Here is a 55,811-nt window from a genome sequence, read left to right on the forward strand (position 1 = left end):
TCGCCGATGTCCGGATTGCCGGTGCTGGTAGCGACAGGGGTAGCGGCCGGCGGCGCAACAGGCTCGGCCGGCTGGGACAGGGTGGCGGCCTCGATGCCGAGTTCATCGGCCTTGTCGACGAGCGCCCGCACCAGCTGGTGCTGTTCGAGCAGCACTTCCTGTTGCTGGGAGAGTTCCTGCAGCTGCAGGTTGATGTCGCCGGCCTGGGCATAGCTGCGCGACTGCAGCCGGTCGACCTCGACGCGCAGCTGGGCGATGCGGTCTTCATAGGCCTCGACCACCTGTTCGGTCTGGCCGTTGAGCAGGCGGGCAATGTCGGGCGAGAGCAGGAAGGCGGTACCCAGCAGGCCATTGCCGCCCAGCAGCAGGGTGAACATGGCGTAGAACAGCGCCGGATGAATGCCGTGCCGCGCCGGTTTGCTCGATGGGACACTGCCCTTGTCGGTCCGGCCGAAACTGGCTTGGTTACGCACGCGACTACCCCGTTACCCCACAAATATGGTGAGCCGATTATGACCTTGCGTGGTTAACAAAGCCTATTTTGGCGCGGCTTTACCGAGATGATCGCGCAGCGCCTCCAGCACCTTTTGCGCATGGCCGGCAATGCGCGTGGCCGGGATGATGGCGGCGATGGTGCCATCGGCGGCGATGATGAAGGTCGTGCGGATCAGGCCCAGAAAATCGCGGCCATAGAGCTTTTTGGGCTGCCACAGATCATAGGCATTGATGGCCAGGTGATCGGGGTCGGCGGCCAGGGGCACTTGCAGGCCATGCTTGCGGCGAAATTTTTCGTGCTTGGCCAGGCTGTCGGGGGAGATGCCGACGAGGCTGGCGCCCAGCGCAGCGAATTGCGGCGCGAGGCCGGAGAAATCACGGTTTTCGGTGGTGCAGCCGGCCGTGTCATCGGCCGGATAGAAGAACAGCACGACAGGCCTGCCGCGCTGGGCGCCCAGCACGAAATTTGTGCCATCATCGAGGGGCAGGGCGAAGTCTGGTGCTGCATCGCCGGGCTGTAATTTGGTCATGGATTTCCATATCGGGAACTGGGGGAAAAAGTGGGTGTCAGTGCCCTATTCCAGCCGGTATCATCGGGCATTAGAGCGCATCTGCGCCTGATTCCTTTGGGCGCCGGACGATATCGGCAGAGCTTCGTTCTGGATGCAAGTGAGCGCGTCAATCGGACCACGAGACACCTCGATCACTGCGCCGGTGCCGCGTCAGCGCCATCCCGCGCGCCATTCTGCCAAGATAGCCGTCTGGATGCTGGGCATTCCAGCCCTGCTGGTCGTGCTGCTTTACCTCGTGCTGCTCATTACCCCGATCCGCCTGCCCATGGGCAGTGAGGCGGCGCAGGCCGTTGCCCGCTCGGCACTGCCGCCCAGCAGCGCCCTGACACTGGGACCCATGGCGCTGACGCTGGAGAACGGCGTCTGGCCGGTCATCCAGTTCGCGCCCGTACTGCTGACCGACAGCAAGAGCGGCGCCAAGGTCGCCATCGACGCGCTGGAAGTGGGGTTTTCCCCGGTGCGGGCGCTGTTCGGGCAGCCGGGCGCCACGGTGACCATCGTCAAGCCGCATATCCAGATCGTGCAGGACCTGTTCGGGCCGAGGCTCAGCGATTTTGAGCTGATCGAGGACCCGGGCGGCGGGGCGCCCACCGTGCGGGTGCTGGAGGGCGAGGACGCTTTCCCCGCCGTCGACATCGGCGCCGCCGGTATTGACCTGAGTGCCTCGGCTGCGCCGGTGGCCATGCGTTCGGACAATGATTGGCTGATCTACAATCTGGAAGCCAGCGAACAGAGCATTGCCGACCTTGTCGAGCATGCGGCGCAGGGGCGGTTTTCGCGCCTGCGCATCCGCGGCGGCATCGTCGGCATGAACGACGTGGTCTATGGCCTTTATCGTCGCTTCGACAACATCAACCTCGATATCAGCCCTTCGGCCGATCTGCGGGATACGCATGGCACCTTCACGGCAACGCTGGGCGGTCGCACCATGGCCGGCAGCCTGTCGCGCACGCTTGACGATGAGGGCAATGCGCATATCGAGGCGGATGTGGCCAATATCGACTTCGCCGCCTTCCTGCCCTTTATCGATGATGCCGGCAGCATGGCGGCGCTGCGCGGGGCCGGGGCGCTGTCAATCGACGTCAATTTTGCCGCGACCGACAGCAAGCTCACCGACGGGCGCTTCAAGGTCGATCTGACCGGGCTCGATCTGCGCCTCGAGGATGCCTATTTCCCCATCGCCAGCTCGATCATGGATATCGACTGGACGCCCAGCACCGGCCAGTTCGCGCTGCGTGAAGCGGCACTGCAGATCGGCAAGAGTTCGGCCCGCCTGTCCGGTGTCTTCGCCATGGGGCTGGACCCGGTCTATGGGCCAACGCTGGGCATCGTGCTCAATGCCAAAAAAGTCGTGGTGCATCCCGCAGACATGGCGGCGCCGGCAGTGCCGTTTGATAGCCTCGAGTTTTCCGGCTGGTCGGCGCCGCTTTATGGCGCGCTGGGGATCGACCGGCTGGTGGTGCAAAAGGGCGATGCACGGGTCGAAACGGCCGGACGCGTCGACATGCTGCAGGCGGGGCTGGGGCTTGACCTGACGCTGGCGGGCCAGGGGATTAGTGCCGATGACATGAAGCGGCTGTGGCCCTATCTGATGGCCCCGGAAGCCCGGGACTGGGTGGTGGCCAACCTCACCGAGGGTACGATCACGCAGGCGCGCATGCAGTTCAAATTCCCGGTGGGATCGCTGGCCGATGAGGGGGCCCGCAAGCCGGTGCCGAAGGACGCCATCCAGATCGATCTGGTGGGGACCGGGGTGGCAGTCAAGCCGACCGCGACCATGGCGGCGATTGCCGTGGGCGGGGAGACGCGCTTGCAGATCGACGATACGGCGGTGACCATTTCAGCCGGTGGCGGGCGGTTGGCGACGGCTGCCGGGACCATCGTGGTGAGCAATCCGGCCGTGGTCATCGACAGCACCGATCCGTCCGACCGCATCATGGAAGTCTCCGGCGATATCAGCGGCCCGATTCCGGCTTTGCTCGACCTGGTGCGGACGCAGCAGCCGACGCTGCTGGACGACAATGCGCTGCCCATCGACGTGGCGGCATTGACCGGGGTGGTCGATACCGGGCTGGTAGCCACCATTCACCTGCCCGACGAAGATACCGGCAGGGCGATCCGCTTTGACTATGTGCTCAACGGCACCGTGGCCGATTTCGCCAGCACCAAGCCGATCGAGCAGCGCCGCATCGGCAATGGCCAGCTGGCCTTCAGCGCCTCCCAGGACGGCTATCAACTGGGCGGCACGGCCGAGATCGACGGCATCCCCGCCCAGGTCGAGATTGCCGGCACGCCCACGACCGATCCGGCTTTCCGCCTGTCTTCGACCGTGGATGTGGCCGAACTGGCCAAGATGGGCTTTGATGCTTCGGCGTTTCTGTCGGGCAGCGTGCGCTTCGTGGCCCAGCCCCAGGCCGGTGGCGCGCTCAAGGTGGCGGTGGACCTGCAGGACGCGGCGCTCAATATCCAGGATCTGGGGATTAGCAAGGCGGCGGGTACGGCCGGCCTGGTCAGCGCCACGCTGCAGCAGGACGGCGAGCTGTCGCAACTGAGCGATATCGACCTGGCCTTCGGCACCGTACGGGCGCAGGGCGCCATCGCCTATCACGCCACCGACGGGCTGGTTTCGGCCAGTTTCAGCCAGCTGGCCCTCAGCGAAGGCGACAGCGCGCAGCTCGATCTCAAGCCGATCGATGGCGGCTATGGCGTGCAGGTGCGCGGGGCGCAGCTCGACCTCAAGCCGATGCTCAAGCGCTTCTTCAGCCTCAATGAGGGCACCGGTGGGGTCAAGACCAGCCAGGCCATGCAGACGCTGGCGCTCGACATCAAGCTGGAGCGGGCGCTGGGCTTTTACGCCACCACCGTGTTCAACCTCGATCTGGCCCTGGGCTTGGGCGGCGGCGAAGTGCGCGAGGCCAGCATTGCCGGGCAGTTCAGCGACGGCAATGGGTTGTCGGTGACGAGCAATCCGGCGCCGGATGGCCGTACCATGTCGGTGGCCTTCAACGATGCTGGCACCATCCTGCGTTTTCTCGGGGTCTATTCACAGCTGGCCGGCGGCTCGGGCAATCTGGTGTTGACCACCGACCGGGAGCGCGATGTCGAAACCGGGCAGCTGGTGATGCGCGACTTTGCCATTGTCGACGAGTCCAATGTCGCCCAGGTGCTCGGCAATCATTCGGATTCGCGCTCCGCAATTGCCCAGCAGAACCGGCTCGATTTCGACGTGGCCGAGGTCGATTTCCTGCGCCGTTCCGACCGGGTCGAGGTCAACAATGCGCTGGTCACCGGCGCCACGGTCGGCGGCACGATGCGGGGCTTCATCTATACCACCAGCCGGCAATATGACCTGACGGGCACCTATGTGCCGCTGTTCGGCATCAACAGCGTGTTCCAGAAGATACCGCTGCTCGGGCCGCTGCTGGGCGGACGGGACGGCGAGGGTCTGGTGGGCGTGACCTTTGCCGTGCAGGGCTCGCTGGACAGGCCGGAATTCAAGATCAATCCGCTCTCGGCGCTAGTGCCCGGGGTGTTCCGCGAACTCTTCGAGTTCCGCGCCAAGGAACTGCCGCAGGCGCAATGAAAAAGGGCGCCGGTTGCCCCGGCGCCCTTGATATTCATAGGTCGGTGGCTGTTCAGACCGGCTTGAGCAGCGCGTGGCGCTTCTTGCCGACCGAGAGCTTGATGACGCCTTCGGGCAGCAGGGCATTGTCGCCAATGGCCAGCTTGTCGTCGTCGATCACGGCATCATTGACCCGCACGGCCCCCGACTGGATGTGCCGGCGTGCCTCGCCATTGGAACCGGCGAGACCCGCCGTGACCAGGGCCGCCAGGATGCCGATGCCATTGGCCAGTTCGGCATGGGTCACCGTGGCCGTGGGCAGCGACAGATCGATGGCGCCGGTCTCGAAAGTGGCGCGCGCGGTTTCGGCGGCTTCCTGGGCTGCCTCTATACCGCGGATCATGCCGGTCACTTCTGTCGCCAGGCGCTTCTTGGCCTCGTTGATGTCGCCCGCCACGATGCGAGCGATCTCTTCGAGCGGCAGCGTCGTGTAGAGCTTGAGGAAGCGCTCGACATCGGCGTCCTCGGTATTGCGCCAGTACTGCCAGAAGTCATAGGCCGAGAGCAGGTCGGCATTGAGCCAGATGGCGCCATTGAGCGACTTGCCCATCTTGGCGCCCGAGGACGTGGTCAGCAGCGGGCTGGTCAGGGCATAGAGCTGGGGCGTGCCGAGGCGATGACCCAGGTCGATGCCATTGACGATATTGCCCCACTGGTCCGAGCCGCCCATCTGCAGCCGCACGCCATAGCGGCGGTTGAGCTCGACGAAGTCATAGGCCTGCAGGATCATGTAATTGAATTCGAGAAAGCTCAGCGACTGTTCACGATCGAGCCGTTGCTTGACCGAGTCGAAGCTGAGCATGCGGTTGATCGAGAAGTGCTGGCCAACATCGCGCAGGAATTCGAGGTAGTTGAGCGGCATCAGCCACTCGGCATTGTTGAGCATCAGCGCGTCTTTGGGGCCACTGCCAAAGCTGAGGTAGTTGGAGAATACCTGCTTGATGCCGTCGATATTGGCCTGGATGGTGTCGGTCGTCATCAGTTTGCGGGCTTCGTCCTTGAAGGACGGGTCGCCCACCATGCCGGTGCCGCCGCCCATCAGGGCCACGGCGCGGTGGCCGGTCTTTTCCAGCCAGTGCAGCATCATGATCTGGATCAGGCTGCCGACATGGAGCGATGAAGCCGTGGGGTCAAAGCCGATATAGGCGGTGACGGTCTCGGTGGCGAAGAGGTTGTCCAGGCCCGTGTCATCGGAGGTCTGGTGGATGAAGCCGCGCTCGGCGAGCGTGCGGAGAAAGTCAGATTTGAACTGGGTCATGGGATGCGATCCGGGTAACGCTTGTGGTCTGGGGAGCGCCGCTCAGCGGCAGCTCCCCGGGGTTCGGATGATCGCAATAGTGCGCTCGAAGTTCAGCGCCCGCCGCCGTCGGCGATCTCCTGACGGCGACGGTCGAGATATTCGGCGCAGGCCGTGGTCAGTTCGTCGATCTTGCCCTCGAAGAAGTGGTTGGCGCCCTCGACGATCTGCTGCTCGATGGTGATGCCCTTTTGCGTCTTGAGCTTGTCGACCAGCTTCTGCACCGAGGCGGGCGGGGCCACGCGGTCCTTGTCGCCATGGATGATCAGGCCCGAGGACGGGCAGGGGGCCAGGAACGAGAAGTCATAGAGGTTTTCCGGCGGGGCGACGGAAATGAAGCCTTCCACCTCGGGGCGGCGCATCAGCAGCTGCATGCCGATCCAGGCGCCAAAGGAGAAGCCGGCAATCCAGCAGCCACGCGATTCGCGGTTGATGGTCTGCAGCCAGTCCAGCGCCGAAGCCGCATCGGAGAGTTCGCCGATGCCATGATCGAACATGCCCTGCGAACGACCCACACCACGCGAGTTGAACCGCAGCACGGCAAAACCGCGCTCCACAAACATGTAGAACAGGTTGTAGATGATCTGGTTGTTCATCGTCCCGCCGAACTGCGGGTGGGGATGAAGCAGGATGGCGATCGGAGCATTGGGCTCCCTGCCGGGCTGATAGCGGCCTTCCAGACGACCCTCAGGTCCGTTGAAAATCACTTCTGGCATGGTCTTACTTCTTCCGGCCGTTGTGGCTCTGTTCGTGTGCGTCTGCGATGTCCGGGTAGCGGCCAGCGGCTTGACTATGCCAGCCCGGCTCCCTAAAACATGGGTCGCAAAATCTAGTTTAGAATTGTTCGAAACTCGGGTTTTTGGCCTAGTACGGCCTGCAAGTGCGCCCCTTGTAATGAAGTTGGGCGGCAAATTTCAAGAAGTGTTTGAAAGCAGGGGTGCCAAGCGCCCTGGCACAGGCATGGAAGGTATGACCGGCGCGCAGGCGCCCAACGGGAATCCGATGACCAGACCGGCGATCTATCTTGATCATAATGCCGCGTCCCCGCTTCTTCCCGAAGCGCGGTCGGCGCTGCTGGCTGCGCTGGATCTGGTGGGCAATCCCTCATCGGTACATGGCCATGGCCGTGCCCTGCGCAATCTGATCGACACCGCCCGCGGGCAGGTTGCCGCACTGGCGGGGGCCGAGCGCAAGCAGGTCGTCTTTACGGGGTCAGCCACCGAAGCGATCACGCAGGCCATTGTCGGCGGCGCCAGGAGCTTTGCCGCCAGCGCCATTGTCATCAGTGCCGGCGAGCATGCTGCCGTCGGCAAGGCGGCCGAGGCGACCGGCTTACCGGTGATCACGATTAGCCTGCTGCCCGATGGCTGCATTGATCTGGATCAACTGGCTGACGTGTTGGCCGATGCCGAGGGCAACCTCCTGGTGGCGCTGCACTGGGTCAACAACGAGACCGGCGTGGTCCAGCCGATGGCGCGCATCAATGCGCTGGTGGGCCCGACGCGTCACACACTGTTTATCGATGCCGTGCAGGCGCTGGGCAAGCTACCCCTCGATTTTGCCGCCTCCGCACCCGATATGATGGCCATCAGTGGCCACAAGATCGGCGCGCCGGCCGGCATTGGCGCACTGCTGGTCAAGGCACATGCCGACTTGGTCCGGCTCATTCCCGGTGGCGGGCAGGAGCAGGGTCGGCGCGGCGGTACCGAAGCGGCAGCCCTGATTGCCGGCTTTGGTGCGGCAGCGGCGGCTTTTGCCGGGCACTATGAATCGGCCGATGTGGCCGCGCTGACGGCCCGGCTCGAGGCGGCTCTGCCCGGCGAGGCCGTGATATTCGGCGGGGCGCGGCTGGGCAATGTGATCAACTTTGCCGTGCCGGGCGTAAAAAGCGCGACGGCGATGATGGCACTGGACCTGATGGGCCTGTCGGTCTCGTCGGGCTCGGCCTGCTCGTCGGGCAAGGTTGGCCCCAGCCATGTGCTGGCGGCGATGGGCGTGGCGCCGGAACTGGCCGAGTGCGCCCTGCGCGTCAGCCTGGGCTGGACTTCCACGGCGGCGGACGTTGACGCGTTCGTTGCCGGTTACCAATCGATCCTGGAGCGCCAGCGGGCGCGGCAGGGGCAGGCGGCCTAGGCCGCAAGAGTTTTAGACGGTTCGCGGCGACCTTGAATCGCCGAGGAGCAATTAGGAGAAGCCGACATGGCGGACTACGACCATATCCCGACGCTCAAGGAAAACATTGATCGCGCTACCGTGGATTCGGTGCTGTCGCTTGACGTGGACAAGTACAAATACGGCTTCGAAACCGATATCGAATCCGACATGGCCCCCAAGGGCCTGAGCGAGGACACGGTCCGCTTCATCTCCGCCAAGAAGAACGAGCCCGCCTGGATGCTGGAATGGCGCCTCGAGGCCTATAAGCGCTTCCTGACCCTGACCGAGCCCACCTGGGCCAAAGTGCACTATCCGCAGATCGACCTGCAGGACATGTATTATTACGCCGCGCCCAAATCGACGCCGGCGCCGACCAGCCTCGACGAGGTCGATCCGGCTTTGCTCGAAATGTATGAAAAGCTGGGCATCCCGCTCAAGGAGCGCGAGATCCTGGCCGGCGTCGAGCGCCCCAATGTGGCGGTCGATGCGGTGATGGATTCCGTTTCGGTGGTGACCACGTTCCGCGAAGAGCTGAGCAAGGTGGGCATCATCTTCTGCTCGATCTCGGAAGCCATCCGCGAATATCCCGAGCTGATCCAGAAGTACCTGGCCTCGGTGGTGCCGGTTTCGGACAATTACTACGCCACGCTCAACAGCGCCGTCTTCACCGATGGCTCGTTTGTCTACATTCCCAAGGGCGTGCGCTGCCCGATGGAGCTGAGCACCTATTTCCGCATCAACGAGAAGAAGACCGGCCAGTTTGAGCGCACGCTGATCATTGCCGAGGCCGACAGCTATGTCAGCTATCTCGAGGGCTGCACTGCGCCGATGCGCGCCGAAAGCCAGCTGCATGCGGCCGTGGTCGAACTGGTGGCGATGGACAATGCCGAGATCAAGTATTCCACCGTCCAGAACTGGTACCCGGGCGACAAGGAAGGCAAGGGCGGCATCTACAATTTCGTCACCAAGCGGGGCGACTGCCGTGGCGCCAATTCCAAGATCTCATGGACCCAGGTGGAAACCGGTTCGGCCATTACCTGGAAATATCCGAGCTGCATCCTGCGCGGCGACGGTTCGCGCGGCGAGTTCTACTCGATCGCCATCTCGAACGGCTACCAGCAGGTCGATAGCGGCACCAAGATGATCCATCTGGGCAAGAACACGTCCAGCCGCATCATTTCCAAGGGAATTGCGGCCGGCTTTTCCGACAATACCTATCGCGGCCAGGTATCGGCTCACGCCAAGGCCAAGAATGCGCGCAATTTCACGCAGTGCGACAGCCTTCTCATCGGCGACCGCTGCGGCGCCCATACGGTGCCCTATATCGAGAGCCGCAATAGTACCGCGGTGTTCGAGCATGAGGCGACCACGTCCAAGATCTCGGACGACCAGATGTTTTACTGCCAGCAGCGCGGCCTCAATGAGGAGGAAGCGGTGGCGCTGATCGTCAACGGTTTCGTCCGCGATGTGCTGCAGCACCTGCCGATGGAATTCATGGTCGAGACGCAGAAGCTGATCGCGATCAGCCTTGAAGGCAGCGTGGGATGAGTGAATCCAGCATCCAGACCGTGGTCAGGGTGGCCGAGCTGTCGCTCAAGCGCCGCGACATGGCACCCGGCATTGGCTCGGATTTCACCAACATTTCCAAGCCCATGGGACTGACCCAACTGGGAGCCAGCTATTTTGCGGTCAAGCCTGGCGAGTCGGCGTTTCCGCTGCATGTCCACTACCAGGAAGATGAGATCATCATCATCCTGTCGGGCACGGGTACCTACCGCTTTGGTGGCGAGAGCCACGCCGTCAAGGCAGGGGATACGCTGTCGGCTCCGGCCGGTCGGACCGAACTGGCGCACCAATTGACCAATTCGGGGACCGAGACGCTGACCTATATCTGCGTTTCGAGCCTGCCCGAGATCAATGTGGTGGAACTCCCCGAACTGGGTGTTGTGCGCATCCACAGCCGAAAACCGGGCGGCCCGGCGTCGATGGAGCTCAAAATGCCCGTCGCCGCAGACAAATAATTCGGGCTCAGGCCCAGACGTAATTGGGGGCTTTGCCCCACAAAATGACGGCGATGATGCCGGGAAGAGCTGACATGACCACCCCAATCCTTGAAATCCGCAACCTGCATGCCCGAATCGAAGATCGCGACATCCTCAAGGGCGTGAACCTGATCATTCCGCCCGGCGAAGTGCATGCCGTGATGGGCCGCAATGGCTCGGGCAAGTCGACGCTGAGCTATGTGCTGGCTGGCAAGGAAGACTACGAGATCACCGAGGGCGAAGTGCTGCTCGACGGGCAGAACCTGCTCGAGATGGATCCGTCCGAGCGCGCCTCGGCCGGCCTGTTCCTGGCCTTCCAGTACCCGATCGAAATCCCCGGCGTCGCCACCATGACCTTCCTCAAGGCGGCGATGAATGCCCAGCGCAAGGCGCGCGGCGAGGCCGAGATGACCACGCCGGACTTCATGCGCGCGGTCAAGACCGCCGGTACCGAGCTCAACGTGGATACCGACATGCTCAAGCGCCCGCTCAATGTCGGCTTCTCCGGCGGCGAGAAGAAGCGCGCCGAAGTGCTGCAGATGGCGCTGCTGCAGCCCAAGATGTGCATCCTCGACGAGACCGATTCCGGCCTCGATATCGATGCGCTGCAGGTGGTGTCCAAGGGCGTCAACGGCTTGCGGGCGGCCAATCGCTCCATGCTGGTGATCACGCATTACCAGCGCCTGCTCAACCATATCGTGCCCGATGTGGTGCATGTGTTCAGCGATGGCCGGATCGTGGAAAGCGGCGACAAGGACCTGGCGCTGCAGCTCGAAGCCAAGGGCTATGCCGACTTCGACGGCGCGGCGGCCTGATCATGGCACAGTCAATGCCCATCCGGCTCGGCGCGGCCGAAGCCACCCTGATTGCCCAGCTCACCAGCGTCGGTGCCACCGCTGAAGCCGAACGGCTCAGCATTGCCGGCCTGCCGACGCGTCGCGTCGAGAGCTACCACTATACCGACCTCAAGAGCCTGCTGAAGGCCGTGCCGCCGCTCGGCGTGGCGGCCAATGCCGCCAGTGCCCCGGCTCTGCGCGTCGCCGGCGCCTATCAGCTGATGATCGCCAATGGCGTCATCCAGTCCTCGACCACGGCACCGGCCGGCGTCATCGTCGGCAAGGCCGAGGGCGGGGCACTGAGCACGCGCGACGACGTGCTGGTGCACCTCAATGGCGCGCTGGCCAAGGAAAGCCTCAGTCTGACGCTCGAAAGCAGCGTTGATCCGGTGATCCAGATCGACCGCCGCATCGAGGGCGAGGCGGCCCATGTTGCCGATTCGCTCAAGATCTTCGTGGCCGACAATGCTTCGGCCGTGATCCTCGAGACCTTTTCGGGCTCCGACGCCGCCCATGTCGGCAATCACGCCACCTATCTCGCCGTCGGCAAGAATGCGGTGGTGACCCATATCACCGTCGATCTGTCCGCCCGGGCGGTGAGCCACTTTGCCACCAATGAATATCAGCTGGCTGATGGCGCCAAGCTGCGCACGGTCACAATCCATGCCGGCGCGGCCCTGTCGCGCAGCCAGGTCTTTGCCCGCTTTGTCGGGCCGGGCGCGCATGGCGACTTTACCGGGCTCAACCTGGTGGCCGATGGCCAGCACAATGACATCACCATCGATATCCGCCACGGCGTGGCCCACACCACCAGCCAGGAAATGTACAAGCAGATCGCCCGTGGGCGATCCAAGGCGGTGTTCCAAGGCAAGATCGTGGTGGAGCGCGACGCCCAGAAGGTCGATGCCAAGATGATGATGCAGGGGTTGATGCTCTCGGACGAAGCCGAGATCCTCAGCAAGCCCGAGCTCGAAATCTATGCCGACGACGTCGTCTGCGGCCATGGCTCGACCTGCGGCGAACTCGACGCCGATTCCATGTTCTATCTGATGAGTCGGGGCATCACCAAAGCCGAGGCCGAGACCATGCTGGTGCGCGGCTTCATCGCCGAAGTGCTCGACCCGATCGAAGATGCCGCCCTCAACGAGGCCCTCAACGGCGTCGTCGACGGCTGGCTGCTGGAGGCCTGATGGCATTCAACCTCGACTCCGTCCGGGCCGATTTCCCGATCCTGGGCGAGCAGATCCACGGCAAAAGGCTGGTCTATCTGGACAGCGGTGCCTCGGCGCAGAAGCCGGTGCAGGTGCTCGAGCGGATGGACCATGCCTTCCGGCACGAATATGCCAATGTCCACCGGGGGCTGCATACCTTGGCCAATCGGGCGACGGAGGCCTATGAGGGCGGCCGCGAGGCCACCCGCGCCTTCCTCAATGCCGGCCGGGTGGAAGAGATCATCTTTACCAAGTCGGCGACTGAGGCGATCAACCTGGTCGCGTCGTCCTTTGCCGGGCCGCGGATCGGGGAAGGCGATGAGATCGTCCTCACCATCATGGAGCATCACTCCAATATCGTGCCCTGGCACTTCCTGCGCGAACGCCAGGGGGCGGTGCTCAACTGGGTGGATGTGCGCGACGATGGCAGCTTTGACATCGACGCCTTTGAAGCGGCACTGACCGATCGCACCCGTATGGTTGCGGTTACCCATATGTCCAACGTCCTGGGCACGGTCACCCCGATCAAGCAGATCATCGAGATCGCCCATGCGCGTGGCATTGCGGTGCTGATCGATGGCAGCCAGGGCGCCGTGCATGGCAAGGTGGACGTTCAGGATCTGGACGCCGACTTCTATGTCATGACCGGCCACAAGCTCTACGGCCCCACCGGCATTGGCGTGCTCTACGGCAAGTATGATCTCCTCGCCGAGATGCAGCCCTATCAGGGCGGTGGCGAGATGATCGACACGGTCGCGCTTGAGGGCGTGACCTATAACGAGCCCCCGCACCGCTTCGAGGCGGGCACGCCGCCGATCGTGCAGGCCATCGGCCTGGGCGCGGCGCTCAACTACATCACCGCGCTCGGCCAGGAAGACATCGCCGTCCATGAGGCCGAGATCGCCGCCTATGCGACCGAACGCCTGACCCGGATCAACAAGCTGCGCATGATCGGCACGGCGCCGGGCAAGGGAGGCATTTTCTCCTTCGAGATCGAGGGGGCGCATGCCCACGACGTGTCGACGATTCTCGATCGCTACGGCATTGCCGTGCGGGCCGGGACGCATTGCGCCCAGCCGCTGCTCAAACGCTTTGGTGTCAGCTCTACCTGCCGCGCCTCCTTCGCCCTATATAACGGCAAGGACGATGTGGACGTCTTGGTGGACGGCATTGAACGCGCCCTGACTTTTTTCGCGTAACGGCGAGGACCACACGATGACTGACGACGATATCAAGATCGACGAATCCAAGATTGCTCCCGCGCCGGCTTTGCCGGTGCCCGGCATCCAGCCCACCATTGGCGGCGACCTGCCGGAAGCCGAGGTGGAGCGCATTACCAGCGACCTGATCGGCGCGCTCAAGACCGTCTATGATCCGGAAATCCCGGTCGATATCTATGAGCTGGGCCTGATCTACAAGGTCGATCTCGATGATGACCGGAACCTCGTCATCGACATGACGCTGACCGCGCCGGGCTGCCCGGTGGCCGGCGAAATGCCCGGCTGGGTGGAAAATGCGGCGCGCAGCGTCGAGGGCATCCAGGACGTTACCGTCAACATGGTGTTCGATCCCCCTTGGGACGCCACGCGCATGAGCGAAGAAGCCCAGGTCGCGCTGAACTGGTGGTAATTTTCTGCGTTTGCGCCTATATATCGTGAAACGCCGATAGAAAGAATGTGCCCATGGCCTTCAAGATCATGTCGTTGAGCGATGCTGCTGCAGCCCGCATCAATGAAATCATCGAAGACAGCGACAAGCCGGTGATCGGCGTGCGCGTCGGCGTCAAGAATGCCGGCTGCGCGGGCATGGCCTATACGCTGGACTATGTCACCGAGCCGGTGGCCGGTGACGACCATGTCAGCGACAAGGGCGTCGAGGTCTATGTCGAGCCCAAGGCCACCATGTTCCTGCTCGGCACGGTGATGGACTATGCCGAATCCAAGATGAGTGCGGGCTTTACCTTCCGCAATCCCAACCAGACCGGGGAATGCGGCTGTGGCGAAAGCGTGCAGCTCAAGCCGGCCGATCTCAAGGCCATTGCCGAGGCGCGCGCCTCGGCCTGAGGCTGGTTGCACGACGGGGCGGTTTGGCCTAACAGGTCTGGGCATTCCGGCTCCAGCCTTTGAGACCGCCTCATGACCGCTCTGCCTGCGGGTTTTCTGCTCACTCCACCCTCCCACAAGCTGGTCGGCCGCGTGGCGCCGCCGGGCTCCAAATCCATTACCAACCGGGCCCTGCTGCTGGCCGCCCTGGCCAATGGCACCAGCCATCTGTCGGGCGCGCTGAAAAGCAAGGACACCGTGCTGATGGCGGCGGCCCTGCGCCAGATGGGCGTCACGGTCGACGAGCCGGACGCTACCAGCTTTGTTGTCACCAGCACCGGCACCTTGCTGTCCCCAGACGCGCCGCTCTTCCTGGGCAATGCCGGTACGGCGACGCGGTTTCTTACCGCTGCCGTGGCGACCGTAAACGGCACCGTCATCGTCGATGGCGATGAAGAGATGCGGGTGCGGCCGATCGGCCCGCTGGTCACGGCCCTGCAGTCCCTGGGCATTGACGCGACCAGCCCCACCGGCTGTCCGCCGGTGACCATTGTCGGCACCGGCAGCTTCGGCCAGGGCCGCGTGGAGATCGATGGCGGGCTTTCCAGCCAATATGTCTCGGCCTTGCTGATGGCGGCGCCTTTGGGCGAGGGGCCCATCGAGATTGCGCTGACCGGCAGGGATATCGGCGCGCGCGGCTATGTCGACCTCACCCTCTCGGCCATGCGCAGCTTTGGCGCCGTAGTCGAACAGGTCGATGCCGGCACCTGGCTGGTGCAGCCGACCGGCTATCAGGCTGCCGATCTGCTGATCGAGCCCGATGCCTCGGCGGCAACCTATCTGTGGGGCGCACAGGCGCTCACGGGTGGCCGGATCGATCTTGGGGTCGATGCGGATGCCTTTACCCAGCCAGACGCCGCCGCACAGGCCCTGATCGCCCAGTTTCCCGACATGCCGGCGGTGATCGACGGTTCGCAGATGCAGGATGCCGTGCCGACGCTGGCCGTGCTGGCGGCTTTCAACAATCATCCGGTGCGCTTTGTCGGCATTGCCAATCTGCGGGTCAAGGAAACCGACCGCATCCGTGCCGTGGCCAATGAGCTCAACCGCATCCTGCCGGGTCTCGGCACCGAAGAGGGTGACGACCTGCTGGTCGCCTCGGACCCGGCGCTGGCGGAAAAACTGGCCGGGCGCAACAGCCGGGTCAAGATCGAGACCTATCACGATCACCGCATCGCCATGAGCTTTGCCCTGGCCGGCCTGCGTCTGGAGAACATCGTCATTCTCGACCCTGCCTGCACCGGCAAGACCTATCCGGGCTATTGGGACATGCTGGCCGGTCTGGGCGTGGAACTGACGGCGGTTGACTAGAGCATTTCATCGTTTCGTTGAAACGGCTCAATAGCTCCAGTTCTTTGGTTTGTCGCGCTTTCGAACCGCAAAAGTGGAGCCACTTTTGCTGAAAACGCTCTAGGTCAGGCGGCCGTCGCGCCGGCGCGCTTGGCCGGCAGCAGGTCGTTGACCAGATCGTTTTCGTTGATCACGCGGTTGCGGCCGGCATGCTTGGCAGCATAGAGGCAGCGGTCGGCGCGCTCGATCAGCGAGGCTGCCGTGTCGGTTGACCCGAAGGCGGCGATGCCGAAGGATGCGGTGATGCGGCCCAGCTTCTCATTGGTCGAGCGCTTGAGCAGTTCCTTGGCCTGGATGGCCCGGCGGATATTCTCGGCGACGATGATGGCGCCTTCGATATCGGTATGGGGCAGGATGGCGACGAATTCCTCGCCACCATAGCGGGCCGCCAGATCCTTGCCCTTGATGTTGGATTTGAGCGTCATGGCGACGAGGCGCAGCACCTGGTCGCCGGTCTGGTGGCCATAGCTGTCGTTGAAATTCTTGAAGTTGTCGATATCGACCAGCATCAGCGAGAGTGGATCGCCATTGATGCTGGCTGCCGCAATGGCGGCTGCCAGGCCCTCATCAAAGCTCTTGCGGTTGGCAATCTTGGTCAGGGGATCGAGCAGGGATTCCCGGCGCACATCGTCCAGATCACGCTGCAAGGCGGCTATGTCGTCGCGTGAGGCCTGCAGCTTCTGTTCGAGCGAGCGGTTGGTGTCCTGCATCTGCCGCGTTTCAGCCAGCAGCTTGACCGACAGGGCCTTCATGGCGGCCGCCGAGATATCGCGGCTGAGATCGCCGCTGGCCGACTGCAGCGAGCCCGAATAGGCATTGGCTGTGGTCATGGCTGTGTCGATGGCATCGTGCACTGCGTCGATGCGGGCGTGCATGCGCTGGGAAACCGCCGTCATGCGATCATTGACGTCGGACTTCAGGAACTCGTTATAGAGCGCCTCGGCCACGCTTTCACTGGGCGAATCCCCGTTGCGAAACAGGGCGTTGATGCGGTTGTTCAGGCTTGGATTGACGCCTGTGGCATAGGTGTAGAGCAGTTCGTAGAACTGAGGATAGGCCGGGATACCGCTACGCTTGAGAAGGTCAAATGCCGCATTGGCATAGCCGAGCGCTCGTTTGAATTCCTGATCGGACACCGGTTCCCTCGTGCGCCACGACGGAGGGCGCCCCCGCGCCAACCGTCATTCCCCAATACATACAGCATCTACAGTAATGAACACAACAGAATGGCCCCAACAATAGCTGGGCCAGGTCGCCGCAAGTTTTACCGCGGCAAATGAAAAATCAAATCACGAAACACTTAAGGGTCAATACGTGCCGAACGCAGGAGGAATGCCGGTACCGGACCGTCATTGCCGAAGGGCGAGCCGCTATCGTTCTCGTTTTCCGCCTCGCGCGTTTCGGCAGGACGGCGGTTGCGGGTCCGTGCCGGGCGGGCATCGGCCTGTTCGGGCCTCGACTCAGCGGCTGGCCGCTGTTCACCGCGTGGGCGCTGCTCGCCGCGTGGCTTTGGCTCACTGCGCGGGGTTTCCTCCCCCTTGGCCTCGATCTCGGCCTCCGGCTTGGCTACAGGGCGCGTCCGGGGCTGGCGGCGTGGCGTGGCCTCGCGCGGTGCTGCCGCTTCGGCAGGCTGCTCAGCGGCAGGCGTTACAGCATCTGGCGCCGCAGCGGCAGGCTGGGCGACGGCAGCGGCGGGCGCAGCGCCTTCCGCCTGTGGTCTTGTGCGCGGGCCGCCGCGACGTGTGCGGGCGGGCCGGGCCGGGCGATCCTCGGCGTCGGCATCTGGTGCCGCGGCAGCAGTGGCAGCAGGAACTGGCCGCCGGCCGGTATCTTCCAGATAGTCGATGGGCTTCTGGATCAGCTTGATGATGGCGTCGAGATGCTTGGTGTCACCAGGCGCCACCAGCGTATAGGCAACGCCCGAGCGGCCGGCGCGGCCGGTGCGGCCGATGCGGTGCACATAGTCCTCGGCGTGCACGGGCACGTCGAAGTTGAACACATGGCTCACTGCCGGGATGTCGAGGCCGCGGGCCGCGACGTCGCTGGCCACCAGCAGGGTCAGGCGGTTGTTCTTGAAGGCATCGAGCGTTTCGGTGCGGCTCTTCTGGTCCATGTCGCCATGGAGGCCACCGACGCTGAAGCCGTGTCGCTCAAGCGAGCGGGCAAGGGTCGCCACGTCGCGCTTGCGGTTGCAGAAGATGATGGCATTGGTCAGGCCGGTGGCGGCATTGATGCGCTCGCGCAGCATGTCGCGCTTGTCTTCCGGCTTGGAGCCGACGCGGACCAGCTTCTGGTCAATGGTTTCGGCGGTCGAGCTCTGGCGCGACGACTGGATATGCACCGGATCGTTGAGGAACTTCTTGGTGAGCCGCTCGATTTCCTTGGACATGGTGGCCGAGAACAGCATGGTCTGGCGCCGCGGCGGCAGGCGGCCGCAGATCTTTTCGATGTCGTCGATAAAGCCCATGTCGAGCATGCGGTCGGCTTCGTCGATCACCAGGATCTCGACGCCATTGAGCATGATCTTGCCGCGCTCGATCTGATCGAGCAGGCGGCCCGGAGTGGCGATCAGCACGTCCACGCCGCGATCGAGCTTCTTGTTCTGCTCTTCAAACGACACGCCGCCGATGATCAGCGCCATCGAGATGCGGTGGTTCTTGCCGTATTTCTCGAAATTCTCGGAAACCTGCGCCGCGAGTTCGCGCGTCGGTTCGAGGATCAGGGTGCGCGGCATGCGGGCACGGGCGCGGCCGTTTTCCAGCAGCGTCAGCATGGGCAGCACGAAGCTGGCCGTCTTGCCGGTGCCGGTCTGGGCAATGCCGATAATGTCCTTTTTCTGCAGGACATGGGGAATAGCCTGAGCCTGGATTTCGGTCGGCTTGGTGTAGCCCGCAGCGGTTACTGCGTCGGTTACTTTGGTGGACAGGCCGAGCTCGGAAAAATCGTCAGTCAAATTGGGTAATCCACTATGAAACTTGGCCCGGGGCCAGGTCCGGTTCGAGACATTCGAACGGTGCGCCGGGATGGTCAGTTGTGGTGCGGGGCCGCTGCCGGGAGATAGCATCCACACCTGGGATGGCCACCGGACGGATGCACCAGGTGCAGATACGCCGGAATAGCCCCCAGACACCGTAGCAAAGCAGGTCATTGTCCGTGTGACAGGCCGCCAAGCAGAGTGCCCTAGCGGCGCGGACCATAACGCAAAGGCCTTGTCTGTCAACGGTGTTGCGCCGTTTAGCCTTAATTGGAGGCTGCATGCGTCCAGTTGAACGACGGCGACCTGCTGTCGGGGCGCCGACCGAGACAGTACAGGGGCTAGATATCGAGGTCGGTGACGAAGGCAGCATTCTCCTGGATGAAGTCAAAACGGGCTTCCGGCTTGGTGCCCATCAGCCGATCGACGCTGATACGGGTGGCATCCAGATCATCGCGCACCTTGACCTGGAGCAGGGTGCGGCTCTTGGGCGACATGGTGGTTTCGCGCAGATGCGCGAAGGGCATTTCGCCCAGGCCCTTGAAGCGGGTAGTATCGACCTTGCCCTTGCCGGTGAATTCGCTGGCCATCAATTCCTCGCGATGGGCGTCGTCGCGGGCATAGAGCGTCTTGCCGCCCTGGCTGATGCGGTAGAGCGGGGGCAGGGCCAGGAACAGATGGCCGCCATCTATCAGCTTGGGCATTTCCTGGAAGAAGAAGGTCATCAGCAGGGCCGCGATATGGGCGCCGTCGACATCGGCATCGGTCATGATGATGATCTTGTCGTAGCGCAGGTCTTCCTCGCGATAGCGGTCGCGGGTGCCGCAGCCGAGCGCCTGGATCATGTCGGAGATCAGCTGGCTGGCCGCCATCTTTTCGCGGCTGGCGCCGGCGACGTTGAGGATCTTGCCGCGCAGCGGCAGCACGGCCTGGCTGGCGCGGCTGCGTGCCTGCTTGGCGCTGCCACCGGCCGAGTCGCCTTCGACGATGAAGAGCTCCGCGCCCTGGGCGGCGGTCTGGGTACAGTCGGCCAGCTTGCCGGGCAGGCGCAGCTTGCGCGTGGCGCTGGCGCGATCGATTTCCTTTTCCTTGCGGCGGCGCAGGCGCTCTTCGGCGCGTTCCACCGCCCAGTCGAGCAGCTTGCCGGCCTGGTTGGGCGAGGCGGCCAGCCAGTGATCGAACGCGTCGCGCAGGGCGGTGTCGACGATGCGGGTGGCTTCGCCCGAGGCCAGCTTGTCCTTGGTCTGGCCGACAAATTCGGGCTCGCGCACGAAGACCGACAGCATGGCATTGCAATGGGCGAAAATGTCTTCCGCCGTCAGCGCCGCAGCGGCCTTGTTCTTGGTCAGCTCGGCATAGTTCTTGAGGCCGCGCAGCAGCGCCGAGCGCAGGCCGGCCTCATGGGTGCCGCCATCGGGGGTGGGCACGGTATTGCAGTAGGATGACACGCCGCCATCGCCCAGGGTCCAGGCAATGGCCCATTCGACGGCGCCCTGGGTGCCCGGCTTGCCATGGCTGCCGGCGAAGAGGTCGTCGACGATGCGGGTTTCGCCCTCGATGCGGGCGGTCATGAAGTCCTTGAGCCCGTCCGGATAGTGGAACACTGCCTTGGCGGGGGCGTCCTCGGTGACAAGGGATTCGTCACAGCTCCAGCGCAGCTCGACGCCGGCAAACAGATAGGCCTTGGCGCGGGTCATGCGGAACAGGCGGGCAGCGGAGAAATGCGCCGTCTCGCCAAAGATCTGCGGATCGGGATGGAAGCGCGTGGTGGTGCCGCGGCGGTTGTTGACCCGGCCCATGGGCTGGATCTCGCCGACCGGCTTGCCGCGGGAAAACTGCAGGCGGTAGAGCTGCTGTTCGCGGGCGACCTCGACGACCATGTCGTCGGAGAGCGCATTGACCACCGAGATACCGACGCCGTGCAGGCCGCCCGAGGTTTCATAGGCCTTGGAGTCGAACTTGCCGCCGGCATGCAGGACCGTGTGGACGATCTCGAGCGTCGAGCGGCCGGGATATTTGGGATGGTTCTCGACGGGAATGCCGCGGCCATTGTCGACCACGGTGATATAGCCGTCGGCGCCCAGATGCACCTCGATGCGCGTGGCGTGGCCGGCAATGGCCTCGTCCATGGAGTTGTCGATGACTTCGGCAAACAGGTGATGCAGGGCATTGGAATCGGTGCCGCCGATATACATGCCCGGGCGCCGCCGGACCGGCTCAAGCCCTTCGAGGACCTCGATATCGGCAGCCGAATAGGAACCCGCGGTGGGGGTTACGCCTGTGTTCTTGGGCGCTGGCTTGGCGGCCGGGGTCGGGCTGGCGGTGGGCTCATCTGCACCGAAAAGGTCTTCTGCTTGCGACATGCACGTTCCGTATTTGGTGCCCGAATCAGGCGTTTTCCAGTTCTATCATATTCCACTGGCCCGTCGGGGCAGGGGCGCGGGGCCCCCTGATTTGCCCACAAAGCTGAACGGGCGATGAACGGCCGGTTCCGGCGCGGTTCAAGGGCAGGGGACTAGACAGAGGGGCAGGACGTCAATTCGTCCCGATCGGGGTGGAGAGGTTTTCCACATGGCTTTGCCGGCGGCGGCAGCAGGGAGAGTGCGATGAAACGATGGGCAGCCGGACTGATGCTGGCCGTGACGCTGGCGGGAACCGTGGCGGCGCCGGTGCAGGCGCAGCCCTTTGGCCTGTTCTTTGGCGACGAGCGCTCCGACTTCTATCCCGAGCGCCTCTCCTGCCTGACCGACTATCAAATTCGCCAGGCCATCGCCGATCTTGGTTATCACGACATCTATCTCAACGTGGCGATGGACAAGCGCATCCAGGTGCGCGCGACCCAGGGTGAGTGGGTCTATCTGATTGAATTCAATTACTGTTCTGCCCGCATCGAGAGCCAGAAAAGGCTGCGGCCGGCCGGCTGACGGGCCGGTTCGGGACAAAACCGTCCCGGAATCGGGCGGCCTATTCACATTCCGTTTGCTTCTTGAAAGCACTTTCTTAAAGGCACGCTGCTAGACCAGTCGGCATACGGTTTTTGTTTGGAGTATCCGTATGCGAGCCGATCGGGATCTTCGTTCTGCGTTCCAGATTCCGACTGGCTCGGCTGCTATCGGCACTTGGCCGCAAGCCGGGTTAAACAGTATTGCGTACCGGCTGGCCAAGCTCACTGTCCCGCGTATTGGGGCATTGCTGATCGTTTCTGCCTTGTTTTATCTGGTCTGACCGGCTGCGAATTGATTTTCGCGGCCGGCCCAGCTATGGCTGGTGCGTCCCAAACACCAGCGACAGGAGGGCTGCATGATCGTTTACAAGCATCACCGTCAGCGTGGCCCCGTCTTCGCCCTGTGGCAGCAGCTGCAGGGCTGACCGGAGCTGGTTCGGACGCTTTTCGCCATCCCCCCTTCTGGTTTGCCCTTCGAGGCGGTCGACTGACCGCCAATTGACGGCATCCGGCGCCCCCTGGCGGCGCCGCTCCAGAAAGACACAAAATGGGTTCGATCAGCCTTCGCAATGCCGGCCTGGTGGCCGCAGACACCCTCTTTTCCAACCTCAATATCGTGCTGGCCGATGGTGACCGGCTGGGCCTCGTCGCCGGCAATGGCCGCGGCAAGACCAGCCTGCTGCGCGCCATGGCCGGACAAAGCGAGCTTAGCCAGGGCGACATCGTGCGCTCGCGCGGGCTGCGGGTGGGCTATGTCGAACAGGACATGCCGCCGGCCAGCATGACGATGACGCTTTACGACATGGTGCTGTCGGCCTTGCCGGAAGCCGAGCGCGACAGCGACAGCTGGCGGGTCGACGTGGTGCTCGACGAGTTCGAGACGCCCGCGGCGCTGCGGCAACGCCCGCTCAGCCAGCTCAGCGGTGGCTGGCAGCGCATTGCGCTCATTGCCCGCTGCTGGGTGCTGCAGCCCGATGCACTGCTGCTGGACGAGCCGACCAACCATCTCGACCTGGGCAAGCTGGTGCAGCTGGAAAACTGGATCAACCAGGCGGCCCGCAACATCCCGGTGGTGATCGCCAGCCATGACCGGGAATTCCTCGACGCCACCACCGACCGGACGCTGTTCCTGCGTCCCGATGCCTCGCCGTTCTTTGCCTTGCCCTATAGCAAGGCCCGCCTGGCGCTGGCCGAGCTGGACGAAGCAGCCGAGCTGGCGCGCGAGCGCGACCTCAAGGAGGTCAGCAAGCTGCGCAAGCAGGCGGCAAAGCTCACCAATATCGGTATCAATTCGGGCAGCGACCTGCTGGTGGTCAAATCGAAATATCTGCGCGAGCGCGCGGCAAAGATCGAGAACGCCGCGCGCGCCGTGCACAAGGAGCGGAGTGGGGAGATCAGGCTGGGCAATAGCGGGGCGCAAGCCAAGGTCATGGTGGCCTTCGACGCGGTGACGGTGGCGACGCCGGCCGGCGACAAGCTGTTCGTCATCGACAAGCTGCATGTGTTCCAGGGCGATCGCCTGGTGATCCTGGGCCGCAACGGCACCGGCAAGTCCCAGTTCATGGGGCTGCTGCACCGGGCGATGAGCGGGCAGGAAGTGCCCGGTATCCGTGTCAGCCCACAGGTTGTGCCGGGCTATGTCGACCAGGCCATGTCCATGCTGCCCGACAAGCGCTCGCTGCTCGACTACATCACCGGCCGGTTCGATGCGGGCGACCAGCGCAGCAAGAGCCTGCTGGCCGCAGCCGGCTTCACCCCGGAAAAACAGGAGCGGCCGATCGGCGAGCTGTCCTTCGGGCAGCGGGCGCGCCTGGGGCTCCTGGCCCTGCGGCTGCAGGCGCCCAATTTCTACCTGCTGGACGAGCCCACCAACCATGTGGACATTGCCGGCCAGGAGCGGCTGGAGGCCGAAATCCTGACGCATGGCGCCACCTGCATACTGGTCTCGCATGATCGCAGCTTCGTGCGTGGCCTGGGCGAGCGCTTCCTGCTGATCGAGCGCCACAGGCTGGTTGAGGTCGACTCTCCTGAGCCGTTCTTTGCCGCGATGGCGGCCGAGCAGAGCCTGGCCGGCGGGCTCGCTGCCGGCAGCAGGTGAAGCATCGATGTGAAAATGCCGCAGGGGTACAAAAGGCCGTCGATGGATGCTGGCCTCGGCTGGTCGGTTGCTACCGTCGACCAGTAAATCTCTAGCAATTGCCGAGAAGGATTGTTAACAAACCACCGATACACTTTTGTTCATATTGCGAACTAAAGCAAATTCTGCCCAAATTTCGGGCGTCGACTGGCTTGGTTCTTTTTCGGACGAATGGGAGGGACCCATGTCGCTAAGCGCCGAAAGTGGTCTTGCACCACCAAGGTCCGACTATGATTTGCACGATGTGCGCTTCATTGGCGCGGTGGGCGGTCGTTATGCCCTGGTTGAACGCAAGCAAAGCGGGGCCAAAAAGGCGCCGGTTTATGCCTGCCGGCTGTGTTCGGTATCGACCCGCAATGCCGTGGTGGTCGGCCCGGTCGTGGGCAAGCAGGGCGAGGGGGTTACCGCCCATTTCGACGCCTTCGGCATCCTGCGCGGCCAGATCAGCCGGCAATTGCCGAGCGGCTTCGTGATGGACCTGTCGCTGAGCTCGGAGGCGCGCGACAAGCTGGGTCGCAAGATCTCCTGGCACAAGAAGCGCGTCTACGAGCAGGTGGAAGATCGGCGCGAATTCAAGCGCGTGCAGCTGCGCGATCCGCGCACCATCATCACCCTGGCCGACGGGACGCAGGTGCCGTGCTTTGTCATCGACGTCTCGCAATCGGGCATTGCCCTTTCCGCGCAGACCCAGCCGCCCATCGGGACGCCCCTTGCCGTCGGCAAGCTGGTGGGGCGTGTGGTCCGCTATCTCGATATCGGCTTTGCCGTCAAATTCCTGGCGCTGCAGGACCTCGAAACCATCGAAGCCCTGATCGTGCCGGCCAAGCTGACCCCGATCACCGCCGAGGATGGCGAGACGGGCTGAGAGTACTATGGCGACGCCGGCGTGGGCATGCCGCTTCCGAACTCCTGGCCAGCCTCAACCCAGTTCCTGGGCTAGTCCGAGCAGCAGACCTTCCGGGCCGCGGATATAGCAGAGCCTGTAGGTGTCCTGATACTGGACCACTTCGCCAACCAGTTGCGCACCAAGCGGAAAAAGCCTTTCGAGCGTGTCGTCGAGGTCGTCCACGGTGAACATGACGCGGAGATAGCCAAGGGCATTGACCGGGGCTTGCCGGTGATCGGCGACGACCGCGGGTGCAAGGAAGCGGGACAGCTCGAGCCGGCTATGGCCGTCCGGCGTCTGCATCATGGCAATCTCGACATGCTGATTGCCCAGTCCGGTGACACGTCCCGCCCACTCGCCTTCGATCGTGGCGCGCCCTTCGAGCGCAAGGCCGAGTTCGCGAAAGAATGCGATGGCCGTGTCCAGGTCCTCGACGACGATGCCGACATTGTCCATCCGCTTGAGCGCCATGCTTCATTTCCTGTTTCAGTTCTGTCTGCACGTATCGGCGCTGGCTTGGGGCATGTCGACCTATGGCGTCCGTGGCGTCGATGCCCGCGCCCCGGTCGCAAGGGAGAACTAGTAGTTGGCGCCGCCGGCGATTTCGCGCAGTTCCAGCACGATGTCGGTGAGGCCGTTATCGATATGCAGCTGCAGGAAGGCGCTGGCCAGAGCCGTGGCTGATTGAAGATCGGGCGCCTCGAACACGGCATAGCCGCCGACGACCTCCTTGGCCTCGGCAAACGGGCCATCGGTGATGGCGACCGCGCCGGTGTGCCCCTTGAGGCGCTTGCCTTCGTCCGCGGGCTTGAGACCGCCGGTCGAGACCAGGGCGCCACTTGCCAGATTTTGCTCCATCCAGGGGCCCGTGGCGTCCATCAGCCCCTGCGGGATCTGTTCCGGCTTGAGGTCGGCGGGCGGGATAATGCTCATGAAATAGCGCATGCAGATTCTCCGGTTGGCGGGGCCAGCAGTGGCCTTGCACTGACACTACGAGTGACCGGGCGCAGAATCGACACCACGCGGCAGATTTGTACTTGCTGTCCGCAAGTTGGCTTGACCTCGGCCGATGCGGGGCGTGTCATGCTCCGCCATCAAATCGGCAAAGAAAAAGGGCGCCTTGCGGCGCCCTTCTCGTGTCGGCTGGTTCGGCTTAGGCCGAGTAGTACATTTCGTACTCCACGGGGTGTGGGGTGTGCTCGAACTTGATCACTTCGGCCATCTTGAGCTCGATATAGGAGTCGATCTGGTCGTTGTCGAACACGCCACCGGCGGTGAGGAATTCGCGATCCTTGTCGAGGCTCTCGAGCGCTTCGCGCAGCGAACCGCAGACGGTCGGGATCTGCTTGAGTTCTTCGGCGGGCAGTTCGTACAGATCCTTGTCCATCGGCTCGCCGGGGTGGATCTTGTTCTTGATGCCGTCGAGGCCGGCCATCAGCATGGCCGAGAAGGCCAGGTACGGGTTGGCCAGCGGATCGGGGAAGCGGATCTCGACGCGCTTGGCCTTGGGCGACTGGCCGAAGGGGATACGGCACGAAGCCGACCGGTTGCGGGCCGAATAGGCCAGCAGCACGGGGGCTTCAAAGCCGGGCACCAGGCGCTTGTAGCTGTTGGTGGTGGGGTTGGAGAAGGCGTTGATGGCCTTGGCGTGCTTGATGATGCCGCCGATGTAGTAGAGCGCGTCCATCGACAGGCCGGCATACTGGTCGCCGGCGAACAGCGGCTTGCCGTCCTTCCAGATCGACTGGTGGCAGTGCATGCCCGAGCCGTTATCGCCATAGATGGGCTTGGGCATGAAGGTCACGGTCTTGCCATAGGCATTGGCGACCTGGTGGATGACATACTTGTAGATCTGCACGTCATCGGCAGCCTTGATCATCGGCGCAAACTTGATGCCGAGTTCATGCTGGGCCGAAGCCACTTCGTGGTGGTGCTTTTCGACAACCACGCCCATGTCGGCCATGGCGGCGAGCATTTCGCCACGGATGTCCTGGGCGCTGTCCAGCGGGGGAACCGGGAAGTAGCCCTTCTTGAGGCCGATATGGTGACCATTGTTGCCCGAGTCATAGGCAGTGTCGTTGTTGGACGGCAGTTCGGGATGGTCGACTTCAAAACCCACCTTGAAGGGGGTGTTGGAGTAGCGCACGTCGTCGAACATGAAGAATTCGGGCTCGGCGCCGAACACGACCGTGTCGCCGATACCGGAGGACTTGAGGTAAGCCTCGGCCTTCTTGGCGGTGGTGCGGGGATCGCGGCTATAGGGCTGGTAGGTCAACGGCTCGAGAATGTCGCAGTTCACCACCATGGTGGAGGCGCCGAAGAAGGGGTCCATATAGGACGAGGCCGGATCGGGCATCAGCACCATGTCGGACTCGTTGATGGCCTTCCAGCCACCGATCGAGGAACCATCGAACATGGTGCCTTCTTCAAACAGGTCTTCGTCGACGATCGAGCAGTCGAGCGTGACGTGCTGCAGCTTGCCGCGCGGGTCGGTAAAGCGCAGGTCGAGATACTTGATGTTCTCGTCTTTGATGCGCTTGAGGAGGTCGCTTCCGGTGGTCATAAATGGTCCCCTGTCTAAATCGGAAATCTGGTGGTTGGGCACGGCGAAACGCGTGCGAGGTGCCATACCTCGCCTGACGGGCGCAAGGCCCTAGAGCGCGTCGTCGCCGAATTCTCCGGTACGGATACGGATGGCTTGCTCGATCGAATAAACAAAGATCTTGCCATCGCCGATACGGCCGGTCTGGGCGGCGTTGCGGATGGCTTCAATGGCCTTTTCGGCCAGCTCGTCGGGGCATACGACCTCGACTTTGACCTTGGGCAGGAAGTCCACCACATATTCGGCGCCGCGATAGAGCTCGGTATGGCCCTTCTGGCGGCCAAAGCCCTTGGCTTCGGTCACGGTAATGCCCTGGAGCCCCACTTCCTGCAGGGCCTCTTTGACTTCGTCGAGCTTGAACGGCTTTACGATAGCCTCGATTTTCTTCATTTGAGCCTCCACGGGTCATTTGGGCGGTTACCGCATAGCCGTATGCACGGCCTGTGCCAGCTCGATCAGACATCAAAAACAGCATCAATGCCAATGGTTTATGTGAATTTACCGGAGAGTCGATCCTCCGCCGCCTTACGTTGAATGCGCAATATATAGGCATGTTGCACAGCAATTGAGCGGAATAGTGCCGCTGCCAGCGGCATGCCGCGGGGCGAGCGCCGCTAGTTTGTGCAGTTTGGTGGCAAAATCCCGATGGGGCGCGGCAATCGGCGCAAATCGAGCAGCTAGGCTTTGACTGGCTTTCCGTCTTCCTATAGATGCACAGCCAACCCGGCCAACGGGTCCTTTTGCGGGTGTGGCGGAACTGGTAGACGCACTGGATTTAGGTTCCAGCGCCGCAAGGCGTGGAGGTTCGAGTCCTCTCACCCGCACCAAACTGGATCTGGCCCTCCAATGACAATGATCACGGGATTGAACCGAATGCAGGTTACCGAAACCCTCAATGAAGGCCTGAAGCGCAAGTTGAGCGTCACCATTCCGGCCGCCGACTTGAACGAGCGTCTGGGCGCCAAGCTCGAAGAGCTCAAGGGCCAGGCCAACATCAAGGGCTTCCGTCCCGGCAAGGTGCCGATGGCGCACATCAAGAAGATGTTCGGCCGTTCGGCGATGAGCGAAGTGATGACCGACGCGATCAATTCGTCGGTCTCAGACACGCTCGAGAAGCGCGAAGAGCGCGCTGCCGCCCAGCCCAAGGTCGATCTGCCCGACGATCAGGCCGTGATCAACGAAGTGCTCGACGGCAAGGCCGACCTGGCTTTTGAAGTCGAATACGAGATTCTGCCGCCCGTCACGCTGATGGAGCTCAAGGGCGTGCCGCTGACCAAGCCGATCATCGAGATCACCGATGACGAGGTGACCGCCGAGGTCAACCGCGTGTTCGCGCAGAACCGCGGCTATACCGACAAGGGCGATGCCGGCGTCGTTGAACAAGGCGATCGTCTGGGCCTGAGCTTTGTCGGCAAGATCGACGGCAAGGAATTTGACGGCGGCCGTTCCGACCATGCGCACCTGACCGTTGGCGCCGGCGAGTTCATTCCCGGTTTCGAAGAGCAGCTGATCGGCTTCAAGAAGGGCGAGACCCGCGAGATCGAGGTTACCTTCCCGGCCGACTACCAGAGCGCCGAACTGGCCGGCAAGAAGGCGACCTTTGAGGTCTCCGTGCTGCATGTCGATGGCCCCAATGCCGGCGAGCTGAACGACGAGTTCGCCAAGCGCCTGGGCGTCGATGACGTCGCAGCGCTGCGCGATGCGGTCAAGACGCAGATGGAAGCCGCGCTCGGCACCATGAGCCGCCAGCACATGAAGCGCCAGGTGCTCGATGCGCTTGACGATGGCCACAAGTTCGACGTGCCGGCCCAGCTGGTCGATGCCGAATTTGCCAGCATCTGGCAGCGCGTGGAGCACGAAGTGCAGAGCCACGGCCGCTCGTTTGAAGACGAAGGCACCACCGAGGAAGCAGCGCGCGAGCAGTATCGCCGCATTGCCGAGCGCCGCGTGCGCCTGGGCCTGGTGGTTGCCGAGATCGGCAACAAGAACGACGTCAACGTCACCGAGGAAGAGCACCAGCAGGCACTGATCGCCGAAGTGCGCCGCTTCCAGGGCCAGGAACAGCAGGTTTATGACTATTACCGTCAGAACCCGCAGGCACTGGCCGGTCTGCGCGCCCCCGTCTTCGAGAACAAGGTCGTCGACTTTGTCATCGAGCAGGGCAAGATCACCGAGCAGAAGATGGGCCGCGAAGAGCTGGCCAAGCTGATCCAGGCCGACGAGGACGAGGTCCCCGAAGAGCACCACCACTAAGGTGTCCTGACGCCAGAAATCGAGCCGCCCAGAAATGGGCGGCTTTTTTGTTTGTGGTGTACAACGCTGCCAAACCAATGACCTGCGAGACAACATGACCGCTTCCAGCACCGATATTCTCCTGACCCCGCAGCAGATGGGTGCGGCCGACCGGCTGGCGGTGGCGGCCGGCGCCAGGTCGCTGCAGCTGATGGAGGCGGCCGGGCAGGCCGTCGCCGCGGCGGTATTCGAGCATTACTACCAGCGCTCGGTGCTGGTGCTGTGCGGGCCGGGCAATAATGGCGGCGACGGCTTTGTGGTGGCGCGCCTGCTGACGCAGAAGGGCTGGCCGGTGCAATTGCGCCTGGTGGGCGATCCGGCAGCGCTCAAGGGCGATGCCGCGGCCATGGCCAGGCTGTGGACCGGTCGCCTCGTGCCGCCCACGGCCAAGGATATCGAGGATGCCGACCTTGTCATCGATGCCCTGCTCGGCGCGGGCCTCGACCGTGATGTGGCGGGGCCGTTTGCCGAGATCATAGAGGCGGTCAATGCCAGCAACCGGCCGGTGGTGAGTATTGACGTGCCGTCGGGGCTGGACGGCGCTACCGGGGCGCTGCGCGGCCCCACCATGATCGCCGAGCTGACCGTGACCTTCTTCCGACTCAAGCCGGGCCACCTGCTGCAGCCGGGGCGGGAATATTGCGGTGACGTGGTGCTGGCCGATATCGGCATTCCCGCCAGCGTGCTGGAGACGATCGGCGCGGCGACCTGGCAGAACACGCCGGCTCTGTGGTCCGTGCCCGTGGCCAGCATGGGCGGCAACAAGTTTGACCGCGGCCATTGCGTGGTGGTGTCAGGTGGGGCGCTGCAGACCGGCGCGGCGCGGCTGGCGGCCATGGCGGCGTTCCGGGTGGGGGCCGGCGTGGTGTCGCTGACCGGGTCGGAGGCCGCGCTGCAGGTGCATGCCAATCACGTCACGGCGGTGATGCTCAAGCCGGCCGAGGACAGCGCGGCGCTCGCCGCCCTGCTGGCCGACAGGCGCATGAATGCCGCGGTCATCGGCCCCGCGGCCGGGGTGAGTGCGCAGACGCGCCAGAACGTGCTAGCCGTGCTGGCTTCGGGCGCCGCCACGGTGCTCGATGCGGATGGCTTGACGGTCTTTGCCGGCGAGCTGGCGGCTTTGGCCATGGCGATCAAGGCACAGGCCCGGCCGGTGGTGCTGACGCCCCATGAGGGCGAGTTCGACCGGCTGTTCGGCGATCTGGCGGGCGGCAAGCTGGAGCGGGCGCGGGCGGCGGCCGAGCGCTCGGGCGCCATCATCGTGCTCAAGGGCAGCGATACGGTGATCGCCAGCCCGGACGGCCGCGCGGCGATCAATGCCAATGCCCCGGCCTGGCTCGGCACGGCCGGCTCGGGCGATGTGCTGGCCGGCATGGCGGCTGGGCTGATGGCGCAGGGCATGGAGGGCTGGGAAGCCGCCTGTGGTGCCGCCTGGCTGCATGCCGAGGCCGCCAACCGCTTCGGCGGGCCGGGCCTGATCAGCGAGGACCTGCCGCTGCTGGTGCCCGGGGTGCTGGCAAGCCTTTAGTCCTGCGCCGTCAGTCCCAGCGCACCATCAGTTTTTCGAGCCCGTGGAAGTGGTAGACATCGTTATAGCGCGACGCTTCTGCCAGGCGCAGTTTCGGTAGCCGGCGGAACAGCTCGCTGAAAGCCACCTGCAGCTCGATGCGGGCAAGCGGCGCGCCGATGCAGAAATGGATGCCGGCGCCGAAGCTGACATTGGCGCCGTCGCCGCGGAACGGGTCGAAGCGGTTGGCATCGGCAAACCGCAGGGGATCGCGATTGGCCGCGCCCAGCATCAGGCCGACCACATCGCCCTTGCGCAGGCTGATGCCCGCATAGTCGAGGTCGCTCAGCGCATAGCGGGTGAAGAGGTGCAGTGGCGCGTCAAAGCGCAGGCACTCCTCCACCGTCGCTTCGGTCTGCTCCGGCGTCGAAAAAAGCGTAACCGGATCGATACCGCTTTCGAGGATGGCTTTGACGCCATTGCCCGTGGTGTGGACGGTGGCCTCGTGCCCGGCATTGAGCAGCAGGATGGCGGTGGACATCACTTCGGCGTCGCTCAGGCGGTCGCCGCCGCGATCCGAGGTCAGCATATGGCTGAGCAGATCCTCGCGCGGCTGCTTTCGGCGCTCGGCAATGGTGGCCGCCAGGAAATCCATGAAATCCTGGGCCGCCTGGTTGGCGTCCAGCTCGGTCGCGCGGCTGACGCCGAACATGTACATGGCCACCATGCGGTTGGACCAGGCCAGCAGCTGCGGCGCGCTCTCGGCCGGCAGGCCGATCATTTCGGCGATGATGATGGCCGGAATCGGCGCGGCAAAGGCCTTGATCAGGTCGACGCACTCCTCGCCCTCGAAGCTGTCGATCATCTCGTTGGCGAGGCGGATGATGCGCGGGCGCAGCTGCTCGACATGGCGCGAGACGAAAGCCCGGTTCACCAGGGTGCGCAGGCGGGTATGGGCGGGCGGCTCGAGATTGAGCAGGGAATGCTGCTCGGTCAGGTCAAAGGCGGCCGTATGCGGCTGCGGCGCGGGCATGCCCAGCTCCTCGCGCGTCGCCACATGCAGGATCTCCCGGCCGAAGCGCTTGTCGCGGAGCAGGGCGCTCACATCCTTGAAGCTGGCAAAGCACCAATGGCCATACTGTTCCCAGAAGAAGACCGGGCTCTCGGCGTGCAGCCGGTCATAAAAGGCATAGGGGTTCTGGAAGAAGGCGGGGTCGCGCGGATCGGCGCTGGCGCGTCTCTGGCTGGGGACGTCGGTGATCGGCTTGAGCTGGATGATGGCGGCCATTTTTGCCTTCGGGGATGGTGTCGGGTGACCTTACGGCCTGGCAGCAGGAAGGCAACCGAGGGACGATTTATTCCCCCAGCGCAATGCGTTATGTTGGGACGGACTGCACCGGCTATCGACGTCCACCATTTTTGTAGCACTTTTATAATTGTCTCATATATTATGTGATACTATAATGATCGAGATCATCTGGGATGAACCGAAACGGCGAGCCAATCTGGCCAAGCACGGACTGGACTTCGCGGACCTGGATGAGGATTTTTTCAACGATGCCGTGGTGGTCACTGCACATTCAGGGCGCCGCATGGCCATTGGGTGGTTCGAGGGTGTGGGGATTGTCGTGATCCACGTTGTCTATGGCTTGGAGGCCATTTCGGTGATCTCGATGCGACGGGCCAGTGCGGCGGAAAGGAGTGTCCTATGAGCAGTGATTTCAAACCAGGGCAGGGCTATACGCGCGAAGACTGGGACGCGGTCGACAGTCCGGAACTGACGGCCGAAGAACTGGCGACGGCCCGCCCTTTTGCCGCGGTTTTTCCCGAGCTGGCCGAGAACATCCGGCGGTCGCGGGGGCGGCCGAAAATCGAGGCACCCAAGCAGCAGATCTCCCTGCGGCTCGATTCCGAGGTGATTGAAAAGTTCAAAGCCACAGGAAAAGGTTGGCAATCGCGCATCAATGATGTCTTGAAGGCAACCAAACTCTAGACCCGATCCTTTGGAGCCCGAATTGAGCGACCTGACCCTGACCGAAGCCGTCGATGCCATCTACGCGTCGATCAAGAACAACAACGAAGACATCGACCTGCACATCGCCGCGCTCAAGGCAGCGATGGCGCGCGAAGGCGCCAAGGAAGCCGTGTTCGAGCCGGCCAAGCTGGCCCAGTCCAACCGGCAGGGTCGCAAGATCATGCAGTCCTATTTCAAGAAGAAGGGCGTCGCCGTTAGCTTCACCGCCTGAGCCTGCGGCCGGCAGCAGCTGGAGCGCGGCGGAATGCGACGGGGCAGGGCAGGATTGCCGCACTACGGCAGCAACCCGTAATTAACCCCGCGCCGGAAGAATGGCGTCAGTGGCACTCGGCCTATTGAAGAGCGCTGCAATGCCGCCTATCTGTGCCTCTACCGCGCAGTGATGCGGCTTCGGGTGCAAGCGGCAGCCGGGCTCACTTGAATTGACACGATCGCCAGGGCGGGCCTTACTGTTCCAGGCGGCCATCGTGTCCCAACCAACGACAATGCGAACCGGTGCGCGAACCGGCACAGCAAAGGGGCAGTACATGCGGGATCCGCACGATATCTACATGAATACGCTCGTTCCAATGGTGGTGGAGCAATCCAACCGCGGCGAACGCGCCTTCGACATCTATTCGCGCCTGCTGCGCGAGCGCATCATTTTTGTGACCGGCGTGGTCGAGGACAACATGGCTTCGCTGATCGTGGCGCAGCTGCTGTTTCTCGAATCAGAGAACCCCAAAAAGGAAATCGCGCTCTACATCAACTCGCCAGGCGGCGTGGTGACATCGGGCCTGTCGATCTATGACACCATGCAATTCATCCGTCCGGCCGTCGCCACCATGGTGATGGGCCAGGCGGCCTCGATGGGCTCGCTGCTGCTGGCAGCCGGCGAAAAGGGCATGCGCACCAGCCTGCCCAATTCGCGCGTCATGGTCCACCAGCCTTCCGGCGGCTTCCAGGGTCAGGTCACTGACATCATGATTCATGCCAAGGAAGTCGAGGGTTTGAAGCGCCGGCTTAATCAGATCTATGAGAAGCATACCGGCCGTACCTACGAGGAAATCGAGAACGCTCTCGAGCGCGATCGTTTCCTGTCGCCGGAAGAGGCGATGGCCTTCGGCCTGATCGACAGCGTGCACGACAAGCGTATCGTGCCGGAGTCACAGGCCTGACCCCGGCTGCGTTAATCACAATGCTGCTGCGCCGTGGACTGTGATCCATGCGCGATTGCACCAAGCCGGATCGGTCTTTAGGATCGGTTCGGCTTAGACTTTCTTTAGGCTCAGGCTTTACCTTCACGGGAATGCCTGGTTTTGGGGGCGCTCTGCCTCCGGGAGTGACGAGATGTCCAAAGAGACAACGAACGGCGAAACCTCCAAGAACACGCTTTATTGCTCGTTCTGCGGGAAATCCCAGCACGAGGTTCGCAAGCTGATCGCCGGTCCGACCGTATTCATCTGTGATGAATGCGTCGAGCTGTGCATGGACATCATCCGCGAAGAGAACAAGACCTCCATGGTCAAGTCCTCCGAGGGCGTGCCGACCCCGGCAGATATCTGCAAGGTGCTCGACGATTACGTCATCGGCCAGTATCGCGCCAAGCGCGTGCTCTCCGTGGCTGTCCACAACCACTACAAGCGCCTGCACCACGCCTCCAAGAACCAGGACGTGGAACTGAGCAAGTCCAACATCCTGCTGATCGGGCCGACCGGTTCGGGCAAGACGCTGCTGGCCCAGACGCTGGCCCGTATCCTGGATGTGCCCTTCACCATGGCTGATGCCACCACGCTGACCGAAGCCGGCTATGTCGGCGAGGACGTGGAAAACATCATCCTCAAGCTGCTGCAGGCCGCCGACTACAATGTCGAAAAGGCCCAGCGCGGCATCGTCTATATCGACGAAGTCGACAAGATCTCCCGCAAGTCGGACAATCCCTCGATCACCCGCGACGTGTCGGGCGAAGGCGTGCAGCAGGCTTTGCTCAAGATCATGGAAGGTACCGTTGCCTCGGTGCCGCCCCAGGGTGGCCGCAAGCATCCGCAGCAGGAATTCCTGCAGGTGGATACGACCAATATCCTGTTCATCTGCGGCGGCGCCTTCTCGGGCCTCGAAAAGATCATTTCGGCCCGCGGCGAAGGCTCGGGCATCGGCTTCTCGGCCGTGGTCAAGGATCCCAATGATCGTCGCGTCGGGGCAATCCTGGCCGATGTGGCGCCGGAAGATCTGGTGCGTTTCGGGCTGATCCCCGAATTCATCGGCCGTCTGCCGGTGCTGGCAACGCTCGAAGACCTCGACATTGCCGCCCTGATCGAGATCCTGACCTCGCCCAAGAACGCGCTGGTGCGCCAGTACCAGCGGCTGTTCCAGATGGAAGACGTGGAACTGACCTTCAAGGAAGAGGCCCTCAAGGCCATCGCCGAGAAGGCCATCGAGCGCAAGACCGGCGCGCGCGGCCTGCGCTCGATCATGGAAGGCATCCTGCTCGACACCATGTACGATCTGCCTTCGCTCGAAGGCGTCGAAGAAGTGGTGATCTCAGCCGAAGTGGTGAATGGCAAGGACGTGCGTCCGCTCTACATCTATTCGGAACGCAAGAAGGACGACGCGCCCGCAACGGCGTAGTTCTTTTGCCAAGATGAATCGAAAACGCCGGGCCCTAGGGTCCGGCGTTTCTTTTATCGCGGGTGTCGGGTGTGTCGCTGATGGTTCGTCGTGTTGATGATGAACAAGGAGCGCGCAGGCGATGACATCTGAACCCATCGACAAGCCGACAACAATCAACGCCTACAATGCCATCCAGTCGCCGCCCGATCGTGCGATTTGCGACCGGCTCCGGCAGATCATCGATGTCGCCCTGCCGGAGGCTGAGAGCAAGATCTGGCACGCCCATCCGGTCTGGTTTCTCGCCGATAATCCGGTCGTCGGCTACAGCAAGCTCAAGGGCAGCGTCCAGCTGTTGTTCTGGAGCGGGCAATCCTTTGCGGTGGAGGGGCTTGCGCCGGAGGGCAGCCTCAAGGCGGCCGAGAAGCGCTATACCGACCTGGGCCAGCTTGATGTCGAGCAGGTGAACGCCTGGCTCGGGCAAGCCAGGTCGATCCAGTGGGATTACAGGAACCTCATGAAGAAGCGGCGGCTTGACCGCATCAGCTAACAGTCAGGCGGCTTCCCGCGGCTTGGGTCCGACATAGACCGAGAGCGGCCGGATCAGTCGACCGGTCTCGGCCTGTTCGCGGGCATGGGCGAGCCAGCCGCCGACCCGGCCCATGGCAAAGACGCCGGTAAACGCCTCACGCGGAAAGCCAAGCGCCTCGAGCAGCAGGGCGGTATAGAATTCCACATTGGTGTCGAGCGGACGATCGGGCTTTTTGGCCTTGAGCTGGGCCAGAGCCGTGCCCTCGAGCGCCTCGGCCAAAGCCAGCCGCGCCGGATCGATGGCGCCGGCCCCGGCCAGCAGGCGGACGGCGGCCTTGAGCGCATCGGCGCGCGGATCGCGCACGCGGTAGATGCGGTGGCCAAAGCCCATCAGCCGTTCGCCGCGCGCCAATTCGGCTTCAATCCAGGCCGGCGCCTGCTCGGGTGATCCAGCGGCGTCGAGCATGTCGAGCACCGGGCCGGGGGCGCCGCCATGCAGCGGCCCCTTGAGGGCGCTGAGCGCGGCCAGCACTGATGAGGTCAGCCCGGCCTTGGTCGAGGCGACCACCCTTGCGGCAAAGGTCGAGGCATTGAGGCCATGGTCGGCGACCGTGACCAGATAGCGGTCGAGCGCGGCGGCCTGCTGACTTGTCGGCGCGGTGCCGGTCAGCATGGCCAGGATATCGGCAGCGTGGCCGCGCGCCGGGTCGGGGGCGACGGCGGGCTTGCCGGCCTTGAGCCGCAGCATGGCCGGGATGAAGACGGCCGGGGCGGCAACGAGGTTCAGAGCGCTCGTCAGGTCGTCGCCGTCCTCGGTCCGGGCCAGCAAAGCGCGCATGGCGTCGACCGGCGGCAGGGCGATGAGGGCTTCGTCGGCGCTGGCGACATGGGCGAAGATGCAGACCCGGGCGGCGCCCAGCTGCGCCGGCAAATCGGCTGGTAGCGGGAAGAAACCGGCAAACAGCAGGGCCAGTAAATCCTCATAGCTGCTGGTGGCCACCAGGTCGTCGAGCGAGACGCCGCGCACGATCAGCCGGCCATTGGCGCCATCCACATCAGACAAAATGGTCTGCGCGGCGACGACGTCTTCAAGTCCGGTGTTCATCTTGTTCTCCTATGGTTGTTGCCCGCCAAATTAGGAAAGTTTAAATTGACGTCAATCTTGACCGATTGGATCAATGTGAAGCGATGGACTGGCTGAATGCGAATGAAGCGCTGACGCTGCTGGGGACGCGACCGCAGACCCTTTATGCCAATGTCAGCCGGGGCCGCATCAAGGCGATGCGCGACCCCAAGGACAGCCGCAAGAGCCTCTATCGTGGCGAGGACGTGCGCAAGCTGGCCAAAAGGGCGGCCGGGCGGCGGCGTCAGGAAACCGTGGCCGCCGAGGCCATCCGCTATGGCGAGCCGGTGATGCCATCGAGCCTGTCCACCATCGAGAACGGGCGGCTGCTCTATCGCGGCCGCGACGCCGTGGTGCTGTCGGAAAAGGCGACGCTGGAAGACATTGCCGTGCTGCTCTGGGAGGCGGCGCCGTTCCAGCTGCCGGCGCGCTCGCGCGCCACCACGCCGTCGCTGCAGGCGGCCTTCGTGGCCCTGGCCGAGCGCGCCGCCCAGGATGCGCCCAGCATTGGCCGCTCGGAACTGATCCTGCGGCTCGAGGCGATTTCGGTGCTGGGCACGCTGGCCAGCAGCCTGGTCGGCGGCCGATCGGCAACCGATCCGTTACACGTGGCGCTGGCCGTGGCCTGGGACCGGGCCGGGGCGGCCGACATCATCCGGCGGGCGCTGGTCTTGCTGGCCGACCACGAGCTCAATGCGTCAACCTTTGCCACCCGCGTGACGATTTCCACCGGCGCGGCCCTGTCGGCTGGGGTGCTGGCCGGCATGGCGGCGCTGAGCGGGCCGCTGCATGGCGGCGCGGCCGTGGCGGCGCAGGCTTTGGCCGGGCAGGCGCGCACCATGGGCGCCGAGGCGGCGGTGCTGGCACGGCTGGGGCAGGGCATGCCCGTGCCCGCATTCGGGCATCCGCTCTATCCTGATGGCGACATCCGGGCGGCGGCCCTCTTCGGTCAGTTCACCCCGCCCGAGCATTATGCGGCGCTGCATGCGGCGGCCTATCGCGTCACCGGCGAGCGGGCCAATATCGATTTCGCGCTGGCGGCGCTGACCGAGGCCTATGACCTGCCGCATGAGGCGCCAATGGTGCTGTTCATGCTGGCGCGCTGCGTCGGCTGGCTGGCGCATGGGCTCGAGCAGGCCCAGCAGGGCCAGCTGATCCGCCCGCGGGCGCATTATGTCGGCGCCGGGGTCGAGCGCTAGAGCTAGATGCCCTGCACGCTGGTCTCGACGCCCATGCGCAGGCTCTGGCGCGGCATGATCTGCCGGCCGAAGAGGCTTGCCGCCAGGTCGACCAGCAGGCGGGCGCTCATGCCGGCCTGATCGAGATAGGGGTTGAGCTCGACGATGTCGAGCGAGCCCATGGTGCCGCTGTCATGGATCATTTCCATCACCAGATGCGCCTCGCGAAAGCTCAGGCCACCGGCCACCGGTGTGCCGGCGCCCGGCGCGATGGCGGGGTCGACCACGTCGACATCCAGGCTGACATGCAGATGGCCATTTGATGCCTCGACGCGAGCCAGCACTTCGCGCATCAGGGCGACGACGCCGGTCTCGTCGATCTGGCGCATGTCGATGACATTGACGCCGCGATCCTCGAGCAGCTGCCGCTCGGGGCGGTCGATGGAGCGGGCGCCGAATACCGTCACCTGGCGCGGATCGACGGCGCCGCGCCACGGACCGTCAAAGGCGGGGCCGAAATCGGGTTCGCCGCAGAGCAAAGCCAGCGGCATGCCGTGCACATTGCCCGTCTCGGAGCTGGCCGGTGTGTTGAAATCGCCATGCGCGTCGACCCAGAGCACGAAGAGCGGCCTGCCGATCGCCGCGCAGTGCTGCGCCACGCCGGCAAGGGTGCCCATGGACAGACTGTGGTCGCCACCGAGAAACACCGGCAGGCGACCCTCCTGGAGCGTTGCGCGGGCCTGCTGGCTGCTGCTGGTCGCCAGGGCCAGTACCGTGGCTTGGCGATGGGCGGCAGACTGCCAGGGCAGGGCGTGGTCGGCCAGGGCGGGCGCCGGGATATCGCCGCGATCGTCCACGGCATGGCCAAGGTCACCCAGCACCTGGGCGAGGCCGGCAATGCGCAGGGCTTCGGGGCCCATGACGCAGCCGCGCCGCGAGGCGCCGGCGTCGCAGGCAATACCGAACAGATCGATGGCGATGGCGGTCGGCTCGGGCATGAAGGTTCCTGTCTGGCCGCAACTGGCCATGCGCCACTATGCCGGAGAGGGCGGCGGCAGGGCCAGCGGTTTGGTCCGGTTATCCGCACCCTGGTGGATTGGCGCACCCCGTCGTGCCCGCCCCTGGCCGGCAGACCTGTCACACCCCATTTAGCTGTGGATGGAACGGGGCCTCCTGGCGCGGTCCGCATCCGTCCTGCAGCCAAGGCACACCGCTGTTTCCGGGGCCAGACGCATATCTTGTGTGCACGCTTGCGTTAACCGTCACTTTTGTGGGCATGTTGACTTGCAGCGCGCGCAGATGGCCCTATTTATTAACCGGAATCAGCCCATTCTTCATGTTTGGAGCTGTCTACTAAGGGCGCGCACCTCTCCCTCCTCCCGCGCGCCCCGGAAAGGATACGAGATGACTGATGTCATTCCCACAGGCGGCGATGCCAGCCGGGATCGCGTTTACCCAGTTCTCCCGCTGCGCGATATCGTCGTTTTCCCCGGCATGATCGTGCCGCTCTTTGTGGGGCGCGAGAAATCGGTCAAGGCGCTCGAAGAAGTCATGCGCGACGACAAGCATATTCTGGTCGTGACCCAGAAGAATGCGCAGGACGACGATCCGGCTCCAGACCAGATTTATGAAACCGGCACCATCGCCACGGTGCTGCAGCTGCTCAAGCTGCCCGATGGCACCGTCAAGGTGCTGGTCGAGGGCCTGCATCGCGCGACCATCGACCGCTATCTGCAGACCCAGGACTATTTCGAGGCGGAAGCCTCGCCGCTTCCCGAGCCCGCAGAAGACCCGGTCGAGATCGAGGCGCTGTCGCGCTCGGCGCTGGCCGAGTTCGAAAACTATGTGAAGCTGAACAAGAAGATCTCTGCCGAGGTCGTCGCTGCCGTCGGGCAGATCGACAATCCCTCCAAGCTGGCCGACACCATTTCGAGCCATCTGGTGATCAAGATCGCCGAAAAGGAAGATCTGCTGGCCAGCGTGTCGGTGATCGACCGCTTCGGCAAGATCCTGGGCCTGATGGAAGGCGAAATCGGCGTCCTGCAGGTGGAAAAGCGCATCCGCAGCCGCGTCAAGCGGCAGATGGAAAAGACCCAGCGCGAGTACTATCTCAACGAGCAGATGAAGGCGATCCAGAAGGAACTGGGCGACGGCGAAGAAGGCACCAACGAGATCGCCGAGATCGAGGAGCGAATCGCCAAGACCCGTCTCAGCAAGGAAGCCAAGCTCAAGGCCGAAAGCGAGCTCAAGAAGCTCAAGGCAATGAGCCCGATGTCGGCCGAAGCCACCGTGGTGCGCAACTATCTGGACACACTGCTCGGCCTGCCCTGGGGCAAGAAGAGCAAGGTCAAGCGCGACCTGGTGCTGGCCGAAAAGGTGCTGGATGAGGATCACTATGGCCTCGAAAAGGTCAAGGAACGCATCTTGGAATATCTGGCCGTGCAGGGTCGTACCGGCTCGCTCAAGGGCCCGATCCTGTGCCTTGTCGGCCCCCCGGGCGTCGGCAAGACCTCGCTGGGCAAGTCGATCGCCAAGGCGACCGGCCGCGAATTCGTGCGCATGGCGCTCGGTGGCGTGCGGGACGAGGCCGAGATCCGTGGCCATCGCCGCACCTATATCGGCTCCATGCCCGGCAAGGTGATCCAGTCGCTCAAGAAGGTGGGCAAGTCCAACCCGCTCTTCCTGCTCGACGAGATCGATAAGATGGGCCAGGACTTCCGCGGCGATCCGAGCTCGGCGCTGCTCGAAGTGCTCGATCCGGAACAGAACCACACGTTTGCTGACCACTATCTCGAAGTGGACTATGACCTCAGCGACGTGATGTTCGTGACGACGTCGAACACGCTCAACATTCCAGGGCCCCTGATGGACCGCATGGAGATCATTCGCCTGTCCGGTTATACCGAGCAGGAGAAGCACGCGATCGCCAAGCAGCACCTGATCCCGGAAACGCTCAAGGAAAACGGCCTCGCCCATGGCGAGTTCGAGCTGAGCGACGCCATGCTGACCGCCCTGATCCAGCGCTATACCCGCGAAGCAGGTGTGCGTAACCTCAAGCGCGAAATCAGCAAGTTGATGCGCAAGGCCGTGACCGAGATCGTCAAGACCAAGGTCAAGACCGTGGTCATCGACGAGGAAAAGCTGACCAAGTTCCTCGGCGCCGAGATCTTCACCCATGGCGAGATCGAAGCCGAGGCCCAGGTGGGTCTGGTCACGGGCCTGGCCTGGACCTCGGTGGGTGGCGAGCTGCTGACCATTGAAGGCGTGATGACGCCCGGTAAGGGTCGCATGACCGTGACCGGCAACATCAAGGAAGTGATGAAGGAATCGCTGACCGCGGCAACGGCCTATGTCCGTTCCAAGTCGATCGATTTCGGCATCAAGCCGCCGATGTTCGACACGCGCGATATCCATGTGCACCTGCCCGAAGGCGCGACGCCAAAGGATGGTCCATCGGCAGGTATCGGCCTGGCCACCGCCATCGTCTCGGTGATGACCGGCATTGCCGTGCGCAATGACGTCGCCATGACCGGCGAGATCACGCTGCGGGGCAGGGTCCTGCCCATTGGCGGACTCAAGGAAAAGCTGCTTGCGGCCCTGCGTGGCGGCATCAAGACGGTGCTGATCCCCGAGGAGAACGTACGCGATCTCGCCGAGATCCCGGACATCGTCAAGGAAGGGATGGAAATCATCCCGGTCAGCCGGATGGACCAGGTGATCAAGCATGCGCTGGTCAGCCAGCCCGTGCCGATCGAATGGGACTTCGAAGCCGCCGCTGCGGCAGCCGCCGTCGCGGCCGCCAAGCCGGAGCCCGTCGAAGACACCAGCTCGGGCCTGCCGCACTAAGCCAGACAGCTGCACAGACTACCAACGGCGGTCCCTCGGGGCCGCCGTTCTTGTTTGTCGACCAAATCGGGGGCGACATCGCTCAAGCGGCTGTCTATGACAGCAGCGCCGCTGCAAGGGTGCAGCCGTCGCTCGCCCGCGGCCAAGAGACAAGACAGATGATCAACAAGTTTGCCGCTACCCTCGCCACCCTGGCCGTCCTCGGCTGGGCCCTGCCCACCCTGGCGCAGGATGAGGTCAGCGATGCCGTCGACAAGGCGCTGTGGTGCGGCGCGGCCTATTCGGCACTGACGCAGATCGACGGCATGAGTGAGGAAGACATTGCCTCGGCCGACGCCAATGCGACGATTGCCTTCGAGGCCGCCGTGGTTGCCATGAACGAAGACGGCATTGCCGATACCGAATATGACCGGCTGATCCAGTACTATATCGAGATCGCCGTCGAGAACCTCACCAATCCCGAGGCCGAGCTGCGCTATTCCGACGAAGAATGCGAAGCCCTGGCCGAATAGGCGCTGCTATAGATTGACACGAGAGGCGGTCCCAAGCGGGCCGCCAGGCCGGAGCCGGTCGATGACACCAGATCTGGCCTGCCGCACTAAGCGGTAGTCGCACAGGTTATCAACGGCGGTCCCTCGGGGCCGCCGTTTTGTTGGTGTCGCCAGGTTATCTAGGCTGCGCCACCATGCGTTCAAACGCCGGTACGGCCGGATCGATCATGTCCCACGCGTGGCCGCGAATGGCATAGGTGAGGGCCTGCGGCCTGAACTGTCCTGGATCGTCGAGGGCCGTTGCGTGGACGGCGATCAGGTCCGGCATGGCCGTGAAGGTCAAATAGACCGGCGTCCCACATATGGGGCAGAAGGCATGGAGCTTGTCGTTGCCACTATCGGCGGTGACGCGCCATTCCGACGCCTCACCGGTTATCCGCATCTCGCTCCGTTTTGCAAAGGTCAGGTAGGATCCGTGGCCGGTCCCGCTGCGCTTCTGACAGTCGAGGCACTGGCAGTGATTCTCGAAGACGGGCCGCTGGCTGGTTTCGAAGCGGATCGCGCCGCAGGCGCAGCCACCCGTGAATGGGATTGTCATGGGTTGCCTCACTGTCTCATGCGCCAGGATCAGCCAGCACAGGCAGCGCGCCGGTGCCTGTTTCGATCAATTGCTTGAGGCTGCCCTGAATCAGCGCGCCCCAGGCATCCGTGCAGGTGTCGTAGCATTCCACTTCGGGCTTGAGGCCGACATGGGTGAAGGTGACTTCGGTCTGGCTGCCGGTATGGACAATGTCGAAGGCGATCGTGGTGCCGGTCCATTCGGAGCGATCCTTGAGGAAGCTGAGGTCTGACTCCAGGACCTGCCAGGCGACGCGCCGGCCCGGCACCAGTTCGGTGACCTCCTGCCGCGAATAGTGGATGTCCTGGTAGCGATAGGTGAACACATCGCCGAGCGCGGCCGTGTCGCCCTCGAAGGCGCCACTCCACCAGGCGCGTGGATCGATGATGGCCGCGAAGGCGGCCTCGGGGCTCTGGCTCACCCCGAATGTGGTTGTGTAGCTCGTGGTCATGGGTTGCTCCCTGGCTGGTCTGTGGCCGGCGCGCACTTGTCCATGCCCTGAATGAGCACTGGCTGCGGCCGGATGGAAAGTTGATTGGACGCTGCTGGCGGCTGTCAGGCGGCCTTGGGCTTGGCGAAGACGTCAAGCGCGCGGCCTGTCTCGAGAAATGACTTGAGGCTGGACAGGACCAGCGGCCAGCCCCTGCTGACGCCCTTGGCCATGCCGCCGCCGGCCAGCAAGTCATCATGGGAAACGGTGAGCCGTACCATGTCCTCGTATTCCTCCACCTCGAAGGTCACACGGCTGTAGCTGTCTGGATCGGCTTCCTGCGACGCGTTCGTCCAGGTCATGACAAGACGTTTGGGCGGGTTTATCTCGATAACCTTGCCCACCAGCTCGACGGTGCGATCGTCATTGGCGCGGATATGCTCCCAGCGGGATCCGGGTTGCCATTCCGACACATTCTCATGGCCCCAGTAGCGCCTAGCCAGCTCTGGCCGGATAATAGCCTCGAACACCTTGTCCGGGGTCGACTGGATATAGGTAACGTAGACAAAGCTGGTCGTCTCTTTGGCGGTCATTCCTGGTTTCCTTCGAGTTCCGTCTTCAGGTCGTGCAGCGACTTGAGCCGCTGAAGTTCGAATTTGCGGACCCAGCGCTCGTAGATGTCGTGCAGCGGCACGGGGTTGATGAAATGCAGCTTCTCCCTGCCACGCTTTGCCGTGCTGACCAGATTGGCGTCCTCCAGCAAGGCGAGGTGCTGCGTTGCCGATTGCCGCGTCATGGCCAGGTTTTCGCAAAGCTGGCTGAGCGTCTGGCCATTTCTTTCGTGCAGAAGGTCGAGCAGCCTCCTGCGGGTCGGATCGGCCAGAGCCTTGAAAACCTTGTCTGCGTCCATCGTTCTCTCAAATCTGCAATAAAATATGCAGTTAAATACCTGCATGTCAAGGGCAGGTATTTGCCTGCGCTTGTCCCTTGCTAAGGTGTGCGGATCGCGGGGGCAATGGTCCCTGTCGCCATCTGTGAGCATCGGCCTCATGGTGCCGGCTCGACGATCCAGAACAAAACTGGATCAAATCTTGTAACGCGACCGTGATCGGTTACAGCGATGTGCCCGGAACGGCGGAACCGAGGAGGAACGAAGCTTGAACAGGGGCCCGGTCGTTGCTTTGGCGGCTTGTTAGCCTGGCCGCCGTGTTCGGGCCGCTGTTCTTCAGCCTGGTGTATTTTGCGGCGCGCGGCCGCTGGCCGGGCCTGATCTGGCTGGTCGGCGCGGCGATGTATCTGCTGGCGCTGCCGCTGATGCTGGGAATTCGGCGACGGGTCGCTGCCGCCCTTTGAGCGGTGGATAAACGCGAAAAGCGGCGGAAAAGCCCGGAAAACCGGTCTGAAACTGCATTGCGGACTTGTGGCATCGAAATTTCCGGTCCATTAACGGCATTGCACCGTCCGGCCTCGCCAGAAGCCCGGAAATCCTTGCGTTTCACTCAGAATCGACCAAGGGTTGCCGCGTTTTGATGTTTGCCGCGAGGCGGGCAATTCACTCTGAGGAAACGCAATGAACAAGAACGATCTGATTGGCGTTGTTGCCGACAAGGCGACGATTACCAAGGCACAGGCTGCTGAAGCGGTTGATGCCGTGTTCGCCGCAATCACCGATACCCTCAAGGCTGGCGATGAAGTCCGTCTCGTCGGCTTCGGCACCTTCGCTGTCTCGCAGCGCAAGGCATCGACCGGCCGCAACCCAGCTACCGGCGCCGAGATTCAGATCCCGGCTTCCAACCAGGCCAAGTTCAAGCCCGGCAAGGGCCTGAAGGACGCGATCAACTAAGATCAGTCGATCCGACTGACCTGCGATCGGGCCCCGAGCGTTCTGCGCCGGGGCCTTTTCATGTGCGGCCCATTTGATGGGTTGACGCTGGCGGGCAGGGCCCTTAATCAGAGCCACCTTGCTGCGGTCACGTGATCGGCAGCGGGCGATTAGCTCAGTTGGTAGAGCGCTTCGTTTACACCGAAGATGTCGGCGGTTCGAGCCCGTCATCGCCCACCATTCTCCCCCTGCCGCCCGTCCCGACCGCAGGTTCCGATAGTGCAAGCGCGGGTGAACCGCGCAGCACAGCAGATAGGGCGCTTTGGTCACAGTTCGGCTAACATCGTGCGAATCTGACCTTTCACATCAAGATTTTGACGCTAGCGGCTGATTCAGCGTCGCTTTTCCACAGTCGAACCAGGTTTCTTGAAAATGTCACAGCAATCTGGATTTGCTCGCTTGACTTGGTCCTAGGGGGTCGGTAAACGACACCCACGTTGCGCGGCAGACTTGTTCCGCCGCCGCTGCGGGAGTAGCTCAGTTGGTTAGAGCGCCGGCCTGTCACGCCGGAGGTCGCGGGTTCGAGCCCCGTCTCTCGCGCCACCCTTTCTCAAGGGTTTGCGCGTTTCCCAATAAAATCAGTGTCTAACAGTTCGCCGGACCAGCTGCAGCTTTTCAAGTTGTTGGTGGGGTTGGCTGATGCCTCAAGTAGCCAGCAGCTGGCGCAGCAGCGGGCCAAACCGGTCACCGATCAGCTGATGCGTGGCGGCGTCGGGGTGCAGCTGGTCTGGCAGCGGCAGATGCCCGCTATCAGCCTCGCCATACAAGGCCCGGCCATCGAGATAATGCAGGTTGCCGTCAGCCTGCGCTCGGCGCGCGACAATAGATTCAAGGCGTTCGCGGATCACCGAGAGGGTCAGCTTGCCCTGCGCAATGTCCTGCGGGTTGCCCGAGGCGAGAAAGCTCAATCGGCCTTGTGCCAGCAAGGCCATATCGAACATGCCCGGCCCCGGCGTCTTCTCGTGAATCGGACAGAACAGCGGCGACACGACCAGTAGCGGCGTTGTCGGATGCCCCTCCCGGATGGTGTCGAGGAACCCCTCGACCGCCGGCCCGAAGGCACGCAGGCGCATCAGATCGAGATTGACCAGGTTGATGCCGATCTTGATGCTGATCAGATCGGCCGGCGTGTCCCGCAGGGTGCGGGCCATGAAGGGATCAAGCAGGGCACTGCCGCCGAAACCCAGATTGACCAGCTCGACATCGGCATGGCCTGCGGCGACCACCGGCCAGATGCCGGTGGGCGAAGTTGCGTTGGAGCCCTGGCTTATCGAGCTGCCGTGATGCAGCCAGACCGGTTTGGCGCTGGCGGCAAGAAGGGTGATTTCAGCGTCCGACCGGAGGCTGAGCAGTTCGGTCGTCTCGTCATGCGGCAACCAGATTTCCACCAGTTTTTCGTGCCCGGGCAAGCCCTCGAAGTGCAGCGTCTGCATCTCCCCGGGCTCGAGGCTCGCCGATCCTTTCGCCATGTCGATGCGCATGACCTTGCCACCAGCGGCGCTTTGCTGGCGCAGCAGCTGGCCATCGATGCGCAGGTCATAGACGCCGTCAGCCCGCGCAGGCATGCCGACATAAACACGCTTGGTCGGCAGGATATCGAGCGCAATCGTGGTGGCCGCGCTCTGGAACACCAGCCGCACGCCGGAGGGCTGGGCCTCCACCATCATCAGCTGGGGATCGCCACTTTGCGCCCGCGCCCATGCTGGCAGGCGATGCGGCAGCACACCCGAGGCGGTGTGCTCAAGCTCGATATGGCCGCGCAGCAGGTCGGCGGTGATCGGCGTGGTAAAGGCAAGCAGGGCAGGTGACATGACAGTTTCTCGTGGTCTGAAATAGGGGAAGATGCAGAGGGCGTTGGGTCGGACTAATCGCCGGCCCAGCTCTTGAGCAGGCCATCAAGCGCGTCGAGGCTTCGTTCCCAGGAGGCACTTGCAGCCGGCTCGCTATGGGAAAAACTGCCGGCCAGCTCCAGCACGGCAAAGCCCAGAAAGAAGCTTCCCAGCAGTCTTGTGGCATGGACCCGGTCTGCGTCGGTCAGTGCATAGCCGCGCAACATGGCGTGATTGATGCGCGACAGCCGTGCCCCGCCGCTGCTGGTTGCCGTCTCGGCATCAAGCGGATAGCGGGCGGCCTGAAACAGCCCGGGATGCTCCTGCGCAAAGGCGCGATGAACATTGGCCAAGGCGATCAAGGCGTCCTTGCCCGACCGTCCGGCCACCGCCTCATCAGCGCGGTCGGCCAGCGCGGCCAGGGCCAGAAGGGCTACGCCGGTCTTGAGGTCATCGGAATTCTTGAGATGCGAATAGAGACTGGCCAGTTTGACGCCGAACTGCCGCGCCAGCTCCGCCAGTGTCAGCGCCTCGAAGCCGCGCTCGTCCGCCAAAGCAGCGCCCGCCTGCACAATCCGTTCTCGCGTCAGTCCAGCGCGTGCCATCCAGCCGTTCCTAATCTATGCTGTCAGAAAACTAATAGCATTAGGTTTTACGAGAGACAAGGGCGACCTGATGGCGGGCCGCCTGCAGGCCGGTTGGCTTTCCCGGAAGATCATTCATTGCCCGCTGGCCGATGGTGGCGGGCTGGCCGCGCACCAAATGGTCCTGTGGGCAGGGGGCTGGCTACCGAGCGGCGACAGCGTCGGTGATGGCGCGGCCGAGCGCCGCGATAGCGGCATTGCGCAGTTCCATGGAGGCCGTGGTCTGGGTGATGAAGATCGCCGCCACGATGGGCGGCGCTTCTGCGGGCCACAGGACGGCAACCACGCCGCGCGTGCCATTGCTACCAGCGCCGGTGCGATCCGCGACGATCCAATCCTGGGGGACCCCGGCGCGCAGCAGTGGCCCGCCCCCTTCGTTGGACCGCATCCAGCCGGTCAGCACCGATCGTTTGGGCGCCGGCAGCGCATCGCCCAGGATCAAGACGTGCAAGGTGCGCGCAATGGCCTGCGGCGTGGTGGTATCGCGTGGATCGCCGGGCGTGCCCTCGTTGAGGTCGGGCTCCATACGGTCCAAGCGGGTTGTCTCATCGCCCAGGCCACGCACGAATTGCGTCACCGCCGGCGGGCCACCAATGGCGTCGAGCACGAGATTGGCAGCCGTATTATCGCTGGTGCTCATGGTGGCGTCGCAAAGCTGGTAGGGGGAAACCAGTTGCCCCACCATATCCTTGGTCGCCGGCGAATAGTCCTGCAATTCCTGCACCAGCATGGTGGGGCTGTCAGCGACATCGCTGGCCAGCAGCGCGGCGCAGGCCAGGACCTTGAAGGTGCTGGCCATGGGAAAGCGCTGATCGGCATTGTAGAGCCACCAACTACCGTCGGCAGGGGCGTAGATGGCCAGACCGACCCGTGCGTCCAGTTGCTTTTCTATTCTCTCGGCGGCTGCCACAATGCGATCATTGGCACGGGCCAACCCGCTGGCACTGAGGACAAGTGCGGGCAGCAGCGCCAGAACAAATAGCTTTCTCATCATGTTTCACGCCTTTTTTTGCCACTTCGGCTTCTGCCCGAAGCGGGCGGTAACGAAAGCGGGCGGGGCCTGTCTGGCCCCGCCCTGATCATTGGTCCAGGCGCTGGGGCCTAGTTGCCGCGCTGTAGACGGCGGGCGTCGATCATTTCCTGACTGCTTCGCGAGATTTCCGTCGCCAGGCGCGCCTCCTCCAGGGCGTTGCGGGATTCGTTATCCCGGCGCTGTTGCTGCACGAGCATGCACTGCGAGTGCTCGGGGGAGCCATAGCGCGCCCCGAAGCTCTCGCAGGTCCCGTAATCCTGATTGAGCTGTTCCCCGGTTGTCTGGCAACCGGCCAGGGCGGTGCTGAGCATGACCAGAACGGCAAGGGAGAGAGCGGACCGGCGACGGCCGGCGAGAAGGTTTTTGTACATGATGGTATTCTCCAGTTTGGTTGCGTGATTATTTGACCGGCGTGACGGTCAGGCCCGTCCAGTGGGCGGCAAAGCTCCACATGTCGGCATAGAGGGCTACGACCTTGTCCTGCGGCATGCCCGCGCCGTGACCTGCTCGCGTTTCGACGCGGACAAGGCGCGGCCTGGGTCCAAGCTCGGCAGCCTGAAGCGCAGCGACATATTTGAAGCTGTGCCCCGGCACGACGCGGTCATCGGTATCGGCTGTGGTCGCCAGAACGGCCGGATAGTCCTGGCCGTCCGCAATATTGTGGTAGGGCGAATAGGCCATCAGGTTGTTGAAGTGGCGCTCCTCGGCGGGATTGCCGAAATCGGCGATCCACATCTGCCCACCGGTGAACTGGTGATAGCGCAGCATGTCCATCACCCCGACGCCGGGCAGCGCCGCCGCGAACAGATCAGGCCGCTGATTGACAACGGCGCCCACCAGCAAACCGCCATTGGACTCACCCTGGATCGCTAGGCCGCCTTGGCTGGTGACGCCCTCGGCCTTGAGGAATTCGCCGGCAGCGATGAAGTCGTCAAAGACGTTCTGCTTGTTTTCGAGCTGCCCGGCCCGGTGCCAGGCCCGTCCATATTCCCCACCGCCCCGGATATTGGCCACGGCGACGACGCCACCCTGTTCGACCCAGGCCATATGCGCCGGATTGTAGAAGGGAACCTGGCTGATGCCGAAGCCACCATAGCCATAGAGCAGGGTCGGTGCCGGCCCCGTCACATCGTTGCGGCGCATGATGAAGAGCGGAATCCGGGTACCGTCTTTGGATCGGTAGAACCGCTGTTCGACCACGATGCTGTCGAGGTCGGCGGCAACCTCGGGCTTGGCCCAGGGCGTATGGTCATTGCCCGCCACCGAGTAGCGATAGACGCTGATCGGCGTATCGTAGCTCGAATAGATGAAAAACGCCTCGTCGTCGGCGCCGTTGCCCCGCAGGCCGCCGGCGCTGCCGATGCCGGGCAGCGCAACCGTGCCATCGGGGACACCGCTGGTGTGGAAGCGACGAACTTCCGTATTGGCGTCCACCAGATAGGTCGCCAGCAAACGCCCGCCCAGCAGCGCCGCCGAGGTCAGGACGGCCTCGTCTTCCGGAAAGATTTCAACCGGCTGTGGATCGGCCTGCGCCAGATCCAATGTAACCAGGCGGCGCCGCTCGGCATCGTGGCTGGTCAGGACATAGAGCAGATCGCCCTGGTTGCCGATCACCGACCATTCGGCCTCGAAATTGTCGATCAGCAGGCGCGGCGTCCAATCCGCATCAGCCAGATCGATCACCGTCAGGCCATTGACGCCCGCGCCGGGCGTGGTGGCGATGAGAAGGTAGCGACCGTCATCGGTGATATCGGCAAGCTGCAGCACTTGCGGTTGCGCAGCATCGGCATAGACGAGCCGATCCTCGGCCTGCGTGGTCCCCACCGCGTGAAAATAGATGGCCTGGTTGGCTATGCCCCCTGTGGCGCTGCCCGGCCCTTCGGGTTCCGGGAAGCGCGAGTAGAAGAAGCCGGAATTGTCCTTGGCCCAGGTGATGGTGCTGAACCGCACCCATTGCAGATCATCCGCGCGGACAGTGCCGCTATCGACGTCAATGATCTTGATTGTTCGCCAGTCCGTGCCACCGGTCTGGACGGCAAAGGCGACCAGCGCTCCGTCATCCGAGGGCGCCCACTCCGCCAGGGCATCGGCATTATCGGCCGACCAGCCATTGGGGTCGATGACAACGCGGTCCGTGCCGTCGTGTGCATCACGGACATATAGGGTCGGCTGGTTTTCCTGACCCGAGCTTTTGGTATAGAAGTAGCGGCCACCGCGCTTGGTTGGCGCGGTCACCTGGTCGTAGTTCAGCATGGCTGCCAGCCGCCCGCGGAAGATGTCGCGGCCAGGCAGGGTTGCCAGATGCTGTTCGGTAACGGCGTTCTGGGCAGCGACCCAGTCGGCCACTTCCGGATCTTGCCCGGCATTGGTCTCGAGCCAACGATAGGGATCAACTATCGTCCGACCGAAATGGTCTTCCACGACGTCGACGCGCTTGGTTTGGGGATAGGGTATGGTTGCCATGTCTGGGGCCTCCTGTGCCTGGGTGTTGGCTGTGCCCAGCAGAACGAGAGAAAGAATGGCGAGCACTGCAGTGTTCTGCATGGTTATCCTTCGATCAGAATGGTCGACTTATGCGGAGATGGCTCCGTCACGGACCGCCGAACCGAGCGGCGGTCGGGTGCTTGCTTAGACCGCTTAGCTTGCGTCAACCTTGCAGGCGGCAATGGAGTGATCGCTCAAAAGGTCCTGCCGTCGGGATGCCGACGCAATGTTGAGGCAAGCCTTCTCGTCCAAAAGAGTGTCTGGTGTTGCACGAGAGGCCGGTGAAAATGCGACTGCTGCTGGTTGAAGACGAGCCCGACATGGCCGCGCTGCTGCGCAGCGTGCTGGAAAAGCACGATTTCGTCACCGACAGCGCCCCCTCGATCGAAATTGCCATCGAGGCCATCGAGACGATTGCGCATGACCTGGTCCTGCTCGACCGCCAGTTGGGAGACGGCGATGGCGCCACACTCATCGCTTATCTGCGCAAGCGTCGACCCAATGTCCCTGTCGTTATCCTCTCGGCGCGCGGGGCCGCCGCGGATCGCGTTGAAGGCCTCAATCTGGGTGCCGACGACTATATCGCCAAGCCATTCGTCATCAACGAGCTGGTGGCCCGCTTGCGGGCCGTCCTGCGCCGGCCGACGCAGATGGCGTCCGAGCGTCTTGAAGTGGGCAATCTCAGCTTCGACCTCAACCAGGCCGAAGTCTTCATCGAGGGCGCGCGGCTCGATCTGCCGCGGATGGAATATCTGGTGCTCGAAAGCCTGATGCGCCGAGCCGGTCGCACGGTGCGACGGGGCGTTCTTGAAGAGGAAGTCTATGGCTCGGACGATGAAATCCAGTCCAATTCCCTTGAAGCCCATATTTCGCGGCTACGGCGCAAACTGAGCGATGCCGGTGCACGCGTCTCGATCCAGCCGGTGCGTGGCGTGGGCTATTTCCTCAAGCACACCCCATGAGCCGGACAAAAACCAACAAGCTTGAACGCAAGCTCACCTTTCGCATGGTCCAGGTGCAGATCTTGGGGCTGCTGCTGTTCTTCGGCGCCTGCGTCTTCCCGCTGGTCGTCTACCCGATCTACCGCGAACTCGGCGACGCCAAGACCCTGGACATCACGGTCAGCGAGCCGTTTGCGCAGAGCCTTCGACCAGCCGATGGTGGCACGATCGTGGTGACGCCAACCGCGGCCCTGCAGCAACTCATCGCCACCTATCCAGACATCTGGTTCCACGCCAGGACGGCGGCCGGCGCCACTGTCAGCATCGGCGCCATGCCGCCGATCTACCGTGCGATTGCCGAAACGTCCTGGGATTTTGAGAGCTTTGACGCCAGAACGGTGAACAGCGGCAAAGGCGGCATCGGGCTGCGCACCGAGCCATCCGCAGCGGGCATGGTGCGCATCATGACAGGCAATGGGCCAGTGATCAGTGCGGTCAACATTATCGGTTGGGTTCTGGGCGCGCTCGCGGCCGGCATTGCCGTGACGGTGGTGATCGTCAGCGCCGTGGTCATCCCCATCGTGGTGCGACGCGAAATGCGGGGCCTGAACGCCGCCGCCGCGCAGGCACGGCTTATTCACAGCCATGCCCGCGGCGCCCGTCTCTCGCTTGACGACGTGCCCGACGAGGTCGCGCCGCTCGTGCTCTCGGTCAATGATGCGCTGACGCGTCTCGACCAGTCCTACGCCGCGCGGGAGCGGTTTCTCGCTGATTCCGCCCATGAATTGCGGACGCCGATTGCCATCATGCAAACCCGCATCGAAGCCGAGGATCCGTTTCCGGCCCAGACGCGGCTGCTCGTCGACGTAGCCCGCCTGTCCAGCCTTGCCGACCAATTGCTGGACCTGCAGCGCATGGATCTGACCGGCACGCGCTTCGGCCCTGTCGACCTCAACGAGGTGGCCAGCGAAGTCGTGGGGGATCTGGCGCCACTGGCCAATGCCGCCGGCTATGAGCTGTCGCTGATCGCTGCCGATGCCCCCGTGGTCGTCGACGGCGACACGGGTAGTCTCGTGCGGGCGCTGACCAATATCGTGCAGAACGCCGTCGCCTATGGCGGTCAGCACGGGGAAATCCTCGTGCAGGTGGATCGCAATGGCAGCATGGCCATAAGCGACGAGGGGCCGGGCATCGCCAGGCACGAACGCGATCGCGTCCTCGAGCCCTTCTATCGCGTAACCCATACGACGCGCGGCACCGGTCTCGGGCTCAACCTGGTCGACATGATCATCCGTCGCCATCAGGGTCATCTTTCCCTGGGCGATGCGGCCTCGGGCGGCGCCATGTTCGTCATCAGCCTGCCGCTTAAGTCGGCCTGACCGCAATAATCGATGGCGGGCAAAGCCCCGTAAGCCTGAGGCAAGCTTGGTCTCCCATCTTGCGCTCGACGGTACCCATCAGGGTGTCCGTGTACGGGCCGTGCATGGCTCGTGGAACAGTCTCAGGAGCTTCTCAATGCATATTCACCGCCTCCCCATCGCCACCGTATTCGCCGGTTTGGCCGTTTTGTCTTCTGGAGCAGCCAGCCAGGCTGCCGATGTCGGATACCCTGTCCCCGCACCCGCTTTGTCCTATAGCGACGCGGGTCTGGCGGTGGCCACCGACGACTGGTCGGGCGCCTATGTCGGCGGCAGCATAGGCGGCCGCACGGAAGGCGATTTTGATTTCGATCTCGGCGATTACGGCCTCACCGCCGGCGCCCAGGCCGGCTATCTGCAGCAGCTGGGCATGTTCGTGCTGGGCGCTGAAGTCCAGGGCCTGTGGACGGACGAACTGCATTACGCCCTCACGCCGGGCGCCGGATTGGCGCAGGACTGGTCGGTTGCCGCCAAGGGCAGGGCAGGCGTGGCCCTGGGCGACATGCTGCTCTATGGCACGGGTGGTGCGGTGTTTTCCGAACTCAAGGCCACCGGCGCCACGTCCTCGCCCAGCAACTGGCATGCCGGGGCCGTCTTTGGCGGCGGCCTCGAGCACAAGCTCGGCGACAATCTCAGCCTGCGCGCCGAGTATCTCCAGACCCGGTTCTTCGATGTCGACAGCACGGTGGCTGGTGCCGCGCGCGAGGACGACCTCGTCAATCATTCCACAACCGTCGGCCTGAACTACCGCTTCTAGCGCCCCGGCGCCTTGTTCCCTGCATAGGGCAGGTCGGGCTCGATTCCCGCTATGGCGGAGGTCACGATGAGCCCGGCCTGTCCGCCTTGCCGCGCCGCCGGGTCTGCCCGGCTGTCAGTCTCGCGGCAGGCTTTTGAGCGGACGCTGCACCTTGTCGAAGGCCTGGGTTATTCCGTCGTCAAGCGACGCTGGAAGCAGCATTTTATCCAACCAGGGTGTGGCTTTGCCAAGGGACAGAGTGCCAGCAACCCGGCCCGGTCAGGCGGATGCATCGAGAAGTGCAGGTGTCGACGGTGCCGTGCGGCGGGGCCGCTCGGGCACCGGTGTCTTGAAGCGCGCCACATCACGAACAGGCGGCATGCCGTACATACGGGCATATTCCCGGCTGAACTGCGACGCGCTTTCATACCCCACGGAGTAGGCAATCGCCGCCGCATCGCGCGGCTCGAACAACAACAGCTGGCGCGCCTGCAGCAGCCGCAGTCGCTTCTGGTACTGGATGGGCGTCATCGCCGTCATGTCGCGAAAGTGGCGATAGAAGGCAGCCACGCTCATTCCGGTCATGGCGGCGAGCGGTTCGACGCGAAAGGCTTCGTCATAATGCGCCCGGATCCAGTCTATGGCCGTGCGGAGTTGGGCCAGCCGACTATCGGCACGCCCGATCTGGCGCAGCAGATCGCCCTGTGGCCCCTGCAGAACGCGAAACAGGATCTCACGCTCAATCATCGGTGCCAGCAGCGCTACCTCCTTTGGACGCTCCGCCAGACGCACCAGACGGCCCCAGGCATCGAGGAGTTCCGGCGTAACGCCAGAGACCTGGAAGGTCGGGGCCGCCTTTATGGCAGGCTTCTCGTCGAGTTCGGCGAGCAGGGCGCCGATGACGGCAGGATCAAGGGTCAGGCTCAGTGCCAGATAGGGCAGGCCCGGCTTTTCGGGGCGGACCTGACCGATAGCGGGCACA

53 protein-coding genes and 3 tRNA genes (2 of these 56 running past the window's edge) are annotated in these 55,811 nt (G+C 63.5%); 32 read left to right on the forward strand and 24 right to left on the reverse strand.

Annotation, left to right across the window (positions count from 1 at the left end):
• Positions 1-473, reverse strand: the 5' portion of a protein-coding gene (locus GDR53_RS17630; RefSeq protein WP_193335727.1) for a M23 family metallopeptidase. 688 nt of this gene lie to the left of the window's left edge; 473 of the gene's 1,161 nt are visible here — the first part of the coding sequence; it begins with the start codon at positions 471-473; its stop codon lies beyond the left edge, outside the window.
• A 63-nt stretch (positions 474-536) separates the two neighbouring features.
• Entirely contained in the window at positions 537-1,025 is a 489-nt protein-coding gene (locus GDR53_RS17635; protein WP_193335728.1) for a peroxiredoxin, read from the reverse strand.
• A gap of 235 nt (positions 1,026-1,260) precedes the next feature.
• Here GDR53_RS17635 and GDR53_RS17640 point away from each other — a divergent pair, with 235 nt between their 5' ends.
• Positions 1,261-4,650 (forward strand): AsmA-like C-terminal domain-containing protein, encoded by a 3,390-nt coding sequence (locus GDR53_RS17640; protein ID WP_210321357.1) that lies wholly within the window; start codon positions 1,261-1,263, stop codon positions 4,648-4,650.
• 52 nt (positions 4,651-4,702) lie between these two features.
• On the opposite strand, the gene tyrS is transcribed toward GDR53_RS17640, so the two are convergent.
• Positions 4,703-5,947, reverse strand: a complete 1,245-nt coding sequence (gene tyrS, locus GDR53_RS17645; protein WP_193335730.1) for a tyrosine--tRNA ligase — start codon at positions 5,945-5,947, stop codon at positions 4,703-4,705.
• Positions 5,948-6,039: 92 nt separating this feature from the next.
• On the reverse strand, positions 6,040-6,702 hold the full coding sequence (locus GDR53_RS17650) for an alpha/beta hydrolase (RefSeq protein ID WP_193335731.1): 663 nt from the start codon (positions 6,700-6,702) through the stop codon (positions 6,040-6,042).
• A gap of 286 nt (positions 6,703-6,988) precedes the next feature.
• On the opposite strand from GDR53_RS17650, the gene GDR53_RS17655 reads away from it, so the two are divergent.
• The 9 genes from GDR53_RS17655 to aroA all read left to right on the forward strand — a co-directional run bounded on the left by GDR53_RS17655 (position 6,989) and on the right by aroA (position 15,642).
• Positions 6,989-8,119 carry a cysteine desulfurase family protein gene (locus GDR53_RS17655; protein ID WP_193335732.1) on the forward strand — a complete coding sequence of 377 codons (1,131 nt, stop codon included), beginning with the start codon at positions 6,989-6,991 and terminating at the stop codon, positions 8,117-8,119.
• A gap of 66 nt (positions 8,120-8,185) precedes the next feature.
• Positions 8,186-9,688, forward strand: coding sequence for a Fe-S cluster assembly protein SufB (sufB, locus tag GDR53_RS17660; protein ID WP_193335733.1), 1,503 nt, complete (start codon positions 8,186-8,188; stop codon positions 9,686-9,688).
• A complete protein-coding gene (locus GDR53_RS17665) occupies positions 9,685-10,161 on the forward strand; it encodes a cupin domain-containing protein (protein WP_193335734.1) in 477 nt (158 codons plus the stop codon). The genes sufB and GDR53_RS17665 overlap by 4 nt, the downstream gene beginning before the upstream one ends.
• Before the next feature lie 86 nt (positions 10,162-10,247).
• Entirely contained in the window at positions 10,248-10,997 is a 750-nt protein-coding gene (sufC, locus tag GDR53_RS17670; protein ID WP_193338158.1) for a Fe-S cluster assembly ATPase SufC, read from the forward strand.
• A gap of 2 nt (positions 10,998-10,999) precedes the next feature.
• Positions 11,000-12,208 carry a Fe-S cluster assembly protein SufD gene (gene sufD, locus GDR53_RS17675; protein WP_193335735.1) on the forward strand — a complete coding sequence of 403 codons (1,209 nt, stop codon included), beginning with the start codon at positions 11,000-11,002 and terminating at the stop codon, positions 12,206-12,208.
• A complete protein-coding gene (locus GDR53_RS17680; protein WP_193335736.1) occupies positions 12,208-13,428 on the forward strand; it encodes a cysteine desulfurase in 1,221 nt (406 codons plus the stop codon). The genes sufD and GDR53_RS17680 overlap by 1 nt, the downstream gene beginning before the upstream one ends.
• Before the next feature lie 16 nt (positions 13,429-13,444).
• On the forward strand, positions 13,445-13,858 hold the full coding sequence (locus GDR53_RS17685) for an SUF system Fe-S cluster assembly protein (protein WP_193335737.1): 414 nt from the start codon (positions 13,445-13,447) through the stop codon (positions 13,856-13,858).
• Positions 13,859-13,911: 53 nt separating this feature from the next.
• A complete protein-coding gene (locus GDR53_RS17690; RefSeq protein ID WP_193335738.1) occupies positions 13,912-14,292 on the forward strand; it encodes a HesB/IscA family protein in 381 nt (126 codons plus the stop codon).
• 72 nt (positions 14,293-14,364) lie between these two features.
• A complete protein-coding gene (aroA, locus tag GDR53_RS17695) occupies positions 14,365-15,642 on the forward strand; it encodes a 3-phosphoshikimate 1-carboxyvinyltransferase (RefSeq protein ID WP_193335739.1) in 1,278 nt (425 codons plus the stop codon).
• 104 nt (positions 15,643-15,746) lie between these two features.
• On the opposite strand, the gene GDR53_RS17700 is transcribed toward aroA, so the two are convergent.
• The 3 genes from GDR53_RS17700 to parE all read right to left on the reverse strand — a co-directional run bounded on the left by GDR53_RS17700 (position 15,747) and on the right by parE (position 21,018).
• Complete coding sequence (locus GDR53_RS17700; RefSeq protein ID WP_193335740.1) at positions 15,747-16,817, reverse strand: GGDEF domain-containing protein; 1,071 nt, start codon at positions 16,815-16,817, stop codon at positions 15,747-15,749.
• 164 nt (positions 16,818-16,981) lie between these two features.
• On the reverse strand, positions 16,982-18,634 hold the full coding sequence (locus tag GDR53_RS17705) for a DEAD/DEAH box helicase (RefSeq protein ID WP_232846665.1): 1,653 nt from the start codon (positions 18,632-18,634) through the stop codon (positions 16,982-16,984).
• A 362-nt stretch (positions 18,635-18,996) separates the two neighbouring features.
• A complete protein-coding gene (parE, locus tag GDR53_RS17710) occupies positions 18,997-21,018 on the reverse strand; it encodes a DNA topoisomerase IV subunit B (RefSeq protein WP_193335742.1) in 2,022 nt (673 codons plus the stop codon).
• A 243-nt stretch (positions 21,019-21,261) separates the two neighbouring features.
• Between parE and GDR53_RS17715 the strand changes: the two genes are divergently transcribed.
• From GDR53_RS17715 to GDR53_RS17725, 3 genes are all read left to right on the forward strand, one after another.
• Positions 21,262-21,579 carry a hypothetical protein gene (locus GDR53_RS17715; RefSeq protein WP_193335743.1) on the forward strand — a complete coding sequence of 106 codons (318 nt, stop codon included), beginning with the start codon at positions 21,262-21,264 and terminating at the stop codon, positions 21,577-21,579.
• 567 nt (positions 21,580-22,146) lie between these two features.
• Positions 22,147-23,697: an ATP-binding cassette domain-containing protein gene (locus GDR53_RS17720; RefSeq protein WP_193335744.1), complete on the forward strand. Its 1,551-nt coding sequence runs from the start codon at positions 22,147-22,149 to the stop codon at positions 23,695-23,697.
• Positions 23,698-23,920: 223 nt separating this feature from the next.
• Entirely contained in the window at positions 23,921-24,601 is a 681-nt protein-coding gene (locus GDR53_RS17725) for a PilZ domain-containing protein (RefSeq protein WP_193335745.1), read from the forward strand.
• Between the two features lie 54 nt (positions 24,602-24,655).
• On the opposite strand, the gene GDR53_RS17730 is transcribed toward GDR53_RS17725, so the two are convergent.
• From GDR53_RS17730 to GDR53_RS17745, 4 genes are all read right to left on the reverse strand, one after another.
• Positions 24,656-25,093, reverse strand: coding sequence for a VOC family protein (locus GDR53_RS17730; RefSeq protein WP_193335746.1), 438 nt, complete (start codon positions 25,091-25,093; stop codon positions 24,656-24,658).
• Between the two features lie 108 nt (positions 25,094-25,201).
• The gene (locus GDR53_RS17735) at positions 25,202-25,567 is read right to left on the reverse strand and encodes a YciI family protein (protein WP_193335747.1); all 366 of its coding nucleotides are present in this window, start codon (positions 25,565-25,567) and stop codon (positions 25,202-25,204) included.
• 208 nt (positions 25,568-25,775) lie between these two features.
• A complete protein-coding gene (glnA, locus tag GDR53_RS17740; protein ID WP_193335748.1) occupies positions 25,776-27,185 on the reverse strand; it encodes a type I glutamate--ammonia ligase in 1,410 nt (469 codons plus the stop codon).
• Between the two features lie 90 nt (positions 27,186-27,275).
• Complete coding sequence (locus GDR53_RS17745) at positions 27,276-27,614, reverse strand: P-II family nitrogen regulator (protein WP_035079039.1); 339 nt, start codon at positions 27,612-27,614, stop codon at positions 27,276-27,278.
• 352 nt (positions 27,615-27,966) lie between these two features.
• On the opposite strand from GDR53_RS17745, the gene GDR53_RS17750 reads away from it, so the two are divergent.
• From GDR53_RS17750 to GDR53_RS17760, 3 genes are all read left to right on the forward strand, one after another.
• A tRNA-Leu gene (locus GDR53_RS17750) sits at positions 27,967-28,051 on the forward strand.
• 46 nt (positions 28,052-28,097) lie between these two features.
• Positions 28,098-29,477: a trigger factor gene (tig, locus tag GDR53_RS17755; RefSeq protein WP_193335749.1), complete on the forward strand. Its 1,380-nt coding sequence runs from the start codon at positions 28,098-28,100 to the stop codon at positions 29,475-29,477.
• A 94-nt stretch (positions 29,478-29,571) separates the two neighbouring features.
• Positions 29,572-31,044, forward strand: coding sequence for an NAD(P)H-hydrate epimerase (locus tag GDR53_RS17760; RefSeq protein WP_193335750.1), 1,473 nt, complete (start codon positions 29,572-29,574; stop codon positions 31,042-31,044).
• A 10-nt stretch (positions 31,045-31,054) separates the two neighbouring features.
• Here GDR53_RS17760 and GDR53_RS17765 read toward each other — a convergent pair whose 3' ends face one another.
• Complete coding sequence (locus GDR53_RS17765; protein ID WP_193335751.1) at positions 31,055-32,311, reverse strand: cytochrome P450; 1,257 nt, start codon at positions 32,309-32,311, stop codon at positions 31,055-31,057.
• A 175-nt stretch (positions 32,312-32,486) separates the two neighbouring features.
• Here GDR53_RS17765 and GDR53_RS17770 point away from each other — a divergent pair, with 175 nt between their 5' ends.
• From GDR53_RS17770 to GDR53_RS17795, 6 genes are all read left to right on the forward strand, one after another.
• Positions 32,487-32,735: a BrnT family toxin gene (locus GDR53_RS17770; RefSeq protein WP_193335752.1), complete on the forward strand. Its 249-nt coding sequence runs from the start codon at positions 32,487-32,489 to the stop codon at positions 32,733-32,735.
• On the forward strand, positions 32,732-33,016 hold the full coding sequence (locus tag GDR53_RS17775; RefSeq protein ID WP_193335753.1) for a BrnA antitoxin family protein: 285 nt from the start codon (positions 32,732-32,734) through the stop codon (positions 33,014-33,016). Before GDR53_RS17770 ends, GDR53_RS17775 begins: the two co-directional genes overlap by 4 nt.
• A gap of 22 nt (positions 33,017-33,038) precedes the next feature.
• Positions 33,039-33,269, forward strand: coding sequence for a hypothetical protein (locus GDR53_RS17780; protein WP_193335754.1), 231 nt, complete (start codon positions 33,039-33,041; stop codon positions 33,267-33,269).
• A 316-nt stretch (positions 33,270-33,585) separates the two neighbouring features.
• The gene (locus GDR53_RS17785; RefSeq protein ID WP_193335755.1) at positions 33,586-34,215 is read left to right on the forward strand and encodes an ATP-dependent Clp protease proteolytic subunit; all 630 of its coding nucleotides are present in this window, start codon (positions 33,586-33,588) and stop codon (positions 34,213-34,215) included.
• Positions 34,216-34,387: 172 nt separating this feature from the next.
• Positions 34,388-35,665 (forward strand): ATP-dependent Clp protease ATP-binding subunit ClpX, encoded by a 1,278-nt coding sequence (clpX, locus tag GDR53_RS17790; protein ID WP_193335756.1) that lies wholly within the window; start codon positions 34,388-34,390, stop codon positions 35,663-35,665.
• 121 nt (positions 35,666-35,786) lie between these two features.
• Positions 35,787-36,194, forward strand: a complete 408-nt coding sequence (locus GDR53_RS17795) for a DUF1801 domain-containing protein (RefSeq protein ID WP_193335757.1) — start codon at positions 35,787-35,789, stop codon at positions 36,192-36,194.
• 3 nt (positions 36,195-36,197) lie between these two features.
• Here the strand turns inward: GDR53_RS17795 and GDR53_RS17800 are convergent, their stop codons facing one another.
• On the reverse strand, positions 36,198-37,280 hold the full coding sequence (locus tag GDR53_RS17800) for a citrate synthase/methylcitrate synthase (protein ID WP_193335758.1): 1,083 nt from the start codon (positions 37,278-37,280) through the stop codon (positions 36,198-36,200).
• Between the two features lie 83 nt (positions 37,281-37,363).
• On the opposite strand from GDR53_RS17800, the gene GDR53_RS17805 reads away from it, so the two are divergent.
• On the forward strand, positions 37,364-38,497 hold the full coding sequence (locus tag GDR53_RS17805) for a citrate synthase (RefSeq protein WP_193335759.1): 1,134 nt from the start codon (positions 37,364-37,366) through the stop codon (positions 38,495-38,497).
• Between the two features lie 2 nt (positions 38,498-38,499).
• On the opposite strand, the gene rocF is transcribed toward GDR53_RS17805, so the two are convergent.
• Positions 38,500-39,474, reverse strand: a complete 975-nt coding sequence (rocF, locus tag GDR53_RS17810) for an arginase (protein WP_193335760.1) — start codon at positions 39,472-39,474, stop codon at positions 38,500-38,502.
• Between the two features lie 406 nt (positions 39,475-39,880).
• Between rocF and lon the strand changes: the two genes are divergently transcribed.
• Together lon and GDR53_RS17820 are read left to right on the forward strand one after the other, a co-directional pair.
• On the forward strand, positions 39,881-42,322 hold the full coding sequence (lon, locus tag GDR53_RS17815) for an endopeptidase La (RefSeq protein WP_193335761.1): 2,442 nt from the start codon (positions 39,881-39,883) through the stop codon (positions 42,320-42,322).
• A 158-nt stretch (positions 42,323-42,480) separates the two neighbouring features.
• Complete coding sequence (locus GDR53_RS17820) at positions 42,481-42,834, forward strand: hypothetical protein (protein ID WP_193335762.1); 354 nt, start codon at positions 42,481-42,483, stop codon at positions 42,832-42,834.
• Between the two features lie 154 nt (positions 42,835-42,988).
• Here the strand turns inward: GDR53_RS17820 and GDR53_RS17825 are convergent, their stop codons facing one another.
• The 4 genes from GDR53_RS17825 to GDR53_RS17840 form a co-directional block, all read right to left on the reverse strand.
• A complete protein-coding gene (locus GDR53_RS17825) occupies positions 42,989-43,411 on the reverse strand; it encodes a GFA family protein (RefSeq protein ID WP_193335763.1) in 423 nt (140 codons plus the stop codon).
• A gap of 16 nt (positions 43,412-43,427) precedes the next feature.
• Positions 43,428-43,883 carry an SRPBCC family protein gene (locus GDR53_RS17830; protein WP_193335764.1) on the reverse strand — a complete coding sequence of 152 codons (456 nt, stop codon included), beginning with the start codon at positions 43,881-43,883 and terminating at the stop codon, positions 43,428-43,430.
• 104 nt (positions 43,884-43,987) lie between these two features.
• Complete coding sequence (locus GDR53_RS17835; RefSeq protein WP_193335765.1) at positions 43,988-44,455, reverse strand: SRPBCC family protein; 468 nt, start codon at positions 44,453-44,455, stop codon at positions 43,988-43,990.
• Complete coding sequence (locus GDR53_RS17840; protein WP_193338159.1) at positions 44,452-44,772, reverse strand: ArsR/SmtB family transcription factor; 321 nt, start codon at positions 44,770-44,772, stop codon at positions 44,452-44,454. Before GDR53_RS17840 ends, GDR53_RS17835 begins: the two co-directional genes overlap by 4 nt.
• 266 nt (positions 44,773-45,038) lie before the next feature.
• Between GDR53_RS17840 and GDR53_RS17845 the strand changes: the two genes are divergently transcribed.
• From GDR53_RS17845 to GDR53_RS17860, 4 genes are all read left to right on the forward strand, one after another.
• Entirely contained in the window at positions 45,039-45,215 is a 177-nt protein-coding gene (locus tag GDR53_RS17845; RefSeq protein WP_193335766.1) for a hypothetical protein, read from the forward strand.
• A 217-nt stretch (positions 45,216-45,432) separates the two neighbouring features.
• On the forward strand, positions 45,433-45,705 hold the full coding sequence (locus tag GDR53_RS17850) for an HU family DNA-binding protein (RefSeq protein ID WP_193335767.1): 273 nt from the start codon (positions 45,433-45,435) through the stop codon (positions 45,703-45,705).
• A 143-nt stretch (positions 45,706-45,848) separates the two neighbouring features.
• Positions 45,849-45,924, forward strand: a tRNA-Val gene (locus GDR53_RS17855).
• Positions 45,925-46,210: 286 nt separating this feature from the next.
• A tRNA-Asp gene (locus GDR53_RS17860) sits at positions 46,211-46,287 on the forward strand.
• 101 nt (positions 46,288-46,388) lie between these two features.
• On the opposite strand, the gene GDR53_RS17865 is transcribed toward GDR53_RS17860, so the two are convergent.
• The 5 genes from GDR53_RS17865 to GDR53_RS17885 all read right to left on the reverse strand — a co-directional run bounded on the left by GDR53_RS17865 (position 46,389) and on the right by GDR53_RS17885 (position 51,713).
• The gene (locus GDR53_RS17865; RefSeq protein ID WP_193335768.1) at positions 46,389-47,555 is read right to left on the reverse strand and encodes a GDSL-type esterase/lipase family protein; all 1,167 of its coding nucleotides are present in this window, start codon (positions 47,553-47,555) and stop codon (positions 46,389-46,391) included.
• A gap of 53 nt (positions 47,556-47,608) precedes the next feature.
• Positions 47,609-48,178, reverse strand: coding sequence for a TetR/AcrR family transcriptional regulator (locus tag GDR53_RS17870; protein WP_193335769.1), 570 nt, complete (start codon positions 48,176-48,178; stop codon positions 47,609-47,611).
• Positions 48,179-48,359: 181 nt separating this feature from the next.
• On the reverse strand, positions 48,360-49,208 hold the full coding sequence (bla, locus tag GDR53_RS17875) for a class A beta-lactamase (RefSeq protein WP_210321358.1): 849 nt from the start codon (positions 49,206-49,208) through the stop codon (positions 48,360-48,362).
• 110 nt (positions 49,209-49,318) lie between these two features.
• On the reverse strand, positions 49,319-49,621 hold the full coding sequence (locus tag GDR53_RS17880; RefSeq protein WP_193335771.1) for a hypothetical protein: 303 nt from the start codon (positions 49,619-49,621) through the stop codon (positions 49,319-49,321).
• 28 nt (positions 49,622-49,649) lie between these two features.
• Entirely contained in the window at positions 49,650-51,713 is a 2,064-nt protein-coding gene (locus tag GDR53_RS17885; protein WP_210321359.1) for a prolyl oligopeptidase family serine peptidase, read from the reverse strand.
• Positions 51,714-52,021: 308 nt separating this feature from the next.
• Here GDR53_RS17885 and GDR53_RS17890 point away from each other — a divergent pair, with 308 nt between their 5' ends.
• The 3 genes from GDR53_RS17890 (at position 52,022) to GDR53_RS17900 (ending at position 54,850) form a co-directional block, all read left to right on the forward strand.
• Positions 52,022-52,696, forward strand: coding sequence for a response regulator transcription factor (locus GDR53_RS17890; RefSeq protein WP_193338160.1), 675 nt, complete (start codon positions 52,022-52,024; stop codon positions 52,694-52,696).
• A complete protein-coding gene (locus GDR53_RS17895) occupies positions 52,693-54,054 on the forward strand; it encodes a sensor histidine kinase (RefSeq protein ID WP_193335773.1) in 1,362 nt (453 codons plus the stop codon). The genes GDR53_RS17890 and GDR53_RS17895 overlap by 4 nt, the downstream gene beginning before the upstream one ends.
• 136 nt (positions 54,055-54,190) lie before the next feature.
• Positions 54,191-54,850: an outer membrane protein gene (locus tag GDR53_RS17900; protein ID WP_193335774.1), complete on the forward strand. Its 660-nt coding sequence runs from the start codon at positions 54,191-54,193 to the stop codon at positions 54,848-54,850.
• 258 nt (positions 54,851-55,108) lie between these two features.
• On the opposite strand, the gene GDR53_RS17905 is transcribed toward GDR53_RS17900, so the two are convergent.
• A protein-coding gene (locus tag GDR53_RS17905; RefSeq protein WP_193338161.1) for an AraC family transcriptional regulator crosses the window boundary here: on the reverse strand, positions 55,109-55,811 show its 3' portion. 221 nt of this gene lie beyond the right edge of the window; 703 of the gene's 924 nt are visible here — the last part of the coding sequence; its start codon lies beyond the right edge, outside the window; the stop codon is at positions 55,109-55,111.

The organism is Devosia beringensis (assembly GCF_014926585.1).
GTDB classification, from domain to species: domain Bacteria; phylum Pseudomonadota; class Alphaproteobacteria; order Rhizobiales; family Devosiaceae; genus Devosia; species Devosia beringensis.

Excerpts from the sequence above, each read along its gene's own strand:
- GDR53_RS17635 (WP_193335728.1), bottom strand. The coding sequence starts at position 1,025 with ATGACCAAATTACAGCCCGGCGATGCAGCACCAGACTTCGCCCTGCCC.
- GDR53_RS17640 (WP_210321357.1), top strand. The coding sequence starts at position 1,261 with ATGCTGGGCATTCCAGCCCTGCTGGTCGTGCTGCTTTACCTCGTGCTG.
- tyrS (WP_193335730.1), bottom strand. The coding sequence starts at position 5,947 with ATGACCCAGTTCAAATCTGACTTTCTCCGCACGCTCGCCGAGCGCGGC.
- GDR53_RS17650 (WP_193335731.1), bottom strand. The coding sequence starts at position 6,702 with ATGCCAGAAGTGATTTTCAACGGACCTGAGGGTCGTCTGGAAGGCCGC.
- GDR53_RS17655 (WP_193335732.1), top strand. The coding sequence starts at position 6,989 with ATGACCAGACCGGCGATCTATCTTGATCATAATGCCGCGTCCCCGCTT.
- sufB (WP_193335733.1), top strand. The coding sequence starts at position 8,186 with ATGGCGGACTACGACCATATCCCGACGCTCAAGGAAAACATTGATCGC.
- GDR53_RS17665 (WP_193335734.1), top strand. The coding sequence starts at position 9,685 with ATGAGTGAATCCAGCATCCAGACCGTGGTCAGGGTGGCCGAGCTGTCG.
- sufD (WP_193335735.1), top strand. The coding sequence starts at position 11,000 with ATGGCACAGTCAATGCCCATCCGGCTCGGCGCGGCCGAAGCCACCCTG.
- GDR53_RS17680 (WP_193335736.1), top strand. The coding sequence starts at position 12,208 with ATGGCATTCAACCTCGACTCCGTCCGGGCCGATTTCCCGATCCTGGGC.
- GDR53_RS17685 (WP_193335737.1), top strand. The coding sequence starts at position 13,445 with ATGACTGACGACGATATCAAGATCGACGAATCCAAGATTGCTCCCGCG.
- GDR53_RS17690 (WP_193335738.1), top strand. The coding sequence starts at position 13,912 with ATGGCCTTCAAGATCATGTCGTTGAGCGATGCTGCTGCAGCCCGCATC.
- aroA (WP_193335739.1), top strand. The coding sequence starts at position 14,365 with ATGACCGCTCTGCCTGCGGGTTTTCTGCTCACTCCACCCTCCCACAAG.
- parE (WP_193335742.1), bottom strand. The coding sequence starts at position 21,018 with ATGTCGCAAGCAGAAGACCTTTTCGGTGCAGATGAGCCCACCGCCAGC.
- GDR53_RS17715 (WP_193335743.1), top strand. The coding sequence starts at position 21,262 with ATGAAACGATGGGCAGCCGGACTGATGCTGGCCGTGACGCTGGCGGGA.
- GDR53_RS17720 (WP_193335744.1), top strand. The coding sequence starts at position 22,147 with ATGGGTTCGATCAGCCTTCGCAATGCCGGCCTGGTGGCCGCAGACACC.
- GDR53_RS17725 (WP_193335745.1), top strand. The coding sequence starts at position 23,921 with ATGTCGCTAAGCGCCGAAAGTGGTCTTGCACCACCAAGGTCCGACTAT.
- GDR53_RS17730 (WP_193335746.1), bottom strand. The coding sequence starts at position 25,093 with ATGGCGCTCAAGCGGATGGACAATGTCGGCATCGTCGTCGAGGACCTG.
- GDR53_RS17735 (WP_193335747.1), bottom strand. The coding sequence starts at position 25,567 with ATGCGCTATTTCATGAGCATTATCCCGCCCGCCGACCTCAAGCCGGAA.
- glnA (WP_193335748.1), bottom strand. The coding sequence starts at position 27,185 with ATGACCACCGGAAGCGACCTCCTCAAGCGCATCAAAGACGAGAACATC.
- GDR53_RS17745 (WP_035079039.1), bottom strand. The coding sequence starts at position 27,614 with ATGAAGAAAATCGAGGCTATCGTAAAGCCGTTCAAGCTCGACGAAGTC.
- tig (WP_193335749.1), top strand. The coding sequence starts at position 28,098 with ATGCAGGTTACCGAAACCCTCAATGAAGGCCTGAAGCGCAAGTTGAGC.
- GDR53_RS17760 (WP_193335750.1), top strand. The coding sequence starts at position 29,572 with ATGACCGCTTCCAGCACCGATATTCTCCTGACCCCGCAGCAGATGGGT.
- GDR53_RS17765 (WP_193335751.1), bottom strand. The coding sequence starts at position 32,311 with ATGGCCGCCATCATCCAGCTCAAGCCGATCACCGACGTCCCCAGCCAG.
- GDR53_RS17770 (WP_193335752.1), top strand. The coding sequence starts at position 32,487 with ATGATCGAGATCATCTGGGATGAACCGAAACGGCGAGCCAATCTGGCC.
- GDR53_RS17775 (WP_193335753.1), top strand. The coding sequence starts at position 32,732 with ATGAGCAGTGATTTCAAACCAGGGCAGGGCTATACGCGCGAAGACTGG.
- GDR53_RS17785 (WP_193335755.1), top strand. The coding sequence starts at position 33,586 with ATGCGGGATCCGCACGATATCTACATGAATACGCTCGTTCCAATGGTG.
- clpX (WP_193335756.1), top strand. The coding sequence starts at position 34,388 with ATGTCCAAAGAGACAACGAACGGCGAAACCTCCAAGAACACGCTTTAT.
- GDR53_RS17795 (WP_193335757.1), top strand. The coding sequence starts at position 35,787 with ATGACATCTGAACCCATCGACAAGCCGACAACAATCAACGCCTACAAT.
- GDR53_RS17800 (WP_193335758.1), bottom strand. The coding sequence starts at position 37,280 with ATGAACACCGGACTTGAAGACGTCGTCGCCGCGCAGACCATTTTGTCT.
- GDR53_RS17805 (WP_193335759.1), top strand. The coding sequence starts at position 37,364 with ATGGACTGGCTGAATGCGAATGAAGCGCTGACGCTGCTGGGGACGCGA.
- rocF (WP_193335760.1), bottom strand. The coding sequence starts at position 39,474 with ATGCCCGAGCCGACCGCCATCGCCATCGATCTGTTCGGTATTGCCTGC.
- lon (WP_193335761.1), top strand. The coding sequence starts at position 39,881 with ATGACTGATGTCATTCCCACAGGCGGCGATGCCAGCCGGGATCGCGTT.
- GDR53_RS17820 (WP_193335762.1), top strand. The coding sequence starts at position 42,481 with ATGATCAACAAGTTTGCCGCTACCCTCGCCACCCTGGCCGTCCTCGGC.
- GDR53_RS17825 (WP_193335763.1), bottom strand. The coding sequence starts at position 43,411 with ATGACAATCCCATTCACGGGTGGCTGCGCCTGCGGCGCGATCCGCTTC.
- GDR53_RS17830 (WP_193335764.1), bottom strand. The coding sequence starts at position 43,883 with ATGACCACGAGCTACACAACCACATTCGGGGTGAGCCAGAGCCCCGAG.
- GDR53_RS17835 (WP_193335765.1), bottom strand. The coding sequence starts at position 44,455 with ATGACCGCCAAAGAGACGACCAGCTTTGTCTACGTTACCTATATCCAG.
- GDR53_RS17840 (WP_193338159.1), bottom strand. The coding sequence starts at position 44,772 with ATGGACGCAGACAAGGTTTTCAAGGCTCTGGCCGATCCGACCCGCAGG.
- GDR53_RS17850 (WP_193335767.1), top strand. The coding sequence starts at position 45,433 with ATGAACAAGAACGATCTGATTGGCGTTGTTGCCGACAAGGCGACGATT.
- GDR53_RS17865 (WP_193335768.1), bottom strand. The coding sequence starts at position 47,555 with ATGTCACCTGCCCTGCTTGCCTTTACCACGCCGATCACCGCCGACCTG.
- GDR53_RS17870 (WP_193335769.1), bottom strand. The coding sequence starts at position 48,178 with ATGGCACGCGCTGGACTGACGCGAGAACGGATTGTGCAGGCGGGCGCT.
- bla (WP_210321358.1), bottom strand. The coding sequence starts at position 49,208 with ATGAGAAAGCTATTTGTTCTGGCGCTGCTGCCCGCACTTGTCCTCAGT.
- GDR53_RS17880 (WP_193335771.1), bottom strand. The coding sequence starts at position 49,621 with ATGTACAAAAACCTTCTCGCCGGCCGTCGCCGGTCCGCTCTCTCCCTT.
- GDR53_RS17885 (WP_210321359.1), bottom strand. The coding sequence starts at position 51,713 with ATGGCAACCATACCCTATCCCCAAACCAAGCGCGTCGACGTCGTGGAA.
- GDR53_RS17890 (WP_193338160.1), top strand. The coding sequence starts at position 52,022 with ATGCGACTGCTGCTGGTTGAAGACGAGCCCGACATGGCCGCGCTGCTG.
- GDR53_RS17895 (WP_193335773.1), top strand. The coding sequence starts at position 52,693 with ATGAGCCGGACAAAAACCAACAAGCTTGAACGCAAGCTCACCTTTCGC.
- GDR53_RS17900 (WP_193335774.1), top strand. The coding sequence starts at position 54,191 with ATGCATATTCACCGCCTCCCCATCGCCACCGTATTCGCCGGTTTGGCC.